The sequence below is a fragment of the Rathayibacter sp. VKM Ac-2804 genome (assembly GCF_009866655.1).
GTDB lineage: Bacteria > Actinomycetota > Actinomycetes > Actinomycetales > Microbacteriaceae > Rathayibacter.
Map to the genome: position 1 here is coordinate 2,136,801 of NZ_CP047420.1, position 57,333 is coordinate 2,194,133.

The following is a 57,333-nucleotide window of genomic DNA, read 5'->3' on the forward strand; positions in this document are numbered from 1 at the left end:
GTCGTCAACATCGTGGTGGCCGCCGCTTAGGCAGCTCTCCTCGGCCGAGCAGGCACAGGACGCAAGGGGCGGGCTTCGGCTCGCCCCTTGCGCGTTGCAGCGGCACCCGCTCTTCGGGCGCGCCGCTCCCCGCACCTCGCCCTCCGCCATCCGGCGTCGGACACTCCGGCGCCTCCATCTCCACATCGGACGGAACACACCATGGTCACCTTCGTCGACAACGTCACGCTGCATCTGCGCGCCGGGCACGGCGGGAACGGCTGCGTCTCCGTCCGCCGCGAGAAGTTCAAGCCGCTCGCCGGCCCCGACGGCGGCAACGGCGGTCACGGCGGCGACATCGTGCTCGTCGCCGATGCGCAGACCACCACGCTGCTCGCCTTCCACCGCCACCCGCACCGCTCCTCCGCCAACGGCGGCCCCGGCATGGGCGACCACCGCGCCGGCGGCAACGGCGACCTCCTCGAGCTGCTGGTCCCGGTGGGCACCGTCGTCAAGTCGCCCACGGGCGAGGAGCTGCTCGACATGGACGAGCCCGGCCTGCGCTTCGTCATCGCCCCCGGCGGCCAGGGCGGCCTCGGCAACGCCTCGCTCGCGACCACCAAGCGCAAGGCCCCCGGCTTCGCCCTGCTCGGCACCCCGGGCTGGGAGGGCGACGTCGTCCTCGAGCTGAAGACCGTCGCCGACGTCGCGCTCGTGGGCTTCCCCTCGGCCGGCAAGTCCAGCCTGGTCGCGGCGATCTCGGCGGCGAAGCCCAAGATCGCGGACTACCCCTTCACCACGCTCGCCCCGAACCTCGGCGTCGTCCAGGCGGGGGAGTCTCGCTACACGGTCGCCGACGTCCCCGGCCTGATCGAGGGCGCGAGCGAGGGCAAGGGCCTCGGCCTCGAGTTCCTCCGCCACGTCGAGCGCTGCACCGCCCTCGTCCACGTGCTCGACTGCGCCACGCTCGAGCCCGGCCGCGACCCGCTGACCGACCTCGACATCATCCTCGGCGAGCTGGCCGCGTACCCGGTCGGCGACGGCCAGGTGCCGCTGCTCGAGCGCCCGCAGCTGATCGCCCTCAACAAGGTCGACGTGCCGGAGGCGCAGGAGCTCGCCGACTTCGTCCGCGCCGACCTCGAGGCCCGCGGCTACCGCGTCTTCGAGATCTCGACGGTGAGCCACTCGGGACTGCGCCAGCTGACCTTCGCGCTCGGCGAGATCGTCGAGCAGCACCGCCTCGCCCTCGCCGCCGAGCCCAAGCCCGAGCGCATCACCATCCGCCCGCGCGCCGTCGACGAGAAGGACTACGAGATCCGCGTCGAGGGCGGCTCGTACGGCAACGTCTACCGCGTGCTCGGCACCAAGCCGCAGCGCTGGGTCGCGCAGACCGACTTCACCAACGACGAGGCCGTCGGCTTCCTCGCCGACCGGCTCGCGAAGCTCGGCGTCGAGAACGGGCTCTTCTCGGCCGGGGCCGTCGCCGGTTCCACCGTCGTCATCGGCCCGGGCGACGGGGTCGTCTTCGACTGGGAGCCCACGCTCACCTCGACCGCTGAGCTGATCACCGCCCCGCGCGGCACCGACCTCCGCCTCGAGGAGAACAACCGCAAGACGCGCAGCGAGCGCCGCGACAACTACCTCGAGCGGATGGACGCGAAGGCGGCCGCCCGCGCCGAGCTCGACCGCGAGCGCCAGGGCGGCGTCTGGCGCGTCTCGGACGAGGACGACCTGGTGGGCGACGCCGAGGAGGTCTGACTCCTCGGCACCTCCCTCGGCGAGGCGCCGTCTGCGAATACACTGGCCGGATGCCGCAGACGACCCTCGACAGCTCCGTCCTGACCGAGCGGTTCGCCGCCTCCCGCACGGCCTCCCGGACGCTGCGCAGCGCCACGACCGACCTCAAGAACCGCGCCCTCCTCGCGATCGCCGACGCCGTCCGCGGGGCCGTCGAGCGGATCGTCCCGGCCAACGAGCTCGACCTCGCGAACGGCCGCGAGAACGGCATGAGCGCCGGCCTGCAGGACCGCCTCCGCCTCGACGAGGCGCGTCTCGGCTCGCTCGCGGATGCCGTGGTCGCGGTCGCCGGTCTCGTCGACCCGGTCGGGCAGACGGTCCGGGGCTCGAACCTGCCCAACGGCGCCTCGCTCACCCAGGTCCGGGTGCCCTTCGGCGTCGTCGGCGCCATCTACGAGGCGCGGCCCAACGTCACGATCGACATCGCCGCCCTCGCGCTGAAGAGCGGCAACGCGGTGATCCTCCGCGGCGGGAGTGCGGCCGAGAACACCAATCGCGTCCTCGTCGAGCTGCTGCAGGAGGCGGTCGCCTCGGTCGGGCTGCCCGCCGAGCTGGTCCAGACGGTCGACGACTTCGGCCGCGAGGGCGCCAAGGCCCTGATGCGCGCCCGCGGCTACGTCGACGTCCTCGTGCCCCGCGGCAGCGCCGGCCTGATCGAGTCGGTCGTGACCGAGTCGACCGTGCCGGTCATCGAGACGGGCGCCGGAGTGGTGCACGTGTTCCTCGACGCGAGCGCGGACGAGCAGTGGGCCGTCGACATCGTGCACAACGCCAAGACCCAGCGCCCGAGCACCTGCAACGCCCTCGAGACGCTGCTCGTGCACCGCGACGCCGCCGAGCGCCTCCTGCCGCCGGTCCTCGGCCGCCTCGCCGCCGCCGGAGTCACCGTGCACGGCGACGAGCGGGTCCGCGCGATCGTCGCGGACGCCGTCCCGGCGACCGAGGAGGACTGGACGGCCGAGTACTACTCGCTCGACATCGCGGTCGCCGTCGTGGACGACCTGGACGCGGCGATGGACCACATCGCCCGCTACTCCACCCACCACACCGAGTCGATCGTCACGAACGACCTGCGCAGCGCCGAGCGCTTCCTCGCCGAGGTCGACTCCGCGGTGGTGATGGTGAACGCGTCCACCCGCTTCACCGACGGCGGCGAGTTCGGCTTCGGCGCGGAGGTCGGCATCTCCACGCAGAAGCTGCACGCCCGCGGCCCGATGGGACTCCCCGAGCTGACGAGCACCAAGTGGCTGCTGCGCGGGTCGGGTCAGGTCCGCTCATAGCGCCGCACCCGGCCCGCGGCGGTGTCCGGGTAGACTCGACGACGCCCTGAGTGGGCGATCCCGATTCCAAGGAGCACCGCATGTCCCTCGTGACGACCGTCCTCGCTGAAGCAGCGCACACCGAGCTGCCGATGCCGACCATCGTCTACGGGCTGATCGCCGTCGTCGCCTTCACCGCGCTCGGCTTCGTCACGTGGAGCTACCGCGACGTCGCCAACCGCCACTCGCACAAGACCGGTGCCGGCTCGCACGACTCCCACGGCCACGGCCACTAGTCCGGCGGCCCTGCGATCGTGACGTCCGCCGCGAGCGGAGACCCGCGGCGTCCGCGCATCGGCGTGATGGGCGGCACCTTCGACCCCATCCACCACGGACACCTCGTCGCCGCCTCCGAGGTGGCGCAGTCGTTCGACCTCGACGAGGTCGTCTTCGTGCCCACCGGCCGGCCGTGGCACAAGAAGACGGTCACGCCCCCGGAGCACCGCTATCTGATGACGGTCATCGCGACCGCCTCCAACCCGCGCTTCACGGTCAGCCGTGTCGACATCGACCGCGTCGGCACGACGTACACGATCGACACGCTCCGCGACATCCACCTCGCGCACCCCGACGCCGAGCTGTTCTTCATCACGGGAGCCGACGCCGTCGAGCAGATCCTGAGCTGGAAGGACTACGACGAGCTCTGGGAGCTGGCGCACTTCGTCGCCGTCAGCCGACCGGGTCACGCCCTGTCCGTTTCGGGATTGCCGGCTCAGGACGTATCCTTGTTGGAAATTCCGGCGCTAGCGATTTCCTCGACGGACTGTCGGAGCCGCGTGAACCGGGGTGATCCGGTCTGGTATCTGGTTCCCGACGGTGTCGTCCAGTACATCTCGAAGCACCACCTGTATCGGAGCACGCCATGACAGTTCAGCACGAGGGCGCGCCGCTCACCCGGCGCGAGATCCGTGAGCGCGAGCGAGCCGCGGCCGGCGCCGCGCCCGCCGCCGCACCGACGACCTCCCGCCGCGCCGCGACCGCGTCCGTCACCGCCGCGGGCGAGATGCCCGTCCTCACCGCGACCCAGGCCCTGCGCGTCCCCGTCGTCGCGCCGACCCCCGCCGCCGAGCCCGAGCTGAGCACCTCCGCGATCGAGGTCGTGCTGCCCGAGGGCGTCGACCGCAGCACGCTCACCCGCCGCGAGCTCCGCGCGCTGCTCGCCCAGCAGCAGGCGGAGCAGGTCGCCGCGACCCCCGAGGCCGCGCCCGCCGATGCCGCGCAGGATCCGGCGAAGGCCGAGCCCGACGCCGCTGAGGAGTCCGCTCCCGAGGAGTCCCCTCCCGAAGAGGCCGCTGCCGAGGAGTCCGCTCCCGAGGCTTCCGCCGTCGAGCAGCCGGCCGACGAGCTCGAGCAGTCGGACGACGAGCCCGAGCAGCCCAAGCTCAACACCGCCCTCTTCGCCACGGTGGGCACGCTCGACATCGCGGACGAGAAGGCCACCGAGATCACCGGCAGCTTCCACCCGCCGATCGAGCACCTCGCCATCACCGACGAGCTCGACAGCAAGTCCAAGGAGGAGGTCGACGCCTCCTTCGACTCCCTCATCGCGAGCGGAGTCGCCGCGACCGGCGCCGTCACCACGACGAACGCCCTCATCCTGCCGACCGCGGGCGACGCGTCGCCCGTCCGCACGGACACGGGGGAGGTGCTCGTCACGGGCTCCTTCGACCTGCCGCGGAGCCTCGGCTCCACCGGTCAGCACCCGAACCTCTACGACTCGCCCGATGTCGACCGCTACGTCGACCGCATCGACCGCGAGCAGCCCGCCTCCGACTCGGAGCCCGTCCGGGCGTCGAGCGCCGTCTCCACCCACGCCGCGGGCACCGCGATGATCGCCCCGCAGAAGCGCCGCGCCGTCAGCGTCCCCGTCGTGCTGGCCATCACCGCCGCCGTCCTGCTGGTCGCCTCGATCGCGCTGTTCATCGGCGGCTTCGTCCTCAACATCTTCTGATCCACCACCGACACTGAAGGCTTCATGACTGCGACCGCTTCCGCCCGCGCCCTGCTCGACCTCGCGGCCACCGCCGCCGACTCCAAGGGCGGGGAGGACCTCGTCGCGCTGGACGTCTCGGGACCGCTGCCGCTCGTCGACATCTTCTTCCTGGTGACCGGGCGCTCCGAGCGCAACGTCGTCGCCATCGCCAACGAGGTGGAGGACCGCCTCAACGAGTCCGGCGCCAAGCTCCTGCGCCGCGAGGGCCGCGCCGAGGGCCGCTGGATCCTGCTCGACTTCGGCGACCTCGTCGTCCACGTCTTCCACGAGGAGGACCGGATGTACTACTCGCTGGAGCGCCTCTGGAAGGACTGCCCGGTCGTCCCGATCACGGTGGCGAACGCCGTTCCCGCCGACTCCGCAGCCTCCTCGAACTGAGGAACACGCCCGGCGTCGCTGCTCGATTTCGCTCCACGCGCTTCGTGTTGTAGTTTATTCGAGTTGCTTCCGCCGGGCGGAGGAGCGGGTCGCAAGGCCGGCACCTCCAGTTCGAGAAGCGCACCAAGGGTCCGTGGCGCAGCTGGTAGCGCACCTGCATGGCATGCAGGGGGTCAGGGGTTCGAATCCCCTCGGATCCACCGCAGGCAGAGAGCCCCGCACTTCTCCGGAAGCGCGGGGCTTCTCTCGTCTCCGGACGGCGCGCGAGCGGTACCGGCTGGCGCTGGAGAGCTGAGTGCTCCGCCAGAATGGCGGGATGCCGACTCCGACCGCGCCGCGCGGCCTCATCACCCAGTTCTCCATCGTCGACGCGCTGCTGGCCGGTCTGTTCGACGGCGTCGTCACCCGTGCCGAGGCCGACGAGGCCGGCGACTTCGGGCTGGGCTGCGGCGACCACATGGAGGGCGAGCTCGTCGTGCTCGACGGCGTGCACCGGCTGTTCCGCGGCGACGGCTCGGTCGTCGTCCTCGAGCCGGAGGACACGATCGCCTTCGCCGAGCTGGCCCGGTTCGCTCCGGACAGCACGGAGACGGTCGAGGCGGTGCCGTCGCTCGACGCCCTGCTGACGGCGGTGCGGCGGACCGTGCGGAGCCCGAACGTGTTCGTCGGCGTCCGTCTCCGCGGCCGCGTCGAGCACCTGACGCTGCGGCAGCCGATCGCCCAGGTGAAGCCGTACCTCCGTCTCGCCGACGCGATGCGCGACCAGCGCGAGGTGCACCTGCGCGACGTCGAGGGCACGATCGTCGGCTTCTACGGCCCGAAGCCGTTCCAGGGGATCAGCGTCGCCGGGCTGCACACCCACTTCGTCGACACGAGCGGCACCGTCGGCGGCCACGTCCTCGCGGCGTCCGGGCTGAGCGGCGAGCTGGCGGTCGAGCAGTACGCCGGGCTCACCGTGCGCCTCCCGGAGTCGGAGGACTTCCTCGCCGCGGACCTCGACGACGAGGTCGGCAGCTCCGACGCCGCCATCCGCGCCGTCGAGACCGACCACGCGCACTGAGGCGCACTCCTACGGGGGAGCGGCGGCCCTACCCTGGACGCATGCCCACGCTGCGCGACGTCCACGCCGTCATCGACCGACTCTGGCCCGAGGGGGCCGCGGAGGACTGGGACGCTCCCGGCCTCGTCACCGGTGACCCGGTCGCGCAGGTCGAGCGGATCCTCCTCACGGTCGACGTCGTCGCCGACACCGTCTCCGAGGCCGTCGACGGCGGCTACCAGCTGCTCCTGGCCCACCACCCGCTCCTGCTCCGCGGGGTCACCTCGATCGCGGAGGACGGCTACAAGGGCCGCCTGCTCGCCGAGCTGATCCGACACGGCTGCGCCCTCGTCTCCGCTCACACCAACGCCGACATCGTCGCGGACGGCGTCTCCGACGTGATCGCGACCAGGCTCGGACTCACCGGCACGACGCCGCTCGTCCCGGGGCAGGACCCGTCGGTCGGCCTCGGCCGCGTCGGCGACCTCGCCGAGGAGGTCACGCTCGGCCGCCTGGCCCGCGCCGTGGCCGAGCTGCTGCCCGCCACCGCCGGGGGAGTGCGCGCTGCCGGCGACTACGAGGCGCCCGTCCGCCGGGTCTCGCTCTGCGGCGGGGCGGGGGACTCCCTCCTCGACAGCCCTGCGGTCCGCACGAGCGACGTCTACATCACGGCCGACCTCCGGCACCACCCGGCGTCGGAGGCGCGCGAGAAGGCCCGCCACGGCACCGGGCCGGCGCTGCTCGACGTCTCGCACTGGGCGAGCGAGTGGCTCTGGCTCGACGTCGCCGCGGCGGCGCTGCGCACCGCGCTTCCGGGGGTCGTCGTCGACGTCAGCGAGACCCGCACCGACCCCTGGGATTTCGCCATCGTCCACTGACGCTGCGTGAGCGCGCGAGAATGGAGCCGGCACGCCCACCCTCCGTGCCGGGAACGAGGACCGCGACGTGATTGCCAGCCCCGCCGACCAGCGAGAGCTCCTGACTCTGCAGAGTCTCGACACGAGGGGCAACCAGCTCCGTCACGCCGTCGCCACCCTGCCGCAGATCGCGGCGATCAAGGCGATGCAGACCCGCGACAACGAGACCCGCCGCGCCCTCGCGGAGCGCAACGGCCGGCTGGAGGACGCCCGCACCGAGCTCGGCCGCATCGAGTCCGACGTCGAGGTCGTCGACAAGCGCCTCGCCCGCGACCGCGACCGCCTGCAGACCGCGTCGTCCGCGAAGGACATCGCCGCGCTCGAGGGCGAGATCACCTCGCTGGTGAAGCGCCGCGGCGACCTCGAGGACATCGAGCTGACGCTGATGGAGCGGATCGAGGGCATCGAGGCCGAGGTCGCCGCCGCCCAGGCCGAGCGCGACGAGGTCGTCGCCGGCATCGCGACCCTCGCCGAGGAGCGCGACGCCCAGGCCGAGAAGCTGGCCGGCAAGCAGGAGGCGCTCGCCCGCGACCGGGCCTCCCTCGTCGAGAAGATCCCCGCGGACCTGGTCGAGCTCTACGAGAAGCAGCGCGCCCGCTACGGCGTCGGCGCTGCCCTCCTGCGCGGCAAGGTGTCGGAGGGGAGCGGCGTCGCCCTCACCGAGTCCGACCTCGCCTGGATCCGCACCACCGCGCCCGACGAGGTCGTGCTCTGCCCGGACAGCGGCTGCATCCTCGTCCGCGGCGACGAGTCGACGCTCGCCTGACCCGCGCCGTACACTGGTCCCGCGAACGGGCCGGCAAGACGGTCGCGTCGCCGGGGTGAGAGCTCCGGCGCCGAGGAACGTCCGGGCTCCGCAGAGCAGGGCGGTGGGTAACACCCACCCGGGGCGACCCGCGAGACAGTGCCACAGAGAACAGACCGCCACGGGCCCCGGCCCGCGGTAAGGGTGAAACGGTGGTGTAAGAGACCACCAGGGGCCGGAGTGATCCGGTCCGCTCGGTAAACCTCGCCCGGAGCAAGGTCAGACAGAGGACGATGCGGCTGCTCGTCGGGTCCTCGGGTAGACCGCTGGAGGGTCACGGCGACGTGCCCCCGAGAGAGATGGCCGTCCAGCGCCCGCCGAGAGGCGCGGCGTGAACAGAACCCGGCGTATCAGCCTGCCCCTTCGCCACGAAAGGCCCCGCTGCGCGGGGCCTTTCGTGTCTCGTGGCCGGCTGTGCCTTCTTGCGCGGCGGTCCCCGCCCGCCGCGCAGTGGTCGGCCCGAGCGGAGGGACGCGTTCCCCAGAGCGTCTCGCGTCCGGCTCCGGAGAATCGCCGGCACGCGTCGCGGGATCTGTTCTGCGCCGCGGTCCCTGCCCGCCGCGCCGCGGTCGGCCCGAGCGGAGGGTCGCGTTCCGCAGAGCGCCCTGCGTCCGGCTCCGGAGAAACGCTGGCACGCGTTTCTCCGGCTCGCCTCGTGTTCGTGCTGATCGAGTAGCCCTCGGAGAGGGCGTATCGAGATCCGGCCCTGCTGGACGCGTGCTCGAGACCGCCGTTCGATGGCGTGGGTCTCGATACGCCGCTGCGCGGTTACTCGACCAGCATGGAGGGAGCGGGCGTCAGGGACGCGGGCCCTGCCGGCCGCTCTCGCGCAGCGAGACTCACCGGCGAGACGCGTGCCAGCGTTTCGTCGTCGCCGAAGGCGAGACGCTCTGCGGAACGCGGCCACCTGTCGAGGCCGACAGCGCCGCGGCGGGCAGGGACCACCGCGGAGGAGGGCGCCGCCTCAGCGGCGCGCGCCGCCGCCCGCGAGGGCCGCGGCGCCGAGGATGCCGGCGTTGTTGCGCAGCGCCGCCGGCACGATCGGGGTGCGCAGGTCGAGCAGGGGCAGGAACTCCTCGTGGTGCTTGGAGATGCCGCCGCCGACGATGATGAGGTCCGGCCAGAGGAGCGCCTCGAGGTGGGAGTAGTAGCGCTGCAGGCGCTTGGCCCAGTGCTTGTAGTCGAGGTCGTCCCGCTCCTTCGCAGCGAAGGACGCCTTCTTCTCGTAGTCGCCGCCATGGATCTCGAGATGGCCGAGCTCGGCGTTGGGGATGAGGACGCCGTCGTAGATCTGCGCGGTTCCGATGCCGGTGCCGAGCGTCGTCATCAGGACCAGGCCTTTCTTGTCCTTCGCGGCGCCGAAGCGCGACTCGGCGTAGCCCGCGGCGTCCGCGTCGTTCACGAAGAAGATGTCGCGGCCGATGGCGTCCTCGAACAGCTTTTCGGCCTCGAGGCCGATCCACTCGTCCGAGACGTTCGCTGCGGACATGGTGCGCCCGTGCACGACGGCGGCCGGGAAGCAGATCCCCACGGGGGTGTCGGCCGGTGCGTCCGGGAGCATGCCCAGGATCTGCTGCACGGTGGCGACGATGTCCTTCGGGCCTCCGCCCTCGGGGGTGGCGACCTTCATCCGGTCGCTGAGGAGGGCGCCCTCGCCGAGGTCGACGTACGCCCCCTTGATGCCGGTCCCTCCGATGTCGATTCCGATCGCGGTCGCAGCAGCAGTCATACCGGCCATGCTAGCGAGACGCGAGGGGCAGCGGCCGGTGACCGGCCCCGGCGTAGGATCGCCGCATGTCTGACGGTGATGCGAACTCCTGGTGGTACAACCTCAAGTCCGGCGCGGTGGAGCAGGGCTTCCAGTCCCCGTCCGTCGACCGCGCGGGCCCCTACTCGTCGCGCGAGGAGGCCTCCCACGCCCTCGAGAAGATGCGCGAGAACACCCGCCGCTGGGACGAGGAGGACGCCGAGGACCGCTGATCCCCGCTGACCCGGGTCGCGCCCCGCTACTCGTAGCTGTGCTCGACTCCGGGGTACGCGCCGGCCTCGACGTCCTCGCGGAACGCGGTGACCGCTCCGGTGAGGACGCCCCGCAGGTCGGCGTACTGCTTCACGAAGCGCGGCACCCGGCCGGTGGTGAGCCCGGCGAAGTCGGTCCAGACGAGCAGCTGACCGTCCACGTGCGGACCGGCGCCGACGCCGATCGTCGGGATGCGGAGCTCCTCGGTGACCTGACGGGCGGCCTCGCTGGGCACCATCTCCAGGACGACGGCGAAGGCGCCGGCCTCCTGGACGGCGCGCGCGTCGGCGAGCAGCTGCTCGATCCCCTCGCCGCGGCCCTGGATCATGTGCCCGCCGAGGCCGTGCTCGCTCTGCGGGGTGAAGCCGATGTGCGCCATCACGGGGATGCCGGCCTCGACGATCCGCCGGATCTGCTCGGCGGAGCGGACGCCGCCCTCGAGCTTCACGGCGTGGGCGTGCGTCTCCTTCATGAAGCGGAACGCGGTGTGCAGCGCATCGTCCGCACCGGACTCGTAGGAGCCGAAGGGCAGGTCGGCGACGACGAACGCGCGCTCGACGGCGCCCGCGACGGCCCGGGCCAGCGGGATCAGCTCGTCCACGGTGACGGGCAGGGTCGTGTCGTAGCCGAGCACCGTGTTGCCGGCCGAGTCGCCGACGAGCAGGAAGTCGATGCCCGCCTGGTCGAAGATGCGGGCGGTGAGCACGTCGTAGCTGGTGAGCCCGGTGATCCGCACCCCCGAGTCCTTCGCGGTCTGGAAGTGGCGGGTTCTCACGCGTTTCACGGGCTGCGCTGACATGCGTTCGAGTCTATCCGCGCCCTGTCCCGCCTCTGCGGGGGACGGCAGGGCGCCCAGCGCGCACGGGGCGGAGCCACTAGCCTGGAGGCGAAACAGGAAGGGCCTTGATGGACAAGCAACGGGACTTCGTTCTTCGCACCATTGAAGAGCGAGGGATCAAATTCGTTCGCCTCTGGTTCACGGACGTCGTCGGCACGCTCAAGTCGGTCGCGATCGCGCCGGCCGAGGTCGAGGGGGCGTTCGCCGAGGGTCTCGGCTTCGACGGCTCCGCGATCGAGGGGCTGACCCGCTCCTACGAGGCCGACGTCCTGGCCCACCCGGACCCGTCGACCTTCCAGATCCTGCCGTGGCGCGGCGAGATCGACCCGACGGCGCGGATGTTCTGCGACATCACCACGCCCGACGGCCAGCCCGCCGTCGCGGACCCGCGGAACGTGCTCAAGCGCACGCTGGCGAAGGCGGCCGAGCGCGGGTTCACCTTCTACACGCACCCCGAGATCGAGTTCTACCTGCTGAAGTCGTCGACGTTCGGTGCCGAGGGCCCCGAGCCCGTGGACTCCGCCGGCTACTTCGACAACGTCCCCGGTGGCACGGCGCACGACTTCCGCCGCCGCTCGGTCCGCATGCTCGAGGACCTCGGCATCTCGGTCGAGTTCAGCCACCACGAGGCGGGCCCCGGTCAGAACGAGATCGACCTCCGCTACGCGGACGCGCTGACCACGGCCGACAACATCATGACCTTCCGCACGGTCATCAAGGAGGTGGCGATCGAGCAGGGCGTCTACGCGACCTTCATGCCGAAGCCGCTCTCCGGCCACCCCGGTTCGGGCATGCACACCCACCTCTCGCTCTTCGAGGGCGACATGAACGTGTTCTACGAGCAGGGCGCGCAGTACCAGCTGTCCAAGCTCGGTCGTCAGTTCATCGCCGGGCTGCTCAAGCACGCCCCCGAGATCACCGCGGTGACGAACCAGTTCGTGAACTCGTACAAGCGGCTCTGGGGCGGCGACGAGGCTCCCAGCTACGTGTCCTGGGGCCACAACAACCGCTCCGCGCTCGTGCGCGTGCCGCTGTACAAGCCCAACAAGGGCCAGTCCTCGCGCATCGAGTACCGGGCGCTCGATTCGGCCGCGAACCCGTACCTCGCGTACTCCCTCCTGCTGGCCGCCGGGCTCAAGGGGATCGAGGAGGGCTACGAGCTCCCCGCCGAGGCGGAGGACAACGTCTGGACGCTGTCGGACGCCGAGCGCCGCGCCCTGGGCTACAGCCCGCTGCCGGCGAGCCTCGACCGCGCGATCTCGCTGATGGAGGAGTCGGAGCTCGTCGCCGAGACCCTCGGCGAGCAGGTGTTCAACTTCGTGCTGCTCAACAAGCGGAAGGACTGGGCCGAATACCGCGCCCAGGTCACCCCGTACGAGCTGCGCAGCAACCTCGAGATGCTCTGACCCCTCGCGCCATGCCCCGCGAACGCACGCTGAGCGAGGTCGCGCGCCTCGGTTTCGCCGCCCTCGGCGAGACCGGGGCGCGGCTCGCCGAGGCGGAGGAGCTCGCGGGCCGATCGCTCGAGTCGGTGGTGCCGGCCTTCGCGACGGTGGCCGATCCGGACGCGGCGCTCGGCGCGCTGCTCGATCTGCTGCGCAGTCGCCGCGACCGGATGGACGCGGTCCTCGCGGACGACGCCGCGATCACGCGCCTGCTGCTCGTCCTGGGGGCGTCCTCCGGTCTCGCGGACTTCCTGCAGCGCCGGCCGGACGAGCTCGTCGGCTTCCTCGACCCCGTCCGGGTCCTTCCGGGTCGCGGTGAGCTCAAGCAGGAGCTGCTCGACTCGGTCGGCGCCGTCGACGGCGTCGCGGCGCTGCACGAGGAGGACGGCTGGACGGCCCTGCGAGTCCGCTACCGCCGGCTGCTCACCCGCGTCGTCGTGCACGACCTCGGCCAGGCGGATCCGGTCGCGGCGATCGATCGGGTGGCGCGCACCCTCGCCGATCTGGCCGGAGCGGCGCTGGAGGCGTCCCTCGCGGTGGCCCGCGCCGACCTGATCGCGGGGTCCGGCCCCGGCCGATTCGACCGCGAGGAGGTGGAGGCGACGCGCTTCGCCGTCATCGGCATGGGCAAGGCCGGCGCCTCCGAGCTCAACTACGTCAGCGACGTCGACGTGATCTTCGTGGCCGAGGGCGACCCCGAGCGCGGTCTCTCGAACGCCCGCGCGATCGACATCGCGACGCGGCTCGCCGTCCTCCTGATGCGCGGCACCTCGGCGCTCGCCCTCGAGCCGGACCTGTGGGAGGTCGATCCGAACCTCCGCCCGGAGGGCAAGCAGGGCGCGCTGGTGCGGACCCTGGAGTCGCACATCACCTACTACGACCGCTGGGCGAAGAGCTGGGAGTTCCAGGCCCTGCTGAAGGCGCGCCCGCTCGCGGGAGACCTCGAGCTCGGCCGCGCCTACGTGGAGGCCGTCGCGCCGAAGGTCTGGTCGAGCGCGTCCCGGGAGAACTTCGTCGAGTCGGTGCAGCGGATGCGGGAGCGCGTCACCGAGAACATCCCGCAGAACGACGTCCACTACCAGATCAAGCTCGGCCCGGGCGGGCTGCGCGACATCGAGTTCACGGTCCAGCTGCTCCAGCTCGTGCACGGCCAGACCGACGACGAGATCCACATGCCCGGCACGCTGCTGGCCCTGGGCGCTCTCGCCGATCGCGGCTACATCGGCCGCGCGGCGGCGGAGGAGTTCGCGCAGGACTACCGCGCACTCCGCCTGCTCGAGCACCGGCTCCAGCTGCGGAAGCTCCGGCGCACCCACCTGATGCCGCGGGACGAGCACGAGCTGCGCACCCTGGCCCGGGCGAGCGGTCTCGCCCGCAGCGCCGAGGAGCTCCTCGTCGTCTGGAACTCCATCAAGCACCGGGTGCGCGGGCTGCACGAGCGGCTGTTCTACCGCCCGCTGCTCTCCGCGGTGGCGGCGCTGCCCGACGGCGGGATCGAGCTGTCGACCGGGCAGGCGGAGGCGCGCCTCGCCGCCATCGGCTTCGCGGACGCCCGCGGCGCCCTCGGCCACATCGCCGCGATGACCTCGGGCGTCTCGCGGCGCGCGAGCATCCAGCGCCACCTCGTCCCCGTCATGCTGCAGTGGTTCGCCGACGGCGCGGACCCCGACTACGGGCTCCTCGCCTTCCGGCGTCTCAGCGACACGCTCGGCGGCACGCCCTGGTTCCTCCGGATGCTGCGCGACTCCTCCGGGGCCGCGAAGCGCCTGACGACGGTCCTCTCCGGCTCGCGCTTCGTCGGCGAGCTGCTCGACCGCATCCCCGAGTCGGCGGCCTGGCTCGAGGACGACGAGGCCCTCCGACCGCGCAGCGCCGACCGGCTGGCCGAGGAGGTGCGCGCCGTGCTGGCGCGGCACGAGACTCCGGAGGCCGTCGCGACGGCGCTGCGGGGGATGCGCCGCCGGGAGGTGCTCCGCACCGCGATGGGCGGCGTCCTCGGGCTGAGCACGATCGAGGAGATCGCGACCAGCCTCTCCGACATCATCTCCGCGCTGCTCGGCGGCGTGCTCGCCGCCGTCCGGCGCTCGAGCACGGGACGCCGCGGGTCCGCCGCGGAGTTCGCCGTGATCGGCATGGGGCGCTACGGGGGAGCGGAGCTGGGCTTCGGCTCCGACGCCGACGTGATGTACGTGCAGCGACCGGGCGGAGAGGATCCGCACGAGGCGCAGCTCTACGCGCAGTTCCTGGTCGCCGAGCTCGTCCGTCTGACCGAGGACTCGCGCCTTCCGCTCGACCTCGACGCCGATCTGCGCCCGGAGGGCAAGAACGGCCCGCTCGTGCGCTCGCTCGACTCCTACCGGGCCTACTACGCGCGCTGGTCGCTGACCTGGGAGGCGCAGGCGCTGCTGCGCGCCCGCGGCGTGGCCGGCGACGCGGCGCTGATCGCCGACTTCGAGGAGCTGGCCGACGGCGTCCGCTACCCGGCGGCCATCTCGGACCGCGACATCCGAGAGGTCAAGCGGATCAAGGCCCGCGTCGAGAGCGAGCGGCTGCCGCAGGGCGCCGACCCCAAGCGCCACCTCAAGCTCGGCCGCGGCTCGCTGAGCGATGTCGAGTGGCTGGTGCAGCTGCTGCAGCTGCAGCACGCGCGCACCATCCCCGCGCTGCGGACGACCTCGACGCTGACCGCGCTGAGCGTGGCGGAGGAGGCGCAGCTCGTCTCCCCGCCCGACGCGGAGCGCCTGCGCGCGGCCTGGATCCTCGCGTCGCGGGTGCGCTCGGCGATGACGCTGTTCCTCGACCGCACCGCCGACGTGCTGCCCGCCGACCGCCGCCAGCTGGACGGGGTGGCGCGACTGCTCGAGTACCCCGCCGACTCGGCGACGCAGCTCGAGGACGACTACCTCGGCGTCACCCGCCGGGCCCGCGCCGTCTTCGAGCGCCGCTTCTACGGCCCGGTCGAGGTCGACGCGCCGACCTACCGCTGACGCCCGCGGACCGAGCCGGGAACGCGGAAGGGCCGCTCCTCCGGAGAGGAACGGCCCTTCGTGCAGGGCGCGAGCGCTGCGGTGCGTCGGATCAGACGCCGTAGTACAGCTCGAACTCGAAGGGGTGCGGGCGCTGCGCGAGGGGCTTGATCTCCTTCTCGCGCTTGTAGTCGATCCAGGTCTCGATGAGCTCCTGGGTGAACACGCCGCCCTGGAGCAGGAAGTCGTGGTCGGCCTCGAGGGCGGCGAGGGCCTCCTCGAGCGAGGCGGGGACCTGCGGGATGAGCTTGGCCTCCTCCGGGGGCAGCTCGTACAGGTCCTTGTCGACCGGCTCGTGCGGCTCGATGCGGTTCTTGATGCCGTCGAGGCCCGCCATCAGCTGGGCGGCGAACGCGAGGTACGGGTTGCCGGAGGCGTCGGGCGCACGGAACTCGATGCGCTTGGCCTTGGGGTTCGTACCCGTGATCGGGATGCGGATGGACGCGGAGCGGTTGCCGGCCGAGTAGACCAGGTTGACCGGCGCCTCGAAGCCCGGGATCAGGCGGTGGTACGAGTTGACCGTCGGGTTCGTGAACGCGAGGACGGCGGGGGCGTGCTTGAGCAGGCCGCCGATGTACCAGCGGGCGACGTCGGAGAGTCCGCCGTAGCCGTTCTCGTCGTAGAACAGGGGCTTGCCGTCGTTCCACAGCGACTGGTGGGTGTGCATGCCCGAGCCGTTGTCGCCGAAGAGCGGCTTCGGCATGAACGTGGCGGTCTTGCCCCACTGCTCGGCCGTGTTCTTGACGATGTACTTGAACTTCAGGATGTCGTCCGCGGAGTGGACCATCGTGTCGAAGCGGTAGTTGATCTCGGCCTGGCCGCCGGTGCCCACCTCGTGGTGCGAGCGCTCGAGGATGAGGCCGGCGTCGATCAGCTTGAGGCAGATGTCGTCGCGGAGGTCGGCCTGCTTGTCGACCGGGCTGACCGGGAAGTAGCCGCCCTTGTAGGGGGTCTTGTTGCCGAGGTTGCCGCCCTCTTCGACGCGGCCCGAGTTCCAGGCGCCCTCGACGGAGTCGACGGAGTGGAACGCGGAGTTCTGAGTGACCTCGTAGCGCACGTCGTCGAAGATGTAGAACTCGGCCTCGGGGGCGAAGAACGCGGTGTCGGCGATGCCGGTCGAGGCGAGGTACTTCTCGGCCTTCTTGGCGACCTGGCGCGGGTCCTTCGAGTAGATCTCCCCGTTGCGCGGGTTGTAGATGTCGAAGACGATGATCAGCGTGCGCTCGACGCGGAACGGGTCCACGTAGGCGGTGGTCACGTCAGGGATCAGCTGCATGTCCGATTCGTGGATGTTCGCGAATCCGCGGATCGAGGACCCGTCGAAGAGCTGGCCGACGGAGAAGAACTCCTCGTCGACCGTCGAGGCGGGGATGTTGAAGTGCTGCTGGACACCGGGGAGATCGGTGAACCGGATGTCGAGGAACTTGACGTCCGTGTCCTTGATGAACGTGAGCACCTCGGAAGAATCTTTAAACATGCAAAGGTCTCCTATGGCGTAACGGGTTGCTGCAGAGCGCAGCCGTTCCAGGGTAGTCATGGGGGGTTTCCCCACCGTGTCCCGTTTGTTTCGAGCGTGTTACGCGAAGCTCTGTCGAGCGCGTCGTGGCGGGGAACGGGTTCCCGGCGGGCGCCGGGGTGGCGCGGGTAGCATCGGAGGATGCCAGCACCGGAACGCAGGACCTTCGCCGACGTCGCCCCGAGCACGCGGCCGGGGGAGCGGCTCGGCCTCCCTGAGACAGGCCGCATGTCGATCGCCCGGCCCGGCCGCCGCTTCGCCGCGCTCGCCGTCGACTTCGCGATCGTCGCTCTGCTGTCCTTCGTCTTCTTCGGCTACGACCGCTGGGCGAGCATCATCCTCTTCGTCGTGCTGCAGGCGGTCTTCATCCCCACGATCGGCGGCAGCATCGGCCACCGGCTGCTGGGGCTGCGAGTCGTCCGCCTCGGTGGCGGCTGGGTCGGCGTCTGGCGGCCGCTGGTGCGCTCGGTGCTCCTGGCCGTCCTGGTGCCTGCTCTCGTCTGGGACTCGGACCAGCGCGGCTTCCACGACAAGGTGGCGGGAACGGTGCTCGTCCGATACTGATCGGGTAGACGTTCCGGAGACGACGAACGGGCCGGCGGGAGTGATCCCGACCGGCCCGTTCCTCCGTCCACCGAGGCGGGGATCAGCGCGAGCGCTGCGGGCGCACCTTGAACGGGTCGACGCCCTTGGGGATCGGCAGCGAGGTGTTGAGCGAGGCGAGGCGGTTCTTCACGGCCAGGACCTCGGCCTTGGTGAGGACCTTCTTGGTCTTCGCGAGCGTGCGGGGGACCTTGTGCAGCGGCACGGCACCCTCATCGGGACCGACGTTGACGAAGGTGACCGGGACATTGGGGAGGATGCGGCTCACCTTGCGGCGCTCGTCCTCGAGCATGCGCTTGGTGCGGCCGGTCGGTCCCTCGGCGATCAGCACGACGCCGCCACGGCCGACCGCGCGGTAGACCGCGTCCTGGGTCTTGCCGTTGACGGCCACCGGCATCTCGCCTCCGGTCCAGGTGCCGCGGAGACCGCTGCGAAGGACGGCGCCGACGGCGCCCGGCTGCCCGGCGATCTGACCGTAGGCGGCGCGCTCGGCCCGGCGGGAGAGGACCGCGAGACCTGCGACCAGCCCGGCCATCACGCCGACGACGATCCACAGCGCGATGACGAAGCCGTTGCCGTCGCTGAGGAGGACTCCGAGGAGAACACCGATCAGGATCGGGACGGCGAGGGCGAGGAGGATGATCCAGACCGCGCTGCTGTCGTAGCGGCGGGTCATCTGGAACACCTGCCACATCTGCTTGAGACGTCCGGGTTCCTTGACCGCCTTCGTCGACGGTTCCGTGCTGCGTGCCATTCCTCCAGGATACCGAGCGGACCCGGCGGGGGAGACCGATCCGAGCGGATCCGCCGGGTCGCCGCTCCTCCCCAACGGCATTGAGTCCGATCACTCCACGGATGCGGCGGTCGGCCCCACGGCCGGTGGACCCGGCAGGCACTCTCGGAGCATGGCAGCGAGCGGCGAGCGGAACGGGAGCGGAGAGCGGTCCACGGAGCGGATCGCCGGCTTCGCCGTGGCGGGGGCGGGAGCTCTGGGCGCGCTCGTCCACGACGGTGATGGGCGGCGCCTGAACGCCGCTCTCCTCTCGCGGGAGCGGGCGGAGGCCGCGCTGCGCTCGGGGCTCGACCGGCTCGAACGGCACGACCACCGCCAGCGGCTCGTGGACGTCGGTGTGCATCGCGACGGTCTCGTCCTGCTGACCGAGCCACCGGTCGTCACGACCCTCGAGGAGGTCCTCGAGTCCGATGTCGCGCTGCCACCGGGCGTCGTCGTGACCCTTCTCGCTCCGATCATCGGCGCTCTTCGGGACTGCATGGCAGCGGGCGTGCTCCCGGCGCCCGGTGCGGAGGCGATCGGGCTGACCGAGGAAGGGCGCCCGGTGCTGCTGCTGAGCGAGGCGGCCGTGGCGGCGTCGGAGTACGAGGTCCGTGCGGCGGTCCGCGGTCTCCTCGCCCGGTGCCGGCAGCGCTGCCCGGAGTGGCACGGGAGTCCCGGGGAGGACGACGACCTCGAGGCGGTCGAAGCGCTGCTGTACCGCACTGCGGTCCCGCTGCCGCTCGGGGCGTCCCCGCGCGTGGCGCGAGCGGCGGAGGGGCTGAAGCGAGCGCGCGAGGTCTCGCCGGGTCGTCACCGTCGGACCCATCCGCTGGACGGCTGGCGGGACCGCGCGATCGCCGTCGTCGTCCGTCGGCGCGGACCCCTCGCCGCGGCTCTGGTCATCCTCGTCGGCGCACTGGCGATGACGGCGTGGGGACCGGAGCGGGTCTCGGGCGCGCAGTCCGCGGCCCAGGAGCGTCCCCCGGTCGCCACGCCCCTGACCCCGGCGCCGCTCACTCCGTCACCGACCGCGACACCTTCACCGGCGCCGGCGCCGACACCGTCCCCGGCGGCCGCATCACCACGGACGCCGTCCCCTGAATCCGCGCCCGCGGTGCAGCCGCCGCCCGCGGACCTGGGTGCGGAGGCGGCGGCGGTCGCCCTGCTCGCCGCCGTCCGCGACTGCCGTGCGGCGAGCCGGGCTTGCGCGTCAGCGCTGACCACGACCGACTCCCCGCTCCGGTCGGAGTGGGCCGCCGTCGCCGTGTCTCTCCGGCACGAGACCGCCGTCACCGCCGTCCACGCGGACGTGAACGGTGCCTCCGCGGTCGTCGCGATCGGGCCGGACCCGGGAACGACGACGGCCTCCGTCCTGATGATCAGGACGGAGGCCGTCTGGCTGCTGCGCGACGTCTTCACCGACGGGGGCCGCTAGTGCGGCGCGTCAGCGATGGGGCGTCAGATGCCGAGGTCGTTCTCGAACGAGCCCTCCTCGAGGCGCTCCTTGATGGCCACCAGGAAGCGGGCCGCGTCGGCGCCGTCGACCGTGCGGTGGTCGTACGAGAGGGCGAGGAACACGGTCGAGCGGATCGCGATCGCGTCGCTGCCGTCGACCTGCACCACGGCCGGCTTCTTCGTGACGATGCCGGTGCCGAGGATCGCGGTCTGCGGCAGGAACACGACGGGCGTGTCGAACAGCGCACCGCGCGAGCCGGTGTTGGTCAGGGTGAAGGTGCCGCCGGCGAGCTCGTCGGGCTTGAGCTTGTTGTTGCGGGTGCGCTCCGCGAGGTCGCCGATGGTGCTGGCGATCTGCGCGAGGGTGAGCTCCGACGCGTTCTTCAGGACCGGGGTCAGCAGGCCGCGCTCGGTGTCGACCGCGATGCTGATGTTCTCGTGGTCCGGGTAGACGATCGAGTCGCCGTCGAGCGTCGAGTTGATCACCGGGTAGGCCTTGAGGGCCTCGGCGGCCGCGAGGGCGAAGAACGGCAGGAAGGACAGCTTGGCGCCGGTCTTCTCGTTGAAGGTCTTCTTGACCGAGTCGCGGAAGCGGGCGACGGCGGTGACGTCGACCTCGACGACCGAGGTGAGCTGGGCGGTCGACTGCATCGACTCGACGGCGCGCTGCGCGAGCACCTTGCGCAGGCGGGTCATCGGCTGGGTCGTGCCGCGCAGGGGCGAGGTCTCGAGCGGCGTGCGGGCGGCCTTCGCCGCGGCCGCGGCGGGAGCCGAGACCGGGGCGGGAGCGGACTTGGCGGCCTCGACGGCGTCGAGCACGTCCTGCTTGCGGATGCGGCCGCCGACACCGGTGCCGGTGAGGGTCGAGAGGTCGATGCCGTTCTCGCCCGCCAGCTTGCGCACCAGCGGGGTGACGTAGCCGGGGTTCGAGTCGGTGGGCTCGGGGGTCGCAGCCGGCGCCGGGGCGGCGGCGGCAGAAGCCGGAGCAGCGGCGGCGGGGGCCGGGACCGACGGAGCGGGCGCGGATGCCTCGGGAGCGGCGGGCTTCTCGGCGGCGGGGGCCGGCTCGGGCTCGGCGGGGGCCGGAGCCTCCTCCTCGGTCTCCGCGTCGACGGAGGGGGTGGCCTCGTCGGTCGGCTCGGTCTCGGCGGCCTCGGCCTCGGGCGACTCCTCGGCGGCCGGGGCCTCCTCGGCGGGGGCCTCGGGCGCGGACGCGGCTCCGGAGCCGTCGCCGATGCGCACCAGCTCGGCGCCGACCTCGACGGTCTCGTCCTCCTGGACGAGGATCTCCTCGATGACACCGGCGACGGGCGACGGGATCTCGGTGTCCACCTTGTCGGTCGAGACCTCGAGCAGCGGCTCGTCGACCTCGACGCGGTCGCCGACGTTCTTCAGCCAGCGGGTGACCGTTCCTTCCGTGACACTCTCTCCGAGTGCCGGGAGGCTGACGGATTCGCTCATGAGCCTGTCTCCTTAAGACGCTTGTGTTCGTTGCTTCAGTTTAGTGAGGCGGGAGCGGCCGGTCGCCGCCCCGCGATGGTTCTAGAGGGCGTGCAGCGGCTTGCCCGCGAGAGCGAGGTGCGCCTCGCCGAGCGCCTCGTTCTGCGTGGGGTGCGCGTGCACGAAGGGCGCCACGTCCTCGGGGTGCGCCTCCCAGTTCACGATGAGCTGGGCCTCGCCGATCAGCTCGCCGACGCGGGCGCCGATCATGTGCACGCCGACGACGGGACCGTCGACGACGCGCACGACCTTGACCGAGCCGGCGGTGCCGATGATCGTGCTCTTCGCGTTGCCGCCGAGACCGTAGTCGTAGCTCGCGACGCGGTCGGCGCCGTACTCGGCGACGGCCCGCGCCTCGGTCAGACCGACGGACGCCACCTCGGGGTCGCTGTAGGTGACCTTCGGGATGTTCAGGTCGGCCACCGTCTGCGGCTTCAGGCCGGCGAGCTCCTCGGCGACGAAGATCCCCTGCTGGAAGCTGCGGTGCGCGAGCTGCAGGCCGGGCACGATGTCGCCGACGGCGTAGACGCCGGGGACCGAGGTCCGCAGGCGCTCGTCGGTGATCACGTAGCCGCGGTCGAGCGTCACGCCGATCTCCTCGAGGCCGAGCCCCGCGGTGACCGGGCCGCGGCCGACCGCGACGAGGAGGAGGTCGCCCTCGACGCTCGCCCCGCTCTCGAGCGAGACCGAGACGCCGTCGTCGGTCTGGACGACGCCGGTGACGCGCGAGCCGAGGGTGAAGGAGATCCCGCGCTTGCGGAAGGCGCGCTCGAACTGCTTGCTGACGCTCTCGTCCTCGTTCGGCACGAGGTGGGGGAGCGCCTCGACGATCGACACCTCGGCACCGAAGGAGCGCCAGACGCTGGCGAACTCGACGCCGATGACACCGCCGCCTAGCACGACGACCCGCTCCGGCACGTGGTCCAGCTCGAGGGCCTGGTCGCTGGTGATCACGCGGCCGCCGATCTCGATGCCCGGGAGGGTGCGCGAGGCGGAGCCGGTCGCGACGACGATCGAGCCGCCGTGCAGCACGTGCTCGCCGACCGTGACGGTCGTCGGCCCGGTCAGCCGGCCCTCGCCGGAGACGACGGTGATGCCGCGGGCGGAGACGAGGCTCTGCAGGCCCTTGTACTTGCCGGCGACGACGCCCTCGCGGTAGCGCGTGACGCCGGGGACGTCGATGCCCTGGAAGCCGGCGAGGACGCCGTACTTCTGCGCGTCGCGGGCGCCGTCGGCGAGCTCGGCGGCGTGCAGGAGGGCCTTGGTCGGGACGCAGCCGCGGTGCAGGCAGGTGCCGCCGAGCTTGTCGCGCTCGACGATCGCCACGCTCATCCCGAGCTGGGTCGCGCGCAGAGCCGCCGCGTACCCGCCGCTGCCACCTCCGAGCACGACCAGGTCGTAGCGCTCTTCCGACACCCAGTGACTCCCTTGCGACGTGCGGTTCCCCTCGCCTCCGCGGATCCCCGCGCCTGTGCGCGGGCCGGTCGGAGGGGGGACGAGGCGGGAGATCCCGCCCCGTCGACCCTACTACGCGCTCGCCAGGCCCTCGGCCAGGGCGAGGAGGGCGCGGACCGAGACCCCGGTGGGGCCGGTGCCGGTGAAGCCGTACCCGCCGCCGCCGTTGTTCGCCGGGCCGGCGATGTCGAGGTGCACCCACGGGATGCGCGCCGCGTCCGGGCCCTCGCCGCGGGTTCCGACGAACTCCTGGAGGAAGTGCGCGGCGATCAGCATCCCGCCGGCGGTGTTGCCCGGCTTGATGTTGGCGATGTCGGCGATCTCGGAGTTGAGCAGCGGGCGCAGCTCGGCGGGGAGCGGCATGTGCCAGAAGAGCTCGCCGGTGCTGCGGGCCGAGTCGAGCACCGAGGCGACCAGCTCGTCGTCGCCGAACGCGCCGGCGTAGCGGTTGCCGAGCGCGACCACGGCGGCGCCGGTCAGCGTCGCGACGTCGACGATCGCATCCGGCTGCTCCTCGCTCGCCGCGACGAGGCCGTCGGCCAGCACGAGCCGGCCCTCGGCGTCGGTGTTGAGCACCTCGACGGTCTTGCCACCGCGGATCGTGAGGACGTCGTTCGGGCGGATGGCGGTGCCGGACGGCATGTTCTCGGCGATGCAGAGCCAGGCCGTGACCCGTACGGGCAGACGCAGCTCGGCGACCGCGCGCACGACGGCGTAGACCGTGGCCGCACCGGTCATGTCGTCCTTCATGCCGATCATCGAGGCCGGCGGCTTGAGCGAGAGTCCGCCGCTGTCGAAGGTGATGCCCTTGCCGACCAGCGCGAGGTGCTTCGGCGCCGCCGACTCCACTGTGCCGTCGGGGGAGTGAGCGCCTTCGGGGGAGTAGGCGATCTTGACGAGGCGGGGCGGGCGCGAGGAGCCGCTGCCGACGCCGAGGATTCCGCCGAAGCCGTCCCGCTCCAGCGCCGTCTCGTCCCAGACCGTGACCTCGAGAGGCAGTCCCTCGACGCCCTCCAGCACGGCCTCGGCCAGCGTCTGCGGGTAGAGGTGCGACGGCGGGGCGTTGACCAGGTCCTTCACCGCGGAGACGGCGCGGCCGACGACCAGGGCGCGCTCGAGGACGGCCTCGTCGGCGGAGTCGTCGGTGGTGACGAGGAGCACGCTCTCGACGGGAGCCTTCGCCGACTCGAGGGTGCTGTGACGGAAAGCGGTGTAGCTGTAGGAGCCGAGCGCGGCTCCCTCGGCGACGGCCGCGAGCGCGCCCTCGCCGCCGGTGGGCAGCGCGAGGGCGACCGTGGCGGTGCCGGCGAGGCTGCGGACGGCGAGGCCCGCGGCGGTCCGCAGGACCGTGGCACTCGGCTCCGCCGATCCCAGGCCGACGAGCGCGAGGACGCCCGCGCGGACCGAGGAGGGGACGCGCGTCAGCGATTCCGCGGCGCCGGTGACCCCGAGTGCCGGGAGGGCGGCGACCAGGTCGTCGAAGCCGTCGACGCCGACGAGACGCGGGCCGTCCGGCCCGGGCGCGACGCCGAGGACGAGGGCGCCGGTGTCGAGGTCGGAGACGGGAGCGGTCGTGTACTCGAGAGAGGAGAGGGGCATGAGCGCAATGCTAGGCGCGGCTGCGACGCGGCTCCGTCGCCCCGGCTCGGCTGTTCGCTCAGGGCTCAGCGCCGCCGGGGAGGCGCCGCCGTGGGCCGTCTAGGGTTGATCGCATGCCGGATCCTGCAGACCTGTTCGCGATCGAGGGCGACCTCGCCGACGTCCCGCGGGGCCTCCACCTCGTGGCCGGCCTCACCGGGTTCGCCGACGCGGGCGGCGCCGTCGGGCAGCTCGCCGAGCACCTGCACGGGACGCTCGAGCACCGGACCGTCGTCGAGTTCGACCCGGACCAGCTGCTCGACTACCGTGCGCGCCGGCCGATCATCACCTTCGATCAGGACCACCTCGCCGACTACACGCCGGCGACCCTCCGCCTGTCGCTCGCGCACGACGAGCTGCACCAGCCGTTCCTCCTGCTCACCGGCTTCGAGCCGGACTATCAGTGGGAGCGCTTCACCCGGGCCGTGCTCGAGCTCATCGATCGGCTCGAGGTCGCGAGCACCACCTGGGTGCACGCGATCCCGATGCCCGTCCCGCACACCCGACCGGTCGGCGTGACGGTCAGCGGCAACCGCGAGGACCTCATCGAGGCCATGTCGGTCTGGAAGCCGGTCACCCAGGTGCCCGCGAACGTCCTGCACCTGCTCGAGCTGCGGCTCTACGACCGCGGGCTCCCGGCTGTCGGCTTCGCCCTGCTCATCCCGCACTACCTCTCCGACACCGCCTACCCGCAGGCGGCCGTCGCGGCGCTCGAGAGCATCTCGGCGTCGACCGGGCTGATCTTCCCGACCGACAGCCTGCGGGAGAGCGGTCGCGAGTTCCTCGCGAAGGTTGACGAGCAGGTCGGCGCGAACGAGGAGCTGCAGAAGCTGGTCTCGGCCCTCGAGTCGCGGCACGACACCTACATGGAGGGGACGAGCCTGCGCTCGCCGCTCACCGACGAGGACGGCTTCGTCCCGAGCGCGGACGCGCTCGCGGCCGAGCTGGAGAAGTTCCTGGCGATCAAGCGCCCGGGCGAGGAGCCCACCGCGTCGTAGTCGCGGCGCCCACGGGCGGCGGAGCAGTCGCGACCTGCTTGGTAGTCTCTGCCGAGTGCGATCTCGTCGAGCCTGGTTCGTCTTCAGTGCCGGTGCCTTCGCGTACCTCGTCGCGGTCCTCGACCGGACGACGCTCGGAGTAGCGGGCGTCGACGCGGCGGAGCGCTTCGGCATCTCGGCCGCGATGCTCTCCTCGCTCGCGGTGGTGCAGCTCATCGTCTACGCCGGGATGCAGATCCCGGTCGGCATCCTGATCGACCGCTTCGGCCCCAAGACGCTGATCCTCAGCGGCACCGCGCTGATGATGGTCGGGCAGATCGTCCTGGCCTTCGCGCCGTCCCTCGGCGTCGCGATCGTGGGCCGCATCCTGGTCGGCGCGGGCGACGCCGCGATCTTCACCTCGGTGATCCGCCTGACGGTGACCTGGTTCAGCGGCCCGATCGTGCCGCAGCTGTCGCAGTGGATCGGGAACATCGGCCAGGTCGGCCAGATCCTCTCCGCGCTGCCCTTCGCCGCGATCCTGCACGCCGCGGGCTGGACGCCCGCCTTCCTCTCGGTCGCCGGCATCGGGGCCGTCGCGTTCCTCGGCGTCCTCCTGCTGATCACCGACGTCCCGCCCCGGACCGAGCCGATCGTCCTGGTGCCCCCGACGCTCCGCGCGACCGTCGCGCAGCTGGGCGTGAGCCTGCGCCGGCCGGGGACGCAGCTCGGCTTCTGGTCGCACTTCGTGACGCAGTCCTCCGGCACCGTCTTCACGCTGCTCTGGGGCTACCCCTTCCTCGTCTACGCGATCGGACTCGAGCCGGGGGTCGCCGCTCCGACGCTCACGATCGTCGTGGTCGCCGGCATCGTCGTCGGTCCGATCCTCGGCGTGCTCACCGCCCGCCACCCGATGCGGCGGAGCAACCTCGTGCTCGGCATCGTCTCGGCGATGGCGGTGGCGTGGACCGTCGTCCTGCTCTGGCCGGGCGTCCCGCCGTACTGGCTGGTCGTCCTGCTGCTGATCGTGATCGGCGCCGGCGGCCCGGGATCGATGATCGGCTTCGACTTCGCGCGCACCTTCAACCCCTCGCGGAGCCTTGGGGCCGCCAACGGCGTCGTCAATGTCGGCGGCTTCCTCGCGAGCTTCACGATGATGTTCCTGATGGGCCTGCTGCTCGACTCGCTCGCCGGGCCGGGAGCGGACTCCGCCCAGCTCTACTCGATGGACCACTTCCGGCTCGCCTGGTGCATCCAGTACGTCGTCGTCGGCGCGGGAGTGATCGGGCTGATCACCGCGCGCCGCAGGACCCGGCGCCGGCTCGCCGAGGACGAGGGAATAACGGTGGCCCCTCTGTGGGTTGCATTGAACGACCGTCTCCGTCGTGGCCGCGCAGGACGCTGACCGTCACCACCGCCCTTCCCGGTCCTCCCGCGATGCCCCGCCTGGTCTCGCGTCGGACTCCGCTCGGAGTACCGAACCCCTGAGCGCACGGCCGCACTACTCAGGCGTGCAATAATTGTCAATAGGACCCGTTCGGGTCGAGGAGCACGGCGCCCACGTCGGGCGTGCGATCCCCTCGACTTGACATGGGTCCTCGTAATGCCCACCGACGGACGACGCCTCCCGGCCTCGCCCGCAGCCGGGACGCAACGGATGGAGAGGTGCCGCCATGGCCACCAGAGCTACCAAGACCGCAACGCTCGACGCCGTCGACGACGACGTGACGACGACCAAGAAGCCCGCCGCGCGCAAGCCGGCGGCCAAGACCACGCGCGCCCGCGCCACCACCAAGGCCGCGGCCCCCGCCGCGACCGAGGAGGAGCCCACCGAGCCCGAGGACGTCGACGGCGACGCCGACGCCGAGGAGGAGACCGTGGTCGTGGTCGAGGAGACCGAGACCGAGGTCAAGGACGACGCCGAGACGCCCGTCGTCGCGGCCGCCGCTCCGGCCGAGCCGCTGCCCAGCGGCGCGCTCGTCCTCTCCTTCGGCGGAGACGACGACGAGGTCCCCGTCTACTCGACGGCGATCACCGGCGCCACCGCCGACCCCGTGAAGGACTACCTCAAGCAGATCGGCAAGGTCGCGCTCCTGAACGCGGCCGAGGAGGTCGAGCTCGCGATGCGCATCGAGGCGGGCCTCTTCGCCGAGGACAAGCTCGCGAACTCGAGCGACCTCAGCCCCGAGCTCGTCCGCGAGCTGCGCTGGGTCGCGAAGGACGGGCAGCGGGCCAAGAGCCACCTGCTCGGCGCGAACCTCCGCCTCGTGGTCAGCCTCGCCAAGCGCTACACCGGCCGCGGCATGCAGTTCCTGGACCTGATCCAGGAGGGCAACCTCGGTCTGATCCGCGCGGTCGAGAAGTTCGACTACACCAAGGGCTTCAAGTTCTCGACGTACGCGACGTGGTGGATCCGCCAGGCGATCACCCGCGCGATGGCCGACCAGGCCCGCACCATCCGCATCCCGGTGCACATGGTCGAGGTCATCAACAAGCTCGCCCGCGTCCAGCGCCAGATGCTGCAGGACCTGGGCCGCGAGCCCACGCCCGAGGAGCTCTCCCGCGAGCTCGACATGACCCCCGAGAAGGTCATCGAGGTGCAGAAGTACGGACGCGAGCCGATCTCGCTGCACACCCCCCTGGGCGAGGACGGCGACAGCGAGTTCGGCGACCTCATCGAGGACACCGAGGCGGTCGTGCCGGCCGACGCGGTGGGCTTCACGATGCTGCAGAAGCAGCTCGAGTCGCTCCTCGACTCCCTGTCGGAGCGCGAGGCCGGCGTGATCCGCATGCGCTTCGGCCTGGGCGACGGCATGCCCAAGACGCTCGACCAGATCGGCGACACCTTCGGTGTCACGCGCGAGCGCATCCGCCAGATCGAGTCCAAGACGATGGCCAAGCTCCGCCACCCGTCCCGCTCGCAGTCGCTCCGCGACTACCTCGAGTAGACCGGTGATCCGCTACGCACCGGCGGTCCTCCTCGGGAGGGCCGCCCGGTTCGCAGCGCGCGTCCGCAAGCCCGGCGGAGGCTCCGCCGTGCCCGGACTCGTCGTGAACCGCCTCGCGCCGGGCTTCCTCCCGGCCGTGCTCGACGGCTTCACCGACGGCCTCGTCGTCGTCACCGGCTCGGCCGGGAAGTCGACGACGACCAAGATGCTGGTCGCCGTCCTGCGCGCCCACGGGCTGCGCGTCTTCACCAACCCCTCGACCGCGAACATCGCGCAGGGGCTCACCTCGGCGCTGCTCGAGCGCGCCGACCTCCGCGGGCGGATCGACGCGGACATCGCCGTCCTCGAGATGGACGAGGGCCACGGAGCTCGCCTGGCGCCCCGGATGAGCCCGCGCGTCGTACTGCTCACCAACGTCGTCGTCGACCAGATCGACCGCTTCTTCGACCCGGCCATGGTCGCGCGGATGCTGGCCACCATCGCGAGCCGCGCCACGGGCCCGGTGGTCCTCAACGCCGACGACCGCCACGTCGCCGACGTCGCCGTCTCCCTCCCGGTGGACCGGGTCCGCTGGTACGGCGTCTCCCCGTCCGTGCGCGAGGCCGCCGTCGGCGGACTCGGCTACGCGGCCGACGCCGAGGGCCCGGACGGGCGCGCCACCACCGTCGTCGAGACGACCAGCGGAGCCGCTGCGACGATCAGCAGCGACGGCGACGTCCTCGACGTCCGCCTCCCCGCGCGCGGCGTGCACTACGCGGTCGACGCCGCCTCGGCGGTCTCCGCCGCCCGCGCCGTGCTCGGCACCCGCTTCGACGCGCACACGACCGCCTCCGCGCTCTCCTCGATCGACCCTGTCTTCGGGCGCGGCGAGATCGTGACGGTCCGCGGCCAGGAGGTCGAGTTCGTCCTGGTGCAGAACCCGGCGAGCTACCGCCTGAACATCGCGGAGATCCCCGAGGGCACGGAGCAGATCATGCTCGCCATCGGCTCGGACGTCCGCGATCCGTCCTACTTCTGGCCGGTCGACACCGCCCGCCTCGGGCGGGTCCGCGTCGTCTCCGGCTCGAAGGCGCACGAGGCCGCGCTGCAGCTGCGCTACGACGGAGTCGCGATCGACGCCGTCGACGACGACCTCGGCCGGGCGCTCGACACCTTCCTCGCGCTGCCGGCTCCGAGCCACGGGCGGAAGACGATCGTCTTCTCCGCCGACTCGATGCGGCGCACCCGCGCCCACCTCCAGCTCGCCTCCAACCGCGAGGAGACCGCGTGACCACCCTGCTGATCGGCGTGCTCGCCCCCGACGTCCTGGACAGCAACGGCGACGCGGCCAACGCGCGCGTCCTCGCCGCGCGCGCCGGGTGGGCGGGCCTGGACGTCCGTGTGGTCCCGCTCATCGGGCAGGACGACTTCTCCGACCGCCCGGACGTGCTGGTGGCCGGCACGGGAGCGGACGAGGATCTGCCCGCCGTGCTCGAGCTCCTGCGCTCCGTGCGCGAGACGATCCACCGCTGGGTGGCGGAGGGTACCGAGGTCGTCGCGGTCGGAGCGGGGTGGGAGCTGCTCGCCGAGTCGTTCGCGACGCCGAGCGCCGTCGTCGAGGGCATCGGGGTCTTCCCGGGCCGCGCGGTGGCGACCGAGCGCACCACGGACGATCTGGTCGTCGAGTCGAGCGCAGGTGTCCTCGTCGGCTTCGAGAACCATGCGCGGCGCTTCGAGGGCATCGATCGCTCGCGCGTCCTCGGGCTCGTGCTGCACGGGTCGGGCGACGGCGGGGGAGCGGAGGGCTACTCGCACGGCTCTCTGCTCGGCACCCACCTGCACGGTCCGGTGCTGGCGAAGAACCCCGCCCTCGCGGACGCGATCCTGAGCCGGGTGGCCGGGCGGCACGGCCTGGTCTACTCGACGCGGGACGAGCGGATCCGACTGGCGGACGAGACAGCTCGAGCCGCCCGCGAAGTGATCGCGAAGCGGCTCGGAGTCGGCCGGTAGGGAGTCCCGCTCCCCACCGACGAGGTGGGCGGGCTGACTAGGGGCGCTGCTCCTCGAAGAGGCGCGCCGACTCGTCGTGCCAGCTCTGGGCGATGCTGGAGAGCTTCTCCTGGTACTTCTTGCCGTGGTGCGCGCAGAACAGAAGCTCTCCGCTGTTCACGACGACACGGATGTAGGCCTGGGCTCCGCAGCTGTCGCAGCGGTCTGCCGCGGAGAGCTGCTGCGATCCAGCGAGCTCGTCCACGCCGTTCTGGGTTGCTGTGGTCGACATGACGTGGCCTCCTGCGCTCGGGTCTTCGACTTCGGTGGACTCGGCCTCTCGGCTCCGTCCTTCCCTTGGTCCAACCATCAAAGCACGCGGATGTTTCCCGGCAGAGTCGATCCCGTGGCATTTCGCTCTGCGCGTAGGTCCTCGGGATCACTTCCCAGGCGGATCCGGGTGCGGCAGCGGTCCGGGGCGCCTCGGCGGGGGTGTCGGCCCTCGAACCTAGACTGAACGGATGGCCTCCACCGACTACTCCGCACGGCACCTCTCCGTCCTCGAGGGCCTCGAGGCGGTGCGCAAGCGCCCCGGCATGTACATCGGCTCCACGGACTCCCGCGGCCTGATGCACTGCCTCTGGGAGGTCATCGACAACTCGGTCGACGAGGCCCTCGCCGGGCACGGCACCGAGATCAGCGTGGTGCTGCACAAGGACGACAGCGTGGAGGTCCGCGACCGCGCCCGCGGCATCCCGGTCGACATCGAGCCCAAGACGGGGCTCACCGGCGTCGAGGTCGTCTTCACCAAGCTGCACGCCGGCGGCAAGTTCGGCTCCGGCTCGTACGCCGCCTCCGGGGGACTGCACGGCGTGGGCGCGTCCGTGGTGAACGCGCTGTCCGAGCGGCTCGACGTCGAGGTCGACCGCGACGGCCGCACCTACCGGATGTCCTTCCACCGCGGCGAGCCCGGCCGCTTCGCGGACTCGGGCGAGCCGACCCCGGACGCCCCGTTCTCGCCGTTCGAGAACGGCTCCGAGCTGGAGATCGTCGGCAAGGTGAAGAAGGGCGTCACCGGGACGCGGGTCCGCTACTGGGCCGACCGGCAGATCTTCACGAAGGGCGCCGCCTTCCAGACCGACGACCTCGTCACCCGCGCCCGGCAGACCGCCTTCCTGGTGCCGGGGCTCACGATCGACATCGTCGACGACCGCGAGGAGGAGCGCCGCGCCGAGATGTTCCGCTACGACGGCGGCATCTCGGAGTTCGTCGAGTTCCTCGCTCCGGACGCGGCGGTCACCGACGTGCTGCGGCTCTCCGGCAGCGGCACCTTCACCGAGACCGTGCCGGTGCTCACCCCCGGCGGCGCGATGGTGCCGACCGAGGTCGAGCGGACCTGCGAGGTCGACATCGCGCTGCGCTGGGGCACCGGCTACGAGACCGTGCTGCGCAGCTTCGTCAACATCATCTCGACACCCAAGGGCGGCACGCACCAGACCGGCTTCGAGCAGGGCCTCCTGAAGCTCCTCCGCGCCCAGGTCGAGGCGAACGCCCGGAAGCTCAAGGCGGGCTCCGACAAGCTGGAGAAGGACGACGCTCTCGCGGGGCTCACCGCGGTGCTGACCGTGCGCCTGCCCGAGCCGCAGTTCGAGGGACAGACGAAGGAGATCCTCGGCACGCCGGCCGTCCGCGCGATCGTCGCGCAGACGATCACCTCGACCCTCGGCGCCGTGTTCGCCTCGACGAAGCGCGAGGACAAGGCGCAGATGTCGCAGCTGCTCGAGAAGCTCGTCGCCGAGATGAAGTCCCGGATCTCGGCCCGCGCGCACAAGGAGACGCAGCGGCGGAAGAACGCGCTCGAGTCCTCGTCCCTGCCGGCCAAGCTCGTCGACTGCCGCAGCAACGACGTCGAGAACAGCGAGCTCTTCATCGTCGAGGGCGACTCGGCGCTGGGCACCGCGAAGCTGGCCCGCAACAGCGAGTACCAGGCGCTGCTGCCGATCCGCGGCAAGATCCTCAACGTGCAGAAGGCGAGCATCGCCGACATGCTCTCGAACACCGAGTGCGCCTCGATGATCCAGGTGATCGGGGCGGGGTCGGGCCGCTCCTTCGAGCTGCCCGCCGCGCGCTACGGGAAGATCATCCTGATGAGCGACGCCGACGTCGACGGCGCGCACATCCGCACGCTGCTGCTCACCCTGTTCTTCCGCTACATGCGGCCGCTGGTCGAGGCCGGCCGGGTGTTCGCCGCAGTCCCGCCGCTGCACCGGGTCGTGGTGATGAACTCGGGCAGGAAGCCGAACGAGACGATCTACACCTACTCCGAGAAGGAGCTGCAGGGCGTCCTCGCCGGGCTGTCGAAGGCGAACCGGCGCTACCAGGACCCGATCCAGCGCTACAAGGGCCTCGGCGAGATGGACGCCGACCAGCTCGCGCTGACCACGATGGACCGCTCGCGGCGGACGCTGCGCCGGGTGAAGGTCTCGGACGCCGAGAACGCGGGCCGGGTCTTCGAGCTGCTGATGGGCAACGAGGTGGCGCCGCGCAAGGAGTTCATCGTCCGCGGCTCCGAGACGCTCTCGCGCGACCGCATCGACGTCTGAGGGTCGTCCCGCGCCGCGGTGGCGCGGGACGACGGCCTAGAACTGCTCGGGAGCCGCGCCGATGCTCGCGACCGGAGCGGCGAGGGCGACGCCGGAGCCGTCGCGCTTCATCCCGGAGTCGGGGAGCGCCGCGACGCTGCCGTCGGCCTCGAGCGCGTGCGCCGGGCCGGGGCCGACCCAGGCGACGCCGAGGGCGGTCTCGCCCTTGAGGAAGCGCTGCGCGCGGACGCCGCCGGTCGCGCGGCCCTTGGGCGGGAACTCCGAGAACGCCGACACCTTGGCGCTGCCGGTGTCGGTCCCGGTGAGGGCCCAGCTGTCGACGGCGACGGTCGCGACGACCGTCTCGTCGCGCTCGGACTCGGGCACGACCGCGAACGAGACGACCTCGTCGGTCTCGCTGATCTTGACGCCGGCCATGCCCGCCGCGGTCCGGCCCTGCGGTCGGACGGCCGACGCGGAGAAGCGCAGCAGCTGGGCCTCGCCGGTGACGAAGACGAGCTCGTCCTCGTCGGCCGACGGCGCGGCGCCGACGACCGCGTCCTTCGGCCGCAGCGCGATCAGCTCGATGTCCGGCCGGTTCGGCAGGTCGCCGGGGGCGACGCGCTTGACCGTGCCCTGCAGGGTTCCCAGGGCGATCGGGCGGGGGTCGTCGAGGGCGACCAGGGCGAGGACGCGCTCGTCCTTCGCGAGGTGGCTGAGGTAGTCGCTCATCCGGACACCCGCGCCGAGCTGCACGGAGGAGGACGGGACGGCGGGCACGTCGACGGGGGAGAAGCGCAGCAGGCGGCCGGCGGTCGTCACCGCGCCGATCTCGGCGCGCGTGGTGGTGTCGATGGTGCTGAGGACCGCGTCGTGCTTGCTGCGCCGGGTCGCGCGCTCGGGGTGCGGCGCCGCGTCCGGGTCGCGGTCGATGCGGACCATCCGACCGGTGGTGCTCAGCAGCACCCGGCAGGGCAGGTCGGCGATCTCGAGCACGGCGGCGGCCTTCCGGCCGGTCGTGGCGACGGAGGGGCGCGCCTCGGTGAGCAGGGTGCGCCGTGGCGTGCCGAGGCGCTGCGCGACCTCGTCGAGCTCGTCGGAGACCAGCGCCTCCAGGCGGCTGCGACTGGCCAGCAGCTCCTCGAGCTCGGCGATCTCGGCGAGCAGCGTGTCGCGCTCGGTCTCGAGCTCGATGCGGGAGAACCTCGTCAGGCGGCGCAGCTGCAGCTCGAGGATGTACTCGGCCTGGATCGTGCTGAGGTCGAAGACCTCGATCAGCCGGGCCCGGGCGGCCGCGGTGTCGTCGCTCGCGCGGATCAGCTGGATGACCTCGTCGATGTCGAGGATCGCGATCAGCAGGCCCTCGACCAGGTGCAGCCGCTCCTGGCGCTTCCGGAGGCGGTAGCGGGAGCGGCGGGTCACCACGGTCAGGCGGTGGCCGACGTAGACCTGCAGCAGCTCCTTGAGGCCGAGCGTGCGGGGCTGGCCGTCGACCAGCGCGACGTTGTTGATCGAGAAGGCGTCCTCGAGCGGCGTGTAGCGGTACAGCTGCTCGAGCACCGCCTCGGGGCTGAAGCCGGTCTTGATCCCGATCACGAGGCGCAGGCCGTTGTCGCGGTCGGTGAGATCGGTGACGTCGGCGATCCCGCTGAGCTTCTTGTTCTGGACGCCGTCCTTGATCTTGTCGATGACCTTCTCGGCGCCGACGAGATAGGGCAGCTCGGTGACGACGAGGCCGGACTTGCGAGCGGTGATGCTCTCGACCGACACGCGCGCGCGGGTCTTGAAGCTGCCGCGGCCGGTCGCGTAGGCGTCGCGGACGCCGGCGAGCCCGACGATCGTGCCGCCGCTCGGGAAGTCGGGGCCGGGGACGAAGGACATCAGGTCGTCCAGGGAGGCGTCGGGGTGCGCGATCAGGTGCCGCGCCGCTCCGATGACCTCGATCAGGTTGTGCGGGGCCATGTTGGTGGCCATGCCGACCGCGATGCCGCTCGCGCCGTTGACGAGGAGGTTCGGGAACGCCGCCGGGAGCACCTCGGGCTGGTCGTGCGAGTTGTCGTAGTTGGGGACGAAGTCGACGACGTCCTCGTCGAGGTGCTCCGTCATCGCCGTCGCGGCGGCGGCGAGGCGGGCCTCGGTGTAGCGGGCGGCGGCGGGGCCGTCGTCGAGCGAGCCGAAGTTGCCGTGGCCGTCGACGAGCGGGACCCGGAGCGTGAACGGCTGCGCGAGGCGCACGAGGGAGTCGTAGATGGAGGCGTCGCCGTGCGGGTGCAGCTTGCCCATCACCTCGCCGACGACGCGGGCCGACTTCACGTGACCGCGGTCGGGGCGCAGGCCCATCTCGCTCATCATGTAGAGGATGCGGCGCTGCACGGGCTTCAGGCCGTCGCGGGCGTCGGGCAGGGCGCGGGAGTAGATGACCGAGTAGGCGTACTCGAGGAACGACCCCTCCATCTCGGCCGAGACGTCGACGTCCTCGATGCGCTCGGTCAGGGAGGATCCGGAGGGAGGGGGTGCAGCGTTCATGTCTCACTTCGGTAGCGGGCGCAGGCACGGCGGGGCACGCTCCGCGGAAGGGCGCAGCGTGCGAAACTGGGCGCGATGACCCCCATGCTACCGGCCGTCCCCGCCGGGCGGCGGAGCCTCGCCGACGTCCTCCCCGGCGCTCTCGACGCCCTCCTCGGCCGCCCGGGAACGTTCGGCTCGCCGCGCGTCGAGCGGATCGTCGTCGTCCTGGTCGACGGCCTCGGAGCGGCCAACCTGCGCCAGCGCGCCGGGCACGCCCGCACGCTTGCACCCGCCCTCACGAAGGCCACGACCCTCGTCTCCGGCTTCCCGACGACGACCGCGGCGGCCCTCGCGAGCCTCACCACCGGCCGGCGGCCCGGGGAGCACGGGATGGTCGGCTACCGCGTGCTCGACCGCGAGCACGACCGCCTGGTGAACCAGCTGTCCGGCTGGGACGAGCGGATGGTCCCGGAGCAGTGGCAGCCGCACCCCACCGTCTTCGAGCGCGCCGTCGAGGCGGGCGTCGCGGCGAGCGTCATCGGCGCCGCCCGGTACGCGCACTCGGGGCTCACCCGGGCGATCCTGCGCGGCGCCGAGTACCGGGTCGCCGGGGGAGTCGCCGAGCGCTTCGCCGCGGCGCGCGGCCTGCTCGACCGGGGCGGCCGGCAGCTGGTCTACCTCTACGTCCCCGAGCTCGACATGACGGCGCACGCGCGCGGCTGGGAGTCGCCGGAGTGGACGTCGGCGCTGGAGTCGCTCGACGGCGAGGTCGCGGCTTTCGTCCGAGGGCTCTCCGGACGCGAGGGCGTGCTCGTCACCGCCGACCACGGCGTGCTCGACGTCCCCGCTTCGTCGCACGTCCTGGTGCGCGACCCCGCTCTGCTCGAGGGCGTGCGCCACCTGGCCGGCGAGCCGCGCTGCCTGCAGCTGCACCTCGAGCCCGGCGTCGAGCCCGCGGCGGTCGCGGCGCGCTGGGCCGAGGCGGAGGGATCCCGGGCCTGGATCGCGACGCGCGACGAGGTCGCCGCGAGCGGCTGGTTCGGCGAGATCGGCGCCCCGGCGGCCGAGCGGATGGGCGACGTGTTCGTCGCCGCGCGCAAGGCGATCGCCTACTACTCGGCCGAGGACGCCGCCGGCCGGTCGATGATCGGCCAGCACGGGTCGCTCACGCCCGAGGAGACCCAGGTGCCGCTGCTCGGCTTCGGCGCGCTCTCCGGGATCTGACGCCGGGGAGCGCCGGCCGGATGTCAGTCGTCGCTGCGGGCTCCGAAGACGATCTCGTCCCAGCTGGGGATGGCCGCGCGGCCGCGGCGGATCGAGGTCCGTCCGCCTGCCGCGGGGTGCTCGGCGGCCGGTGCCGCGGGGCGCTCGGGCTCGGGAGCCTTCGGGGCGACGACCGCGGGCGCCTCCGGCTGCGGCTCCTCGCGGACCCGCGCCGAGGAGGCGTGGTCGCGCTCGCCGCGGCGGCGGCGGAGTGCGTCGAGCAGGTCGGCCGTGTCGTTGAGGTTGCGCTCGCGCTGCTCGGTCGTGCTGGTCACCGGGCGGGGGAGCGTGGAGACCGGGCGCGGGGTGTCGGAGAGCGCCGGCTGGGGCTCGGTGTCGGACGGGCGGGAGGCGGCGGGTCGCGAGTGGGGGAGGCGCGAGGGCCCCTGGCGCTCGGAGCCGGAACGCTCGGAGCCGGAGCGGTCGGAGCCCTGGCGCTCCGCGCGCGACGGCTCCTCCGCGGGCTTCGCGAACGCGTCGGTGTCGAAGCGGGTGGCGAGCTCGTCGACGGCGGCGGGGATGACGGCGCGCAGGCGCGGGATCAGCGTCGGCCGGATCTCGCCCTGCTGCGAGAGCGTGGTCGCCTCGGCGGTGAGGGGGGAGAGGAGCGCCTTCTTGGGGTCGAAGCGCCAGCGGGCGTCGTGGTCGATCTCGTCGGAGCGGAAGAGCAGCTTGACGACCCAGCCCTCCTCCTCCTTCCAGCTCGACCACTGCTCGCCCTCGGCGCCGAGGGCGCCCAGGCGCTCGCGGATGACGTCGCCGAAGGGCGTGCCCTCCTCGAGCGGGTCGGGATCGGCGCTCGTGTAGACGCGGACGGCGAGGGCGGAGGCGACGATGTGCTCGCGCTCGGCCGTGACCGGGCCCTCGAAGCGGGCGACGTAGTCGAGGTCGGCACCGGTGAGCTCGGCGACCTCCTCGGCGGAGAGGCCGGCACGGATGTGCGCCTGGATCTCGCGGGGCGACACGCGCTTCTCCCGCGGCGGCAGCGAGTGCACGCGCGGGCGCAGCTGGCTCTGCAGCGTCTCGTCGATGCGGACGGAGAACCGCTCCCCGCCGTCCGAGACGAGGACGAGCGATCCGCTCTCGACGCCGATCACCTTCAGTTCCATCATCGTGCTGGACCTCCTTCTGGCCGCGGACGAGCCCGTGCCTGCCGCGAACCGGCTCAGGATCGCACGCGAACGGGCCGTTCCCCGGGAATACCGCGGGCGGGTCGAAAGTTGGTGCGGAAGAGGGCGCGGCAGCGGCTGTCAAGACGCGTTCGAAGCGGTTTGCGCATCGATACTTCTTGATGCACACTGTCCCCGCCGATTTGTTGAACGACTGAATTTAAGAAGTGGATGGGAATGGCTACGGACTACGACGCCCCCCGCAAGACCGATGACGACTCCGAGTCGATCGAGGCCCTGAAGGAGCGAGTCCCCGACAAGATGTCCGGTGTCGTCGACGTCGATGACGCCGACAACCCGGGCGGATTCGAACTGCCCGGTGCCGATCTGTCCGACCTCGATCTGGACGTCGTGGTCCTTCCGCCGCAGGCGGACGAGTTCACGTGCGTCAGCTGCTTCCTGGTGAAGCACCGCTCGCAGATCGACCACGAGGAGAAGCTCGGCCCGATCTGCCTGGAGTGCGCCGCCTAGGCCTCTTCCGGCTCCGAAAGACCAGCGCCCCGTCGCCGTGATCCCTCCTGGATCGCGGCGACGACGTCGTTGGGGCGCCTGCTCGACAGCAGCCAGTACGGCGTCGGGTCGGCGGGGTCCTCGATCGGGACCCGGACGACGTCGCGCACCCAGCCGCGGATGACGAGGAACGCCCTGGCGTCCAGTCGCGGTCCGCGCTGAGCGAACGCCCGCTCGCCGGTGTAGGCGACCGGATCGCCCACCAGCTCGAGCGGGATGTGCGCCCGGCCCGCCCACAGCTCGCCGTCGACGACCTCGAGGGTCGGCGACGTCGCCAGCAGCGTCGCCACGGTGCCGCCGTAGAGCACCAGCGCGACGACCACGCCTGCGAACAGGTCGATCGGCGCGAAGACCAGGATGCTGGCGGGGATCACGAGGGCGGTGGAGACGAAGAGCCAGGGCGCGGGCCACAGCCTCTCTCGGTAGGACGGCATGTCCCTATTGCATCAGACGATTGGTCTACCCTCGTCACGTGAACGAAACCGTCGACGTCCCGATCCGCGCGGACGAGGTCCCGTTCTACGCCCACCCCGGCGACGCCGGAGCCGATCTGCGCTCCACGGAGGAGCTCGTGCTCGCTCCCGGCGAGCGGGCCAGCGTCGGCACCGGGGTCTCGATCGCCCTGCCGGACGGCCACGTCGGCTTCGTCGTGCCGCGCAGCGGACTCGCCTTCAAGCACGGCCTCACCATCGTGAACGCCCCCGGCACCATCGACGCCGGCTACCGCGGCGAGATCCGCGTGGCGCTCCTGAACACCGACGCCCGCGAGCCGTATCGCATCGTCGCCGGCGACCGGATCGCGCAGCTCGTGATCCTGCCCGTCGTCCGGGCCCGCTTCACCGCTGTCGAGGAGCTCCCGGAGTCCGTCCGCGGCACCGGCGGCTTCGGCTCGACCGGCTACGCCACCGCAGCATCGGCACCGGACGCGTCCGGCGCAGCAGACGTCCGCACCAACGAGGAGAACGCATGAGCGACATCCAGCCCGCCGGCACCGACGACGCGGCCGTCGAGACCGCCGCGCAGGACTTCGAGAAGTCCGCGCCCGCGGACCGCGCGGAGGCCGGCCCGCTCGACGAGCGCGAGGCCAACCCGGTCCGCCCCTACATCGATCTCGGCGGGGTGAAGGTGCTGCCCCGCGAGGGCATGCACATCCGCCTCGAGGTCGAGGAGGCGACGAAGCGCGTCATCGCCGTGGGCCTCGACTTCGCCGGCTCGACTCTGCAGGTGCAGCCGTTCGCCGCGCCGCGCTCCTCGGGCCTGTGGCACGAGATACGCGGGCAGATCGCCGAGCAGATCGGCCGCCAGGGCGGCAGCACCGAGGAGCGCGAGGGCGTCTTCGGCCCCGAGATCGTGGCGCAGCTCCCGCTCGCCGGCGGCGGCGTGCGCGTCGCCCGCTTCGTCGGCGTCGACGGACCGCGCTGGTTCCTCCGCGGCGTCATCGCCGGTGCGGGCGCGACCGACGAGCAGGCCGCGGCCGCCGTCGAGGACCTCTTCCGCAGTGTCGTCGTGGTCCGCGGCTCCGGCCCGATGCCCCCGCGCGACCTGATCCCGCTCAAGATGCCGGACAGCGGCCAGACCCAGCAGAGCGCGAGCTGAGCGGGATGAGTCCCGAGGGCGACCCGCAGGCGGAGCGCGCCGATCAGCCCGAGCGCGCTGTCCAGCCGGAGGTCGGCGAGGCGATCGCGAAGGCCGCCCGCCGCTCCGGACTCGGCGTGGTCGCCGACGGCGAGCCCTTCGACGGCCGCGCGCTGCTCGGCTCGATGGGCGGCGTCCGCGGGATCCTCGAGGCCGTCGTGCCCGGCGTCGCCTTCGTCCTCCTCTTCACGATCACCGGCGAGCTCGTGCTCTCGCTCGTCGCCTCCGTCGGGATGGCCGTGCTGTTCACGGTCGCGCGGATCCTCGGGCGCACCCCCGTCATCCAGGCGGTGGGCGGTCTGCTCGGCGTCGTGGTCTCGGCCGCGCTCGCGCTGATCACCGGCCGCGCGGTCGACAACTTCGTGCCCGGCCTGATCACCAACCTCGCCTACGGGCTCGTCTTCCTCGTCTCGGTGCTCGCGCGCTGGCCCCTGATCGGCGTCGCGGCCGGCTACCTGATGGGCGACGGCACGGCCTGGCGGGACGACCGGCGCAAGCGCCGGCTCTTCTCCCTGCTCACCCTCGCCTGGGCGGCCCTCTTCTTCCTGCGGCTCGCGGTGCAGTACCCGCTCTTCCTCGCGGGGGACGCGACGGCGCTGGGCACCTGGAAGCTCGTGCTCGGCCTGCCGCTCTACGCACCGCTGCTGGTGCTCACCGTCCTGGCCGTGCGCGCCGAGTACCGGGGTGCGGCGGAGCGGGACGAGGCGGCTCCGCCCGCCGAACGCGCGTAGAGTTGTCTCGACGTCAAGATAAATAGTTAGGTCCTCCTTGGTGGCGGGGCGCTGTGCGCGGTCGCCAAGATGGACACGGATATGTGGGTGCGCCCGTCGGCGGAGCCCACGTCAGCGAAGGAGAGGGCGACGTGTCCGCGGTAGACAGCTTTGGATCGAAAGACAACCTGAAGGTCGGCTCGACCGACTACGAGGTGTTCCGCATCGACCGGGTCCCCGGTCACGAGAAGCTCCCGTTCAGCCTCAAGGTGCTGCTCGAGAACCTGCTCCGCACGGAGGACGGCGCCAACATCACGGCCGACCACATCCGCGCCCTGGGCGAGTGGGTGCCGGAGTCGGAGCCCGACACCGAGATCCAGTTCACGCCCGCGCGCGTCGTGATGCAGGACTTCACCGGTGTGCCCTGCATCGTCGACCTCGCCACCATGCGCGAGGCCGTCGCGGCCCTCGGCGGCGACGCGAACAAGATCAACCCGCTCGCGCCGGCCGAGATGGTGATCGACCACTCGGTCATCGCGGACCTCTTCGGCACCGCGGACGCCCTCGAGCGCAACGTCGAGCTCGAGTACGAGCGCAACGGCGAGCGCTACCAGTTCCTGCGCTGGGGCCAGACCGCGTTCGACGACTTCAAGGTCGTCCCGCCCGGAACCGGCATCGTCCACCAGGTCAACATCGAGTACCTGGCCCGCGTCACCATGACCCGCGAGGTCGGCGGCGTGCTCCGCGCGTACCCCGACACCTGCGTCGGCACCGACTCGCACACCACCATGGTGAACGGGCTCGGCGTGCTCGGCTGGGGCGTCGGCGGCATCGAGGCCGAGGCGGCCATGCTCGGCCAGCCCGTGTCGATGCTCATCCCCAAGGTCGTCGGCTTCAAGCTGTCCGGCGCCATCCCGGCCGGCGTGACCGCGACCGACGTCGTCCTCACGATCACCGAGATGCTGCGCAAGCACGGCGTCGTCGGCAAGTTCGTCGAGTTCTACGGCGCCGGCGTCGCCCAGGTGCCGCTCGCGAACCGCGCGACCATCGGCAACATGAGCCCCGAGTTCGGCTCGACCGCCGCGATGTTCCCCATCGACGACGTGACCCTCGACTACCTGCGCCTCACCGGCCGCAGCGACGAGCAGATCGCCCTGGTCGAGCAGTACTCCAAGCTGCAGAAGCTCTGGCACGACCCCGCGGTCGAGCCGGTCTTCAGCGAGTACCTCGAGCTGGACCTCAGCACGGTCGTCCCCTCGATCGCCGGGCCGAAGCGCCCGCAGGACCGCATCGAGCTCACCTCGGCGAAGACGCAGTTCGAGTCGGACCTCAACAACTACGCCGACGTGACGCACGACATCGTCGACCTCACGCTGACCGAGTCGTTCCCCGCGTCCGACCCGGGCGAGCTCCAGCCGCAGGACGAGTACAGCGAGCACTCGCACACGCACCGCTCGCACGCTCCGAGCACCGTCTCCAAGCCGACCACGGTCGAGCTCGGCGAGGGCCACGAGAGCTTCACGATCGACCACGGCGCCGTCGCGATCGCGGCGATCACCTCGTGCACCAACACGTCGAACCCCTCGGTGATGCTCGCGGCCGGCCTGCTGGCCCGCAACGCGGCCCAGAAGGGCCTCAAGGCCAAGCCGTGGGTCAAGACCACGCTGGCTCCGGGCTCGAAGGTCGTCACCGACTACTACGAGAAGGCGGGGCTGACCGAGTCGCTCGAGGCCCTCGGCTTCTTCACCGTCGGCTACGGCTGCACGACCTGCATCGGCAACTCCGGCCCGCTGCTCGAGGAGATCTCGACCGCGGTGCAGGAGAACGACCTCGCCGTCACGGCCGTCCTCTCGGGCAACCGCAACTTCGAGGGCCGGATCAACCCGGACGTGAAGATGAACTACCTGGCGAGCCCGCCGCTCGTCATCGCCTACGCCCTCGCCGGCTCGATGAACTTCGACTTCGAGGTCGATGCCCTGGGCACCGACACCGAGGGCAACGACGTCTTCCTCAAGGACATCTGGCCCGACGCGGCCGAGGTCCAGGCGACGATCGACTCCTCGATCGACAAGTCGATGTTCGACACGCAGTACGCCGGCGTGTTCGACGGCGACGAGCGCTGGCGCTCGCTGCAGACCCCCGAAGGCTCGATCTTCGAGTGGGACGAGGACTCCACCTACGTGCGGAAGCCCCCCTACTTCGACGGCATGACGATGGAGACGACCCCGGTCACCGACATCGCCGACGCCCGCGTGCTCGCGAAGCTGGGCGACTCGGTCACCACCGACCACATCAGCCCCGCCGGCTCGATCAAGGCCGACAGCCCGGCCGGGCAGTACCTCGCCGAGCACCGCGTGGACCGCAAGGACTACAACTCCTACGGCTCCCGCCGCGGCAACCACGAGGTGATGATCCGCGGCACGTTCGCGAACATCCGCCTGCGCAACCAGCTGCTCGACAACGTCGAGGGCGGGTACACCCGCGACTTCACGCAGGAGGGCGGCCCGCAGTCGTTCATCTACGACGCCTCGCAGAACTACCAGGCGCAGGGCACCCCGCTGGTCATCCTCGGCGGCAAGGAGTACGGCTCGGGCTCGTCGCGCGACTGGGCGGCCAAGGGCACCAGCCTGCTGGGCGTCAAGGCCGTCATCGTCGAGAGCTTCGAGCGGATCCACCGCTCGAACCTGATCGGCATGGGCGTCGTCCCGCTGCAGTTCCCGCAGGGTGAGACCTGGGCCTCGCTCGGGCTCGACGGCACCGAGTCGATCAGCATCTCGGGCATCGAGGCGCTGAACGAGGGCGTGACGCCCAAGACGGTGCACGTCGTCGCGACGCCGACCTCCGACTCGCCCGAGGGCAAGCAGCCGATCGAGTTCGACGCGGTCGTCCGCATCGACACCCCCGGTGAGGCGGACTACTACCGCAACGGCGGGATCCTGCAGTACGTGCTGCGCTCGCTGGTCTGATCCCGAGCACGTGTGCGCGCCTCCCCGCAAGCAGGGGAGGCGCGCACCTGTTCCACCGGACCCCGTGCGTAGACTCGGGAGACGTCCACACCCCCCCCAGACATCCCCCGGAAGGCGGCGCGCATGGCTGTTCTCGAGACCATCGCCGGACCGCGCGACCTCGATCGCCTGACCCGGACGGAGCTCGAGACGCTCGCCGTCGAGATCCGCGACTTCCTGGTGCGCGAGGTGTCCAAGACCGGCGGCCACCTCGGCCCGAACCTCGGCGTCGTCGAGACGACCATCGCGATCCACCGCGTCTTCGACTCGCCGCACGACGCGATCATCTTCGACACCGGGCACCAGTCCTACGTCCACAAGCTGCTCACAGGCCGCCAGGACTTCTCCGGCCTGCGGCAGCGCGGCGGTCTCGCCGGCTACCCGCAGCGCTCCGAGTCGCCGCACGACATCGTCGAGAGCTCGCACGCGTCGAGCTCGCTGTCCTGGGCGGACGGCATCTCGCGCGCGTTCACGATGACCGGGCAGACGGACCGCCATGTGGTCGCGGTCGTCGGCGACGGCGCGCTCACCGGCGGGATGACCTGGGAGGCGCTGAACAACATCAGCGACGACAACTCCCGTGGGCTCGTCATCGTCGTCAACGACAACGGCCGCTCCTACGCCCCGACCATAGGCGGCATGGCGCGCTTCCTCAACGGCGTCCGCACCCGGCGCACCTACCGCACGCTGCACCGCGGCTCGCGCGCCGTCTCCGAGCGCCTGGGCGGCCCCGCGGCCGCTGTCTACCGCGGAGTGCGCGGCGGCCTGCACGGCTTCCTCAGCCGCTTCATCAACAACGAGGCGCTGTACTCCAACCTCGACATCAAGTACCTCGGCCCGATCGACGGACACGACCTCACCGCGATGGAGGAGGCGCTCCAGCAGGCCAAGGACTACGGCACGCCGGTGATCGTGCACGCGATCACCCAGAAGGGCAAGGGCTTCGAGCCCGCCGTCCAGGACCTCGCGGACCAGTTCCACGCGGTCGGCCAGATCGACCCGGAGACCGGCGAGCCGCTCAGCGCGAGCGGCGCCCGCTCCTGGACCTCGGTCTTCGCGGAGGAGATCGTCACCCTCGCCGACGAGGACCCGACGATCGTCGGCATCACCGCCGCGATGCTCCGTCCGGTGGGCCTCGACCGCCTGGCCGAGAAGTACCCGGACCGCGTCTTCGATGTCGGCATCGCGGAGCAGCACGCCGTGACCTCGGCCGCCGGTCTCGCCTTCGGCGGTCTGCACCCCGTCGTCGCGCTCTACGCGACCTTCGTCAACCGCGCCTTCGACCAGGTGCTGATGGATGTGGCGCTGCACCGCGCCGGCGTCACCTTCGTGCTCGACCGCGCCGGAGTCACGGGCCCCGACGGGCCGAGCCACCACGGCATGTGGGACCTGGCGATCCTCCAGGTCGTCCCGAACATCCGCCTCGCCGCGCCGCGCGACTCCGTGCGCCTGCGCGAGGAGCTGCGCGAGGCCGTCGGCGTGACCGACGCGCCGACCGTCGTGCGCTTCTCCAAGGGCAACGTCGGCGACGAGATCGACGCGCTCGAGCGCCTCGACGACGGCGTGGACGTGCTGCTGCGCTCGGAGCGCCGGGACGTGCTGATCGTCACCGTCGGACCGATGGCCGCGATGGGCCTCGACGTCGCCCGTCGCCTCGCCGCGCAGGGCATCGGCGCCACGGTCATCGACCCGCGCTGGGTCGTGCCGGTGCCGCGCAGCGTCATCGACCTCGCGGCCGAGCACCGCCTCGTGATCTCGATCGAGGACGGCGTCCGCGTCGGCGGCATCGGCACCCGGATCCGCCAGGACCTCCGCGAGGCCGGCGTCGACACTGCCGTCACCGAGCTGGGGCTGCCGGATCAGTTCCTCGACCACGCCAAGCGCGAGGAGATCCTCGAGGACGTCGGACTGACCCCGCAGCACATCGCCCGCGACGTCGTCGCCCAGGTGCTCGGCAGCAAGATCCCGGTCGCGCGCCCGCTGCCCGAAGAGGTCGCGGCGCACGACGACGCCCGCAAGGACTGAGCGCGCTCCACGCACGAGAGAGGGCGCCCACCGGATCGGTGGGCGCCCTCCTGCGTTCTCGCCGTTCCTGCGGCTACTGGACCCCGCGGACGGCCGGCTCGTGGAACGTGCCGCCGAAGGCGCGCTCGCTCGCGCCGACGCGGTCGAGGTAGGGCGTCAGACCGCCCATCTGGAACGGGTAGCCGGCGCCGAGGATGAGGCAGAGGTCGATGTCCTCCGCAGCGTGGACCACGTCGTCGTCGAGCATCCGCTTCACCTCGTCGGCGAGGCCGGTCTCGACGCGCAGGCGCAGCTCCTCCGCCGTCATCGGATCGGAGCCGCCCTTGACGATCGCGACGGCGCGCTTGTCCACGCCCTTCACCCGGCCCTTGGCGTCGCGCTCGAACACGTGGCCCAGCTCGGCCAGGCGGTGCAGGTTGGCACTGTCGTAGAAGCGGTCCGGGAACGCCGCGTGATGCGTGTCGAGGACGTGCGCGCCGACCTTGAGGCCGACCAGCTCGAGCAGCTCGAACGGCGTCATCGGCAGTCCGAACGGCTCGAGCGACGCCTCGACGACCTCGAAGGGCGTTCCGGTGTCGACGGCGTGCATCGCCTCGCCGAGGACCTTCGCCAGGACGCGGTTGACCACGAAACCCGGGGTGTCGCGGGTGATGACGGCGTTCTTCTTCAGCTTCGCCGCCGTCACCATGGCCGTCGAGAGCGTCTCGTCGTCGGTCTGCGGCGTGTTCACGACCTCGATCAGCGGCATCACGGCCACCGGGTTGAAGAAGTGGAAGCCGACCAGGCGCTCCGGGTGCTCGAGCCGCTCGCCGATCCGCTCGACCGAGAGCGACGAGGTGTTCGTCGCGAGGACGGCGGTCGGGGAGACGTAGCGCTCGATGTCGGCGAAGACCTCCTGCTTGACGGAGAGCTCCTCGAAGACGGCCTCGATCACCCAGTCGGCGTCCGCGAAGTCGGCGCGATCGGTCGTTCCGGTGACGAGACCGCGCAGGCGGTTGGCGTCGTCGGGGGAGAGGCGGCCCTTGGCGAGCAGGGTGTCGATCTCGCCGACGATGCTCGCGACGCCGCGGTCGACGCGCTCCTGGTCGAGGTCGGTGATGACCACCGGCACCTGGAGGCGGCGGACGAAGAGCAGCGCGAACTGGGTGGCCATCAGACCCGCGCCGATGACGCCCACCTTGGTGACCGGCTTGGCGAGGCTCTTGTCCGGGGCGCCCGCGGGGCGCTTCGCCCGTTTCTGCACGAGATCGAAGGCGTAGATGCTCGCGCGGAACTGGTCGCCGGACACGAGATCGGCCAGGGCCTCGTCCTCGGCGGCGAAGCCCTCCTCGCGGGTGCTGCTCCTGGCGGCCTTGAGCAGGTCGAGCGCGCGGTACGGCGAGGCGGCGACGGTGCCGATCTTCGACTCGAGCTGCTTGCGCGCGATGGCGATCGCGGCGTCCCACTTGACCAGCCGCTCGATCTTCCCGGGCACGTTCGGCCGCTTCACCTCGACGCTCCCGTCGAGGACGCCGTCGGCCCAGACCAGCGAGTTCTCGAGGAAGCTCGCGGAGGGGAAGATCGCGTCGGCGATGCCGAGGTCGAAGACGTCCTGGCCCTTGAGGGTCCGGTTGTTCTTCAGCGGGTTCTCGACGATCACCTTGAGGGCGTTCTCGATGCCGATCAGGTTCGGCAGCAGCCAGGCGCCGCCCCAGCCGGGGATGATGCCGAGGAAGACCTCGGGCAGCCCGAGCGCGGGGATCGAGGCGTCCACGGTGCGGTAGTCGGCGTTCAGGGCGATCTCGGTGCCGCCGCCGAGCGCGAGCCCGTTGATGAAGACGAACGAGGGGACGCCGAGCTCGGACAGCATGCCGAGCGTCGTGTGGCCCAGGCGCGCCAGCTGGCGGCCGATCTCGTGGCTCGGGATGCTGCCGACCTTGCTGAGGTCGGCGCCGGCGGCGAGGATGAACGGCTTGCCCGTCACTCCCACCGCCTGGATCTCGCCGGCCTTCGCGCGCGCCTGCTGGGCGAGCAGCACGTCGGCCAGCTCGAACAGTCCGGCGGGGCCGAAGGTGCTCGGCCGCGTGTGGTCGCGGTCGTTGTCGAGCGTGATCAGCGCCAGGACGCGGCCGCTGGGCAGCGGCACGTCGCGGACGTAGGAGTGGGTGACGACCTCGCCCTCGGCGAGATCGACCAGGTCCTCGAATCCTTCGAGCATGGGTCAGCGTCCCTTCCGTCGTGCGCGCTTGCCGTCGAAGTGCGGGTTCTCCCAGATGACCGAGCCGCCCTGGCCGAGACCGACGCACATCGCGGTCAGGCCGTAGCGGACCTCGGGGTGCGCCTCGAACTGCCGGGCCAGCTGGATCATCAGCCGGACGCCGGACGAGGCGAGCGGGTGGCCGATCGCGATCGCTCCGCCGTACTCGTTGACCCGCGGGTCGTCGTCGTCGATGCCGAAGTGGTCGAGGAAGGAGAGCACCTGCACGGCGAACGCCTCGTTGAGCTCGAAGAGGCCGATGTCCTCGATGCCGAGCCCGGCCTTCTTCAGCGCCTTCTCGGTCGAGGGGACCGGGCCGATGCCCATGATCTCGGGCTCGACGCCGGCGAAGGCGAAGCTGACCAGGCGCATCTTCTCGGGGAGGCCGAGCTCCTTCGCGGCGTCGGCGCTGGCGAGCAGCGAGACGGCGGCGCCGTCGTTGAGCCCGGAGGAGTTGCCCGCGGTGACGCGTCCGTGCGGGCGGAACGGGGTGCGCAGGGTGGCGAGGCCCTCGAGCGTGGTCTCGGGGCGCGGCGCCTCGTCGGCGGTGGCGAGGCCCCAGCCGGCGGCGCTGCGGGTGGCGACGGGGATGAGATCCGGCTGGACGTTCCCGTTGCGGTAGGCCTCGGCGAGCTTCTGCTGGCTGCGCAGGGCGTAGTGGTCGGAGCGGCTCTTGGTGAGCTGCGGGAAGCGGTCGTGGATCTTCTCCGCCGTCTTGCCCATGTTGAGGGCCTCCTCGCCGACCAGGCGCTCGGAGAGGAAGCGCGGGTTGGGATCGGCGTTGAAGCCCATCGGGTGGCGGCCCATGTGCTCGACACCGCCGGCGATCACGACGTCGTAGGCGCCGAAGGCGATGCCGCCGGCGGTCGTGGTGACCGAGGTCATCGCGCCCGCGCACATCCGGTCGATCGCGTAGCCGGGGACGGAGCGCGGCAGGCCCGCGAGGAGCGCGGCGGTGCGGCCGAGGGTCAGGCCCTGGTCACCCTGCTGGGTGGTCGCGGCGATGGCGACCTCGTCCACGCGCTCCTTCGGCAGGGCGGTGTTGCGCTCGAGCAGACCGATCATGGCCTTGACGACGAGGTCGTCGGCCCGGGTCTGCCAGTACATGCCCTTCTCACCGGCCCGTCCGAACGGAGTACGGACTCCGTCGACGAACACGACTTCGGATCTCTCGGCCACAGTGCCTCCTGAAAACGGGACGCCCTCTCGGAAACCGGACGTCCTTCCGATCGTAGGAAGGCGGCGTCGGGCACCGGAATCCTTTGCTTCTTCCTACGAAGCGGGTTCCGTGCCCTCGACCGGTGCTTGCCCGGCTTCCACAAAGGCGGTGGCGAGCGAGCCGGCGGTCGCGTCGATCTGCCAGGAGCGGGCTCCCGCGCGCTCCAGCTCGGCGGCGACGGAGTCCTTGTCGATCGGCTCCGGCGGGTTCCAGGCGAGGCGGCGGACCAGCTCGGGCGTGAGCAGATTCTCCACCGGCAGCGAGAGCAGCTCGGCGATCTCGCCGACGACGGCGCGGGCCGCCTTCAGGCGGGCGTCGGCGGCCGGGTTGCGGTCGCCCCACGCCCGCGGCGGCGGAAGGGTGTCGGCCGCGGGGCGCACCGGGCCGGGCAGGTCCTCGGTGCTCTGGCCGCGCTCGATCGCGGCCCACCAGCGCTCGACCTCGCCGCGGCTGGCGCGACCGGTGAAGTCGCGGCGGCCGGAGAGCTGGCCGAGGCTCGTCGGGACGTTGCGCGACACGGCGATGATCGAGGAGTCGGGGATCAGCCGGCCGGGTGCGATGTCGCGCTCGCGGGCGAAGGCGTTGCGGGCCAGCCAGAGCTCGCGGGCGATGGCGAGGGCGCGCGGGCCGCGCAGAGCGTGCATGCCGGAGAGGCGGCGCCACGGCTCGGCCGGGACCGGCTTGGGCTGCCGGGCCAGGGTCGCCTCGAACTCCTCGCGGGCGATCCGGGTCTTGCGGGCCTCGACCAGCATCTCGGCCATCCGGTCGCGCAGGTCGGGCAGCAGCTCGACGTCCTTCGCGGCGTAGACGAGCCAGCTCTGCGGCAGGGGGCGGGTCGACCAGTCGGCGGCCGAGTGCTCCTTGGCGAGGTGGATGCCGAGCAGGTCCTCGACGACGGCGCCGAGGCCGACCTTGGGCAGGCCGAGCAGGCGGGCGGCGAGCTCGGTGTCGAAGATGCGCACGGGATCGAGGCCGACCTCGCGCAGGCAGGCCAGGTCCTGGCTGGCGGCGTGCAGGATCCACTCCTCCTCGCCGATCACGGCCTGGAGGGCGTCCATCCGGCCGATCGCGGGCGGGTCGAAGAGGAACGCGCCGGCTCCGCGCCGGTAGACCTGGATCAGGTACGCGCGCTGCGAGTAGGTGAAGCCGGAGGCGCGCTCGGCGTCGACGGCGACGGGACCCTCGCCGGCGGCGAGGGCGTCGACCGCGGCGAGGAACTCGTCGGGGGTGGAGAGGACACGGTAATCAGTCACGGTTGTTCCGTCGGAAGGCGAGCGAGGTCACACCGTCGCCCGATACGGGCGGGAGGCCCGCGAGCATGCACAACAGCTCGCCCCAGCCTTCCACGTGGGGAGCGAGCTGCGCATCCTCGGGGCTCCAGGAGGCCCGGATCTCGATCTGCGCGCCGTCGCCCTGGGCGGCGAGCTCGCCGAAACCGGTCGAGAGGACCTTGGTCGCGGTGCCCGAGGCGGCGGTGTAGAACGCCCCGCGGACCTCGAGCGCGTCCATCAGCCAGGACCAGGCGACCTCGGCGAGGAAGGGGTCGGTGCCGATCTCGATCTCGAGCGGGGCCTGGGCGAAGCAGACGACGCGGAACGGCCCGCCCCACTGCTCGGGCTCCTCGGGGTCGTAGAGCAGGATGAAGCGGCCCGTGCCCAGCTCCGAGTCGCGGCCGTGGGCCCGCGGCGAGACGTCGCCGGAGAGGGCGACGGCGTACGGCGCGAGGCCGGCCGGCGAGGCGATCTCGGAGACGGTGAGCTCGGAGCGGGTCGTCGCCCGGCGCAGGGACTCGGCCGCAGCGCGGAACTCCTCCGGGAGCTGGGACGGCGCTGGGAATTCGGGCACGCTCGCAGACTAGAGTTCCCGCATGCTCGAAGCCCGCAGGCACGCCGCGGAGAGCGCGCACACCGGTGTCGTCCTCGCCGCGGTCCTCGCGGCCCCCGCCCTCGCGGCGCTGACGGCCCTCGGCGCCGCCGCACTGGGGACGGCCTTCCTCCGCGGTGTGGTCACTCCGCCCTCGCGTCGCGCGCAGGACGTCCGGGTGCTCGCCGTGCGGCCGGAGGTGCACGAGATCGAGCTGGCGGCCTCCGTGGACACCGCGGTCCGGGGCGGCTTCAGCCTCTGGTTCGACCAGGGGCGCGGGCACGCGCGGATCGGGCGGCTGCTCGCGACCGGGCGAGGACGGGTCGTCCGGGAGCTCGGGCAGGTCGACCGCGGAACGCTGCGTCCCGGCGCGCGGGGGCGGCTCAACGGCTGGCTGCTGCTCTCGCCGCGGGAGACCGGCCTGCCGTTCACGGCGGAGGAGGTGCCGACGCAGTTCGGCGCCGCTCCGGCCTGGCTCTTCCCGGCCGGGGGCGAGGGCGACGTCTGGGCGATCCACGTGCACGGCCGTGCGACGACGCGCGAGGAGACGCTGCGCGGGATGGCGGCGTTCCACCGCGCCGGGCTCACCTCGCTGGTCGTCTCCTACCGCAACGACGGCGATGCTCCGTCGAGCCCCGACCGTCGCTACGCGCTGGGGGAGACGGAGTGGCGCGACATCGATGCCGCCATCCGCTTCGCCGAGCGGCGCGGCGCCCGGCGGATCGTGCTCGTCGGCTGGTCGATGGGCGGGGCGATCGTGCTGCAGACCGCGCTCCGCTCGAGCCGCCGCGGCCTGATCGCGGGGCTCGTGCTCGACTCCCCGGTGATCGACTGGCGGGTGACCCTGCGGAAGCAGGCCCGGCTGAACCGGATCCCGGCGCCGATCGCCGCGCTCGCCCTCACGGCGATGCAGCGGCCGTGGTCGGCGGCCCTGACCGGGCAGAGCAGCCACGTCCCGCTGGCGGCGATGGACCTGGTCGAGCGCGCCGGCGAGCTGACCGTCCCGGTCCTGCTCCTGCACAGCGTCGACGACGACTTCGTGCCGAGCGGTCCGTCCGAGGCCCTCGCCGCGGCGCGACCGGACCTGGTCGAGCTCGTGCTCTTCCACGGGGCCGGGCACACCCGGCTCTGGAACGACGACCCCGCGCTCTGGGAGTCGTCGGTCGAGCGCTGGCTCGCCGAGCGGGCGCTCAGCCGGTCCGGGTCCAGCGCGCGTAAGTGAAGCCGGCGTCGTCGGCGGCGAGCGACGTCAGGGCGTAGGAGTCGTCGATGCGGGCGCCGGTCGACGCCACGGGGAGACCGGGGAGCACGACGCGGGGCGCGGTGGTCAGGCAGATCTCGTCGACGCGGCCGGAGGACAGGAATTGGCCCGACAGGGAGGCGCCGCCCTCGCAGACGACCCGCTCGAGGCCGAGGGCGCCGAGGGCCGCGAGGATCGCGTCGACCCTCATCCGCTCGCCGGTCGCGGGCACGGGGACGACCTCGACGCCGCGCGGGAGACCGCCCGGCGCCTCGCGCCCCTCCGGCAGGAGCAGCAGCACACGGGCGCCTTCCTGCACCTCGAGACGGTGGCCGGCCAGGTCGCCGGAGGCCGAGACGACGGCGAGCGGCGCGCGCTTCGGCACGCGGTAGCCCTCCGCGCGGACGCTGGCGGCGCCGACGAGGACGACGTCGGCCTGGGCGCGGATCACGCCGAGGATCGTCCGGTCGACGCGGTTGGTCAGCGTCTCGCTCGTGCCGTCCGAGCCGATGCTCGAGCCGTTGACGCTCGCGATCATGTTCAGCCGCACGCGGACCCCGGCGCCGGGGAGGTAGGCCGCCTCGATCGCCGCTCGCGCGCCGTCGTCACCGAGGCGGATCGCCGCACCGGCGGGGACGAGCGGCTGCAGGATCACGGTGCCGGGCTGATGCGCGGGGCTCAGGCCGCGAGGTGGGCGCGGATCTGGCGCTTGGTGCGGCCGAGCAGCGCGCTCATCCCGCGCAGCCGCAGCGGTGAGACCGCCTCGGACAGGCCGATGGTCTGCGGGAAGTCGTCGGGCACGGCGAGCACCTGCTCGGGCGTCAGGCCGTCGAGGCCCTGGGCGAGGATCGAGGCGAAGCCGCGGGTGGTCGGCGCCTCGCGCGGGGCGGTCGCGTGCAGGTGGATCACGTCGCCGTCGAACTCGACGACGATGAAGACGGGCGACTGGCACTCCTCGACCCGCTCGAACAGGTCGGGGTGGTCGCGGTAGCGCTCGGGCAGCTCGGGGAGATCGTTCGAGAACTCGAGGAGGAGCTGGAGGCGCTCCGGCTTCTCGAGGGCGAGGAACTCGTCGCGGATGTCGCGGAGCGCGGGGGAGAGCAGTTCGGTGGTCATCGGATCGATTCTCTCATCCGCTCGGACGGCGGGTCGCAGGGGAGAGGGCCCCGGCACGGATGTGCACGGGGCCCTCGGAGGTCGGTCGGCGCCGCACGGTCAGCGGGGCGCGGGGGCCTCGCCGGGCTCGGCGCCCTGGACGATGGGGACGCGGACGGCGCTGCCCCACTCGGTCCAGGAGCCGTCGTAGTTCTTGACGCCCTCGAAGCCGAGCAGGTGGGTGAGCACGAACCAGGTGTGCGAGGAGCGCTCGCCGATCCGGCAGTAGGCGATCACGGTGTCGCCGTCGGTGAGGCCCGCGCCGTCGCGGTAGATGCCGTTCAGCTCGTCGAGCGGGCGGAAGGTCCCGTCCTCGGCCGCGGCCTTGCCCCACGGCACGTTCTGCGCGCTGGGGATGTGGCCGGCGCGCAGGGCGCCCTCCTCCGGGTAGGCCGGCGCGGTGGTGCGGGCGCCGGAGAACTCCTCGGGGGAGCGGACGTCGATCAGCGGGTTGCCGAAGTGGGCGAGCACGTCCTCCTTGAAGGCGCGGATGTCGCCGTCGCGGCGCTCGACCGCCGGGTACTCGACCGCGGCGGGGCTCGAGGCGTCGGTGGTGATCGGCCGGCCGTCGGCGATCCACTTGTCGCGGCCGCCGTCGAGCAGTCGGACGTCCTCGTGGCCGAAGAGGGTGAAGACCCAGAGGGCGTAGGCGGCCCACCAGTTGTTCTTGTCGCCGTAGATGACGACGGTGCTGTCGCGGGCGATGCCCTTCGCGCCGACGAGGGCCGCGAACGCGTCGCCCTCGATGTAGTCGCGCTGCACCGGGTCGTTGAGGTCGGTGTGCCAGTCGATCTTGACCGAGCCGGGGATGTGGCCGGTCTCGTAGAGCAGGACGTCCTCGTCGGACTCGACGACCACGAGGCCCGGGGTGCCGAGACGCTGCTCGAGCCACTCGCCGCTCACGAGTCGTTCGGGGTGCGCGTAGGTGGCGAACTTCGGCGACGGATCGAGTTCAACGGGCAAGAGGGACCTCCAGGGTGGTGCGCGGGGCGCAGGCGTGGTTCTCGGATGGGCGGCGGTGCGGGCGGGCTACGCTGGGAGCCGCCCTTCAGCGACAGTACGCGCCCTCGTGCGCGGGTGCACGGACGGCCCCGTAAGAGTTCGACACAGTGCTGCCGGTGTTCCCCGCAGTGCTCGTCCGACACAGTGCTTCGATGCAGGATGCGAGACCGCGTGACCCCCGACGACGTCCGTTCGACGAGCAGCCTGACGGCGCGCTCCCCGCAGATCAGCGGCCACGAGATCGCCTCCACCCTGGTGCCGCCGCGGCAGTTCGAGGGCGCCACCTTCGAGAGCTACCGGCCCGACCCGGAGTACCCCTCCCAGGCGGAGGCCGTCGAGGCGCTGCGCGCGTTCGCGGCCGGCGGCGGCTCCAAGGGCGGGGGAGGCGGGTTCCTCGGCTTCGGCCGGAAGAAGGGGCCGGCCGTGAAGCCGGGCGTCTACCTCGACGGCGGCTTCGGCGTCGGCAAGACGCACCTGCTCGCGGCGATCTGGCACGCGGTGCCCGGCCGCACCTACTTCGGCACGTTCATCGAGTACACCGCGCTGGTCGGCGCCCTCGGCTACGCGGCGACGGTCTCGCTGCTCAAGGGCTCGGCGCTGCTCTGCATCGACGAGTTCGAGCTGGACGACCCGGGGGACACGATGCTGATGACCCGGCTGCTGGGCGAGCTGGTCGCCTCCGGCACCCGGATCGCGGCGACCTCGAACACGCCGCCGAACGCGCTGGGCGAGGGGCGCTTCGCCGCCGCGGACTTCCTCCGGGAGATCCACGCGATGGCCGAGCACTTCCGAACGATGCGGATCGACGGCACCGACTACCGCCGCCGCGACATCGAGGGCCACGCGGTCACCCGGTCGGACGCCGAGATCGACGAGCTCGTCTCGACGGCTCCGAGCGGCGCGGTCGTGACCGACGACTCCTTCCGGGCCGCGGTGGACCACCTGGGCTCGGTGCACCCGTCGCGCTACATCAAGGTGATCGACGGGGTCGACGCGATCGTGCTCCGCGACGTCGCCACCCTCACCGACCAGACGGACGCGCTGCGTCTCGTCGCCTTCATCGACCGCGTGTACGACGCGCAGATCCCGGTGCTCGCCTCCGGCGTCGCGCTCGACGAGGTCTTCGGCGGCGACATGCTCAGCGGCGGCTACCGCAAGAAGTACCTCCGCTCGATGTCGCGCCTGATCGCGCTGACGTCGATGCGCGCGTTCGCCTGACGCCGCGTCCGCGCGCGGCGTCCTCCCTCCGCGGCATCTCCTCGGCCGGCACGCGGGAGATCGTCGGCGCGCCGTAACGCACTGTTCACACGGGGGCACCGCTCGTAACATCCGCGAAACCTCGTGCCGCACGGGCCGTAACGTCGCGCCGCCAGACTGTCGGCTACCCGAGGTGACCCGACACCCCCGCGTCTTCCGAGACGCCGTGTCTTCGGGGTCGTGCAGCGACTGCCGGCCCGCATCGGGCTCCGCACTGCCCCTCCACTCACGACTCCTGCACGACTCTGCTTACTCACGAGAGGTTCAACAATGGATCAAGGCAATACCGCGTTCCTGCTCCTGGCGGCGGCGCTGGTCCTGCTCATGACCCCCGGGCTCGCGTTCTTCTACGGCGGCCTGGTCCGAGCGAAGAGCGTCATCAGCATGATGATGCTGAGCTTCGGCGCGATGGGCCTGATCGGCGTGCTGTGGGTGCTCTACGGCTACGCGATCACCTTCTCCAACGCCGGTGTGGGCGATTTCGTCGGCATCGACGGCGTCCTCGGCATCGACCTCAGCCAGCTCGGCCTCGCCGGTGCGTACGCCGAGGCCCAGGGCGACATCGAGACGGCGTTCCCGACCCTCGCCTTCGCCGCCTTCCAGGCGACCTTCGCCATCATCACCGTCGCCCTGATCTCGGGTGCGATCGCCGACCGCGCCAAGTTCGGCGCATGGATGGTCTTCGCCGGAGTCTGGGCGACCATCGTCTACTTCCCGGTCGCCTCCTGGGTCTTCAACTTCACCCTCGGTGACGAGGGCGTGGTCGACGGCGGCTGGATCGCCTACAACGTCGGCGCCATCGACTTCGCCGGTGGCACCGCGGTGCACATCAACGCGGGAGCCGCGGCCCTCGCCCTGGCGCTCGTCCTGGGCAAGCGCGTGAACTTCACCAAGGGCGCGCACCAGCCGCACAACCCGCCCTTCGTCCTCCTCGGCGCCGGCCTCCTCTGGTTCGGCTGGTTCGGCTTCAACGCCGGCTCCGAGCTCGCGGCCGACGGCTTCGCGGCGATCGCCTTCCTCAACACCATCGCGGCCCCGGCCGCGGCGATCCTGGGCTGGCTCGTCGTCGAGAAGATCAAGGACGGCAAGCCCACCTCGATCGGCGCCGCGTCGGGTGCCGTCGCCGGTCTCGTCGCGATCACCCCGGCCTGCGCGAGCCTCTCGCCGTTCTGGGCGATCGTGCTCGGCATCATCACCGGTGCCGTCTGCGCCCTGGCGATCGACCTCAAGTACAAGCTCGGCTACGACGACTCGCTCGACGTGGTCGGCGTGCACCTCGTCGGCGGTCTGATCGGAACGCTCTACATCGGCTTCTTCGGCACCGATGTCGGCCTCTTCCTCACCGGCGACGCCAGCCAGCTCGGCAAGCAGGCCCTCGCGGCCTTCACCGTCCTGATCTACTCCTTCGTCCTCACCTACGCGATCGGCTGGGTCATCCAGAAGACGATCGGGTTCCGCGTGAAGAACGAGGACGAGGTCGCGGGCATCGACACCGCCATCCACGGCGAGGCGGGCTACGTCCTCGCGGACTAGTTCCGACCCCTCGTCGCGCCCGTCGCGACA

The 57,333-nt window shown here is 71.9% G+C and carries 49 protein-coding genes, 1 tRNA gene and 1 other RNA gene (1 of these 51 cut by a window edge); 33 read left to right on the top strand and 18 right to left on the bottom strand.

Translation table 11 applies throughout. The features are described 5' to 3' along the window. The 12 genes from rpmA to rnpB form a co-directional block, all read left to right on the top strand. Positions 1–30, top strand: the 3' end of a protein-coding gene (rpmA, locus tag GTU73_RS10085; protein WP_123445823.1) for a 50S ribosomal protein L27. 228 nt of this gene lie to the left of the window's left edge; only the last 30 of its 258 coding nucleotides appear in the window; its start codon lies off the left edge, out of view; the stop codon is at positions 28–30. Positions 31–201: 171 nt separating this feature from the next. Continuing rightward, on the top strand, positions 202–1,737 hold the full coding sequence (gene obgE / locus GTU73_RS10090; protein ID WP_160089111.1) for a GTPase ObgE: 1,536 nt from the start codon (positions 202–204) through the stop codon (positions 1,735–1,737). 50 nt (positions 1,738–1,787) lie between these two features. Next, positions 1,788–3,056, top strand: a complete 1,269-nt coding sequence (locus tag GTU73_RS10095; RefSeq protein ID WP_160089113.1) for a glutamate-5-semialdehyde dehydrogenase — start codon at positions 1,788–1,790, stop codon at positions 3,054–3,056. An 80-nt stretch (positions 3,057–3,136) separates the two neighbouring features. Then, positions 3,137–3,331 carry a hypothetical protein gene (locus GTU73_RS10100; protein WP_123445826.1) on the top strand — a complete coding sequence of 65 codons (195 nt, stop codon included), beginning with the start codon at positions 3,137–3,139 and terminating at the stop codon, positions 3,329–3,331. An 18-nt stretch (positions 3,332–3,349) separates the two neighbouring features. Beyond that, positions 3,350–3,961: a nicotinate-nucleotide adenylyltransferase gene (nadD, locus tag GTU73_RS10105; protein ID WP_123445827.1), complete on the top strand. Its 612-nt coding sequence runs from the start codon at positions 3,350–3,352 to the stop codon at positions 3,959–3,961. Further along, entirely contained in the window at positions 3,958–5,046 is a 1,089-nt protein-coding gene (locus GTU73_RS10110) for a hypothetical protein (RefSeq protein WP_160089115.1), read from the top strand. The genes nadD and GTU73_RS10110 overlap by 4 nt, the downstream gene beginning before the upstream one ends. 24 nt (positions 5,047–5,070) lie before the next feature. Then, positions 5,071–5,466, top strand: a complete 396-nt coding sequence (gene rsfS / locus GTU73_RS10115; RefSeq protein ID WP_123445829.1) for a ribosome silencing factor — start codon at positions 5,071–5,073, stop codon at positions 5,464–5,466. 127 nt (positions 5,467–5,593) lie between these two features. Further along, a tRNA-Ala gene (locus GTU73_RS10120) sits at positions 5,594–5,666 on the top strand. A 116-nt stretch (positions 5,667–5,782) separates the two neighbouring features. Further along, positions 5,783–6,526, top strand: a complete 744-nt coding sequence (locus GTU73_RS10125) for an acetolactate decarboxylase (protein WP_160089117.1) — start codon at positions 5,783–5,785, stop codon at positions 6,524–6,526. 41 nt (positions 6,527–6,567) lie between these two features. Then, a complete protein-coding gene (locus tag GTU73_RS10130; RefSeq protein WP_160089119.1) occupies positions 6,568–7,383 on the top strand; it encodes a Nif3-like dinuclear metal center hexameric protein in 816 nt (271 codons plus the stop codon). Between the two features lie 67 nt (positions 7,384–7,450). Continuing rightward, positions 7,451–8,188, top strand: coding sequence for a hypothetical protein (locus tag GTU73_RS10135; protein ID WP_160089121.1), 738 nt, complete (start codon positions 7,451–7,453; stop codon positions 8,186–8,188). A gap of 26 nt (positions 8,189–8,214) precedes the next feature. Further along, positions 8,215–8,593: RNase P RNA component class A (gene rnpB / locus GTU73_RS10140), an RNA gene on the top strand. 598 nt (positions 8,594–9,191) lie between these two features. Here the strand turns inward: rnpB and ppgK are convergent. Further along, positions 9,192–9,956 (bottom strand): polyphosphate--glucose phosphotransferase, encoded by a 765-nt coding sequence (gene ppgK / locus GTU73_RS10145; protein WP_160089123.1) that lies wholly within the window; start codon positions 9,954–9,956, stop codon positions 9,192–9,194. Positions 9,957–10,021: 65 nt separating this feature from the next. Between ppgK and GTU73_RS10150 the strand changes: the two genes are divergently transcribed. After that, the gene (locus GTU73_RS10150) at positions 10,022–10,207 is read left to right on the top strand and encodes an SPOR domain-containing protein (protein ID WP_123445835.1); all 186 of its coding nucleotides are present in this window, start codon (positions 10,022–10,024) and stop codon (positions 10,205–10,207) included. A gap of 26 nt (positions 10,208–10,233) precedes the next feature. Here GTU73_RS10150 and panB read toward each other — a convergent pair whose 3' ends face one another. Then, a complete protein-coding gene (gene panB / locus GTU73_RS10155; protein WP_160089125.1) occupies positions 10,234–11,046 on the bottom strand; it encodes a 3-methyl-2-oxobutanoate hydroxymethyltransferase in 813 nt (270 codons plus the stop codon). A 107-nt stretch (positions 11,047–11,153) separates the two neighbouring features. Between panB and GTU73_RS10160 the strand changes: the two genes are divergently transcribed. Then, positions 11,154–12,491 carry a glutamine synthetase family protein gene (locus tag GTU73_RS10160; RefSeq protein ID WP_123736929.1) on the top strand — a complete coding sequence of 446 codons (1,338 nt, stop codon included), beginning with the start codon at positions 11,154–11,156 and terminating at the stop codon, positions 12,489–12,491. An 11-nt stretch (positions 12,492–12,502) separates the two neighbouring features. Next, on the top strand, positions 12,503–15,517 hold the full coding sequence (locus GTU73_RS10165; RefSeq protein ID WP_160089127.1) for a bifunctional [glutamine synthetase] adenylyltransferase/[glutamine synthetase]-adenylyl-L-tyrosine phosphorylase: 3,015 nt from the start codon (positions 12,503–12,505) through the stop codon (positions 15,515–15,517). 91 nt (positions 15,518–15,608) lie between these two features. Here the strand turns inward: GTU73_RS10165 and glnA are convergent, their stop codons facing one another. Then, a complete protein-coding gene (gene glnA, locus GTU73_RS10170) occupies positions 15,609–17,033 on the bottom strand; it encodes a type I glutamate--ammonia ligase (RefSeq protein WP_160089129.1) in 1,425 nt (474 codons plus the stop codon). Between the two features lie 180 nt (positions 17,034–17,213). Between glnA and GTU73_RS10175 the strand changes: the two genes are divergently transcribed. Further along, positions 17,214–17,636 (top strand): RDD family protein, encoded by a 423-nt coding sequence (locus GTU73_RS10175; protein WP_132437047.1) that lies wholly within the window; start codon positions 17,214–17,216, stop codon positions 17,634–17,636. Positions 17,637–17,718: 82 nt separating this feature from the next. Here the strand turns inward: GTU73_RS10175 and GTU73_RS10180 are convergent, their stop codons facing one another. Continuing rightward, a complete protein-coding gene (locus GTU73_RS10180) occupies positions 17,719–18,429 on the bottom strand; it encodes a DUF4191 domain-containing protein (RefSeq protein ID WP_160089131.1) in 711 nt (236 codons plus the stop codon). Between the two features lie 151 nt (positions 18,430–18,580). On the opposite strand from GTU73_RS10180, the gene GTU73_RS10185 reads away from it, so the two are divergent. Then, positions 18,581–19,885: a hypothetical protein gene (locus GTU73_RS10185; RefSeq protein ID WP_160089133.1), complete on the top strand. Its 1,305-nt coding sequence runs from the start codon at positions 18,581–18,583 to the stop codon at positions 19,883–19,885. Positions 19,886–19,908: 23 nt separating this feature from the next. Here the strand turns inward: GTU73_RS10185 and sucB are convergent, their stop codons facing one another. From sucB to GTU73_RS10200, 3 genes are all read right to left on the bottom strand, one after another. After that, complete coding sequence (sucB, locus tag GTU73_RS10190) at positions 19,909–21,366, bottom strand: 2-oxoglutarate dehydrogenase, E2 component, dihydrolipoamide succinyltransferase (protein ID WP_160089135.1); 1,458 nt, start codon at positions 21,364–21,366, stop codon at positions 19,909–19,911. A gap of 81 nt (positions 21,367–21,447) precedes the next feature. After that, entirely contained in the window at positions 21,448–22,821 is a 1,374-nt protein-coding gene (gene lpdA, locus GTU73_RS10195; RefSeq protein ID WP_160089137.1) for a dihydrolipoyl dehydrogenase, read from the bottom strand. Positions 22,822–22,932: 111 nt separating this feature from the next. Next, entirely contained in the window at positions 22,933–24,459 is a 1,527-nt protein-coding gene (locus tag GTU73_RS10200) for a leucyl aminopeptidase (RefSeq protein WP_160089139.1), read from the bottom strand. Positions 24,460–24,572: 113 nt separating this feature from the next. Between GTU73_RS10200 and GTU73_RS10205 the strand changes: the two genes are divergently transcribed. From GTU73_RS10205 to GTU73_RS10225, 5 genes are all read left to right on the top strand, one after another. Continuing rightward, positions 24,573–25,496 (top strand): PAC2 family protein, encoded by a 924-nt coding sequence (locus GTU73_RS10205; protein ID WP_160089141.1) that lies wholly within the window; start codon positions 24,573–24,575, stop codon positions 25,494–25,496. Positions 25,497–25,551: 55 nt separating this feature from the next. Then, positions 25,552–26,880, top strand: a complete 1,329-nt coding sequence (locus GTU73_RS10210) for an MFS transporter (protein ID WP_160089143.1) — start codon at positions 25,552–25,554, stop codon at positions 26,878–26,880. Between the two features lie 268 nt (positions 26,881–27,148). Beyond that, entirely contained in the window at positions 27,149–28,423 is a 1,275-nt protein-coding gene (locus GTU73_RS10215) for an RNA polymerase sigma factor (RefSeq protein WP_160089145.1), read from the top strand. A 4-nt stretch (positions 28,424–28,427) separates the two neighbouring features. After that, positions 28,428–29,693 carry a Mur ligase family protein gene (locus GTU73_RS10220; RefSeq protein WP_160089147.1) on the top strand — a complete coding sequence of 422 codons (1,266 nt, stop codon included), beginning with the start codon at positions 28,428–28,430 and terminating at the stop codon, positions 29,691–29,693. Beyond that, a complete protein-coding gene (locus GTU73_RS10225) occupies positions 29,690–30,412 on the top strand; it encodes a hypothetical protein (RefSeq protein WP_160089149.1) in 723 nt (240 codons plus the stop codon). Before GTU73_RS10220 ends, GTU73_RS10225 begins: the two co-directional genes overlap by 4 nt. 37 nt (positions 30,413–30,449) lie before the next feature. Here GTU73_RS10225 and GTU73_RS10230 read toward each other — a convergent pair whose 3' ends face one another. Next, positions 30,450–30,683 (bottom strand): hypothetical protein, encoded by a 234-nt coding sequence (locus GTU73_RS10230; protein ID WP_123445851.1) that lies wholly within the window; start codon positions 30,681–30,683, stop codon positions 30,450–30,452. A gap of 229 nt (positions 30,684–30,912) precedes the next feature. Between GTU73_RS10230 and GTU73_RS10235 the strand changes: the two genes are divergently transcribed. Next, complete coding sequence (locus GTU73_RS10235) at positions 30,913–32,994, top strand: DNA topoisomerase IV subunit B (RefSeq protein ID WP_160089151.1); 2,082 nt, start codon at positions 30,913–30,915, stop codon at positions 32,992–32,994. 36 nt (positions 32,995–33,030) lie between these two features. Here GTU73_RS10235 and GTU73_RS10240 read toward each other — a convergent pair whose 3' ends face one another. After that, a complete protein-coding gene (locus GTU73_RS10240) occupies positions 33,031–35,499 on the bottom strand; it encodes a DNA topoisomerase (ATP-hydrolyzing) (RefSeq protein ID WP_160089153.1) in 2,469 nt (822 codons plus the stop codon). A gap of 75 nt (positions 35,500–35,574) precedes the next feature. Here GTU73_RS10240 and GTU73_RS10245 point away from each other — a divergent pair, with 75 nt between their 5' ends. Then, on the top strand, positions 35,575–36,705 hold the full coding sequence (locus tag GTU73_RS10245; RefSeq protein WP_208543654.1) for a nucleotide pyrophosphatase/phosphodiesterase family protein: 1,131 nt from the start codon (positions 35,575–35,577) through the stop codon (positions 36,703–36,705). A 23-nt stretch (positions 36,706–36,728) separates the two neighbouring features. Here the strand turns inward: GTU73_RS10245 and sepH are convergent, their stop codons facing one another. Beyond that, positions 36,729–37,856, bottom strand: coding sequence for a septation protein SepH (sepH, locus tag GTU73_RS10250; RefSeq protein WP_160089155.1), 1,128 nt, complete (start codon positions 37,854–37,856; stop codon positions 36,729–36,731). Between the two features lie 234 nt (positions 37,857–38,090). Between sepH and GTU73_RS10255 the strand changes: the two genes are divergently transcribed. Then, complete coding sequence (locus GTU73_RS10255; protein WP_055792269.1) at positions 38,091–38,384, top strand: DUF4193 domain-containing protein; 294 nt, start codon at positions 38,091–38,093, stop codon at positions 38,382–38,384. On the opposite strand, the gene GTU73_RS10260 is transcribed toward GTU73_RS10255, so the two are convergent. Continuing rightward, the gene (locus tag GTU73_RS10260; RefSeq protein ID WP_160089157.1) at positions 38,381–38,857 is read right to left on the bottom strand and encodes a DUF3093 domain-containing protein; all 477 of its coding nucleotides are present in this window, start codon (positions 38,855–38,857) and stop codon (positions 38,381–38,383) included. The genes GTU73_RS10255 and GTU73_RS10260 overlap by 4 nt on opposite strands. 38 nt (positions 38,858–38,895) lie before the next feature. Between GTU73_RS10260 and dut the strand changes: the two genes are divergently transcribed. The 5 genes from dut to dxs all read left to right on the top strand — a co-directional run bounded on the left by dut (position 38,896) and on the right by dxs (position 45,798). Then, positions 38,896–39,393: a dUTP diphosphatase gene (gene dut / locus GTU73_RS10265; protein WP_160089159.1), complete on the top strand. Its 498-nt coding sequence runs from the start codon at positions 38,896–38,898 to the stop codon at positions 39,391–39,393. After that, on the top strand, positions 39,390–40,019 hold the full coding sequence (locus GTU73_RS10270) for a DUF3710 domain-containing protein (RefSeq protein ID WP_160089161.1): 630 nt from the start codon (positions 39,390–39,392) through the stop codon (positions 40,017–40,019). The genes dut and GTU73_RS10270 overlap by 4 nt, the downstream gene beginning before the upstream one ends. 5 nt (positions 40,020–40,024) lie before the next feature. After that, positions 40,025–40,789, top strand: coding sequence for a DUF3159 domain-containing protein (locus GTU73_RS10275; protein ID WP_160089163.1), 765 nt, complete (start codon positions 40,025–40,027; stop codon positions 40,787–40,789). A gap of 131 nt (positions 40,790–40,920) precedes the next feature. Further along, on the top strand, positions 40,921–43,734 hold the full coding sequence (gene acnA, locus GTU73_RS10280; protein ID WP_160089165.1) for an aconitate hydratase AcnA: 2,814 nt from the start codon (positions 40,921–40,923) through the stop codon (positions 43,732–43,734). 123 nt (positions 43,735–43,857) lie between these two features. Continuing rightward, on the top strand, positions 43,858–45,798 hold the full coding sequence (gene dxs / locus GTU73_RS10285; protein WP_160089167.1) for a 1-deoxy-D-xylulose-5-phosphate synthase: 1,941 nt from the start codon (positions 43,858–43,860) through the stop codon (positions 45,796–45,798). Between the two features lie 73 nt (positions 45,799–45,871). Here the strand turns inward: dxs and GTU73_RS10290 are convergent, their stop codons facing one another. From GTU73_RS10290 to GTU73_RS10305, 4 genes are all read right to left on the bottom strand, one after another. Continuing rightward, positions 45,872–47,995, bottom strand: coding sequence for a 3-hydroxyacyl-CoA dehydrogenase NAD-binding domain-containing protein (locus tag GTU73_RS10290; protein WP_160089169.1), 2,124 nt, complete (start codon positions 47,993–47,995; stop codon positions 45,872–45,874). 3 nt (positions 47,996–47,998) lie between these two features. After that, positions 47,999–49,213, bottom strand: a complete 1,215-nt coding sequence (locus GTU73_RS10295) for a thiolase family protein (RefSeq protein WP_160089171.1) — start codon at positions 49,211–49,213, stop codon at positions 47,999–48,001. 93 nt (positions 49,214–49,306) lie between these two features. Further along, positions 49,307–50,506 carry a ribonuclease D gene (locus GTU73_RS10300; RefSeq protein ID WP_160089173.1) on the bottom strand — a complete coding sequence of 400 codons (1,200 nt, stop codon included), beginning with the start codon at positions 50,504–50,506 and terminating at the stop codon, positions 49,307–49,309. Continuing rightward, entirely contained in the window at positions 50,499–51,098 is a 600-nt protein-coding gene (locus GTU73_RS10305) for a DUF3000 domain-containing protein (protein ID WP_160089175.1), read from the bottom strand. Before GTU73_RS10305 ends, GTU73_RS10300 begins: the two co-directional genes overlap by 8 nt. A 22-nt stretch (positions 51,099–51,120) precedes the next feature. On the opposite strand from GTU73_RS10305, the gene GTU73_RS10310 reads away from it, so the two are divergent. Further along, positions 51,121–52,338 (top strand): alpha/beta fold hydrolase, encoded by a 1,218-nt coding sequence (locus tag GTU73_RS10310; RefSeq protein ID WP_160089177.1) that lies wholly within the window; start codon positions 51,121–51,123, stop codon positions 52,336–52,338. Here GTU73_RS10310 and GTU73_RS10315 read toward each other — a convergent pair. The 3 genes from GTU73_RS10315 to GTU73_RS10325 form a co-directional block, all read right to left on the bottom strand. Further along, entirely contained in the window at positions 52,307–53,011 is a 705-nt protein-coding gene (locus GTU73_RS10315; RefSeq protein ID WP_244231593.1) for a dihydrofolate reductase family protein, read from the bottom strand. The genes GTU73_RS10310 and GTU73_RS10315 overlap by 32 nt on opposite strands. Positions 53,012–53,034: 23 nt before the next feature. Continuing rightward, positions 53,035–53,472 (bottom strand): SufE family protein, encoded by a 438-nt coding sequence (locus tag GTU73_RS10320; RefSeq protein WP_160089179.1) that lies wholly within the window; start codon positions 53,470–53,472, stop codon positions 53,035–53,037. Between the two features lie 99 nt (positions 53,473–53,571). Continuing rightward, positions 53,572–54,474 (bottom strand): sulfurtransferase, encoded by a 903-nt coding sequence (locus GTU73_RS10325; protein WP_160089181.1) that lies wholly within the window; start codon positions 54,472–54,474, stop codon positions 53,572–53,574. 210 nt (positions 54,475–54,684) lie between these two features. Here GTU73_RS10325 and zapE point away from each other — a divergent pair, with 210 nt between their 5' ends. Beyond that, the gene (gene zapE / locus GTU73_RS10330; RefSeq protein WP_244231594.1) at positions 54,685–55,731 is read left to right on the top strand and encodes a cell division protein ZapE; all 1,047 of its coding nucleotides are present in this window, start codon (positions 54,685–54,687) and stop codon (positions 55,729–55,731) included. A 309-nt stretch (positions 55,732–56,040) separates the two neighbouring features. Next, positions 56,041–57,303, top strand: a complete 1,263-nt coding sequence (locus tag GTU73_RS10335) for an ammonium transporter (RefSeq protein WP_160089185.1) — start codon at positions 56,041–56,043, stop codon at positions 57,301–57,303. Positions 57,304–57,333 lie beyond the last annotated feature (30 nt).

Coding starts and splice junctions, on each gene's coding strand:
- GTU73_RS10095 (WP_160089113.1), top strand. CDS start 1,788: ATGCCGCAGACGACCCTCGACAGCTCCGTCCTGACCGAGCGGTTCGCC.
- GTU73_RS10130 (WP_160089119.1), top strand. CDS start 6,568: ATGCCCACGCTGCGCGACGTCCACGCCGTCATCGACCGACTCTGGCCC.
- GTU73_RS10245 (WP_208543654.1), top strand. CDS start 35,575: ATGACCCCCATGCTACCGGCCGTCCCCGCCGGGCGGCGGAGCCTCGCC.
- GTU73_RS10180 (WP_160089131.1), bottom strand. CDS start 18,429: ATGGCACGCAGCACGGAACCGTCGACGAAGGCGGTCAAGGAACCCGGA.
- GTU73_RS10290 (WP_160089169.1), bottom strand. CDS start 47,995: ATGCTCGAAGGATTCGAGGACCTGGTCGATCTCGCCGAGGGCGAGGTC.
- GTU73_RS10125 (WP_160089117.1), top strand. CDS start 5,783: ATGCCGACTCCGACCGCGCCGCGCGGCCTCATCACCCAGTTCTCCATC.
- GTU73_RS10205 (WP_160089141.1), top strand. CDS start 24,573: ATGCCGGATCCTGCAGACCTGTTCGCGATCGAGGGCGACCTCGCCGAC.
- GTU73_RS10150 (WP_123445835.1), top strand. CDS start 10,022: ATGTCTGACGGTGATGCGAACTCCTGGTGGTACAACCTCAAGTCCGGC.
- GTU73_RS10310 (WP_160089177.1), top strand. CDS start 51,121: ATGCTCGAAGCCCGCAGGCACGCCGCGGAGAGCGCGCACACCGGTGTC.
- ppgK (WP_160089123.1), bottom strand. CDS start 9,956: ATGACTGCTGCTGCGACCGCGATCGGAATCGACATCGGAGGGACCGGC.
- GTU73_RS10320 (WP_160089179.1), bottom strand. CDS start 53,472: ATGACCACCGAACTGCTCTCCCCCGCGCTCCGCGACATCCGCGACGAG.
- GTU73_RS10215 (WP_160089145.1), top strand. CDS start 27,149: ATGGCCACCAGAGCTACCAAGACCGCAACGCTCGACGCCGTCGACGAC.
- GTU73_RS10185 (WP_160089133.1), top strand. CDS start 18,581: ATGGCAGCGAGCGGCGAGCGGAACGGGAGCGGAGAGCGGTCCACGGAG.
- GTU73_RS10270 (WP_160089161.1), top strand. CDS start 39,390: ATGAGCGACATCCAGCCCGCCGGCACCGACGACGCGGCCGTCGAGACC.
- GTU73_RS10235 (WP_160089151.1), top strand. CDS start 30,913: ATGGCCTCCACCGACTACTCCGCACGGCACCTCTCCGTCCTCGAGGGC.
- sucB (WP_160089135.1), bottom strand. CDS start 21,366: ATGAGCGAATCCGTCAGCCTCCCGGCACTCGGAGAGAGTGTCACGGAA.
- GTU73_RS10110 (WP_160089115.1), top strand. CDS start 3,958: ATGACAGTTCAGCACGAGGGCGCGCCGCTCACCCGGCGCGAGATCCGT.
- GTU73_RS10175 (WP_132437047.1), top strand. CDS start 17,214: ATGCCAGCACCGGAACGCAGGACCTTCGCCGACGTCGCCCCGAGCACG.
- GTU73_RS10165 (WP_160089127.1), top strand. CDS start 12,503: ATGCCCCGCGAACGCACGCTGAGCGAGGTCGCGCGCCTCGGTTTCGCC.
- sepH (WP_160089155.1), bottom strand. CDS start 37,856: ATGATGGAACTGAAGGTGATCGGCGTCGAGAGCGGATCGCTCGTCCTC.
- GTU73_RS10200 (WP_160089139.1), bottom strand. CDS start 24,459: ATGCCCCTCTCCTCTCTCGAGTACACGACCGCTCCCGTCTCCGACCTC.
- glnA (WP_160089129.1), bottom strand. CDS start 17,033: ATGTTTAAAGATTCTTCCGAGGTGCTCACGTTCATCAAGGACACGGAC.
- obgE (WP_160089111.1), top strand. CDS start 202: ATGGTCACCTTCGTCGACAACGTCACGCTGCATCTGCGCGCCGGGCAC.
- GTU73_RS10275 (WP_160089163.1), top strand. CDS start 40,025: ATGAGTCCCGAGGGCGACCCGCAGGCGGAGCGCGCCGATCAGCCCGAG.
- GTU73_RS10100 (WP_123445826.1), top strand. CDS start 3,137: ATGTCCCTCGTGACGACCGTCCTCGCTGAAGCAGCGCACACCGAGCTG.
- rsfS (WP_123445829.1), top strand. CDS start 5,071: ATGACTGCGACCGCTTCCGCCCGCGCCCTGCTCGACCTCGCGGCCACC.
- GTU73_RS10335 (WP_160089185.1), top strand. CDS start 56,041: ATGGATCAAGGCAATACCGCGTTCCTGCTCCTGGCGGCGGCGCTGGTC.
- GTU73_RS10255 (WP_055792269.1), top strand. CDS start 38,091: ATGGCTACGGACTACGACGCCCCCCGCAAGACCGATGACGACTCCGAG.
- panB (WP_160089125.1), bottom strand. CDS start 11,046: ATGTCAGCGCAGCCCGTGAAACGCGTGAGAACCCGCCACTTCCAGACC.
- GTU73_RS10260 (WP_160089157.1), bottom strand. CDS start 38,857: ATGCCGTCCTACCGAGAGAGGCTGTGGCCCGCGCCCTGGCTCTTCGTC.
- GTU73_RS10230 (WP_123445851.1), bottom strand. CDS start 30,683: ATGTCGACCACAGCAACCCAGAACGGCGTGGACGAGCTCGCTGGATCG.
- GTU73_RS10240 (WP_160089153.1), bottom strand. CDS start 35,499: ATGAACGCTGCACCCCCTCCCTCCGGATCCTCCCTGACCGAGCGCATC.
- dxs (WP_160089167.1), top strand. CDS start 43,858: ATGGCTGTTCTCGAGACCATCGCCGGACCGCGCGACCTCGATCGCCTG.
- GTU73_RS10160 (WP_123736929.1), top strand. CDS start 11,154: ATGGACAAGCAACGGGACTTCGTTCTTCGCACCATTGAAGAGCGAGGG.